Source organism: Polaribacter sp. (genome assembly GCF_039939415.1).
GTDB lineage: Bacteria > Bacteroidota > Bacteroidia > Flavobacteriales > Flavobacteriaceae > Polaribacter.
The window spans coordinates 1-53,466 of sequence record NZ_JBDVJE010000034.1 but is presented as its reverse complement, the minus strand read 5'-3'; the positions used below and the strand labels follow the sequence as shown (position 1 = coordinate 53,466).

45 protein-coding genes are annotated in these 53,466 nt (G+C 27.9%); 16 read left to right on the top strand and 29 right to left on the bottom strand.

Annotated features, from left to right (window positions below):
- The first annotated feature begins 277 nt into the window (after positions 1-277).
- Entirely contained in the window at positions 278-1,150 is an 873-nt protein-coding gene (locus ABJG40_RS05575) for an AraC family transcriptional regulator (RefSeq protein WP_348023587.1), read from the top strand.
- Positions 1,151-1,331: 181 nt separating this feature from the next.
- On the opposite strand, the gene ABJG40_RS05570 is transcribed toward ABJG40_RS05575, so the two are convergent.
- From ABJG40_RS05570 to ABJG40_RS05560, 3 genes are all read right to left on the bottom strand, one after another.
- The gene (locus ABJG40_RS05570; RefSeq protein ID WP_348023586.1) at positions 1,332-1,991 is read right to left on the bottom strand and encodes an HD domain-containing protein; all 660 of its coding nucleotides are present in this window, start codon (positions 1,989-1,991) and stop codon (positions 1,332-1,334) included.
- 1 nt (position 1,992) lies between these two features.
- Entirely contained in the window at positions 1,993-2,232 is a 240-nt protein-coding gene (locus ABJG40_RS05565; RefSeq protein ID WP_348023585.1) for a hypothetical protein, read from the bottom strand.
- Positions 2,233-2,311: 79 nt separating this feature from the next.
- Complete coding sequence (locus ABJG40_RS05560) at positions 2,312-2,722, bottom strand: BrxA/BrxB family bacilliredoxin (protein ID WP_348023584.1); 411 nt, start codon at positions 2,720-2,722, stop codon at positions 2,312-2,314.
- Between the two features lie 335 nt (positions 2,723-3,057).
- Between ABJG40_RS05560 and ABJG40_RS05555 the strand changes: the two genes are divergently transcribed.
- From ABJG40_RS05555 to ABJG40_RS05530, 6 genes are all read left to right on the top strand, one after another.
- A complete protein-coding gene (locus ABJG40_RS05555) occupies positions 3,058-3,822 on the top strand; it encodes a TerB family tellurite resistance protein (protein ID WP_348023583.1) in 765 nt (254 codons plus the stop codon).
- A 166-nt stretch (positions 3,823-3,988) separates the two neighbouring features.
- Entirely contained in the window at positions 3,989-7,396 is a 3,408-nt protein-coding gene (gene ileS / locus ABJG40_RS05550; RefSeq protein WP_348023582.1) for an isoleucine--tRNA ligase, read from the top strand.
- 5 nt (positions 7,397-7,401) lie between these two features.
- Positions 7,402-7,779, top strand: a complete 378-nt coding sequence (locus tag ABJG40_RS05545) for a TraR/DksA C4-type zinc finger protein (RefSeq protein ID WP_348023581.1) — start codon at positions 7,402-7,404, stop codon at positions 7,777-7,779.
- A gap of 121 nt (positions 7,780-7,900) precedes the next feature.
- On the top strand, positions 7,901-8,479 hold the full coding sequence (locus ABJG40_RS05540) for a hypothetical protein (protein ID WP_348023580.1): 579 nt from the start codon (positions 7,901-7,903) through the stop codon (positions 8,477-8,479).
- A gap of 43 nt (positions 8,480-8,522) precedes the next feature.
- Positions 8,523-9,143 (top strand): lipoprotein signal peptidase, encoded by a 621-nt coding sequence (locus ABJG40_RS05535; RefSeq protein ID WP_348023579.1) that lies wholly within the window; start codon positions 8,523-8,525, stop codon positions 9,141-9,143.
- 31 nt (positions 9,144-9,174) lie between these two features.
- Positions 9,175-9,774, top strand: a complete 600-nt coding sequence (locus tag ABJG40_RS05530) for a DUF4230 domain-containing protein (protein WP_348023578.1) — start codon at positions 9,175-9,177, stop codon at positions 9,772-9,774.
- A gap of 68 nt (positions 9,775-9,842) precedes the next feature.
- On the opposite strand, the gene ABJG40_RS05525 is transcribed toward ABJG40_RS05530, so the two are convergent.
- Together ABJG40_RS05525 and ABJG40_RS05520 are read right to left on the bottom strand one after the other, a co-directional pair.
- Entirely contained in the window at positions 9,843-10,010 is a 168-nt protein-coding gene (locus ABJG40_RS05525; protein ID WP_348023577.1) for a hypothetical protein, read from the bottom strand.
- A 25-nt stretch (positions 10,011-10,035) separates the two neighbouring features.
- Positions 10,036-12,171: a T9SS type A sorting domain-containing protein gene (locus ABJG40_RS05520; RefSeq protein WP_348023576.1), complete on the bottom strand. Its 2,136-nt coding sequence runs from the start codon at positions 12,169-12,171 to the stop codon at positions 10,036-10,038.
- Between the two features lie 193 nt (positions 12,172-12,364).
- Here ABJG40_RS05520 and ABJG40_RS05515 point away from each other — a divergent pair, with 193 nt between their 5' ends.
- The gene (locus ABJG40_RS05515) at positions 12,365-13,381 is read left to right on the top strand and encodes a class I SAM-dependent methyltransferase (RefSeq protein ID WP_348023575.1); all 1,017 of its coding nucleotides are present in this window, start codon (positions 12,365-12,367) and stop codon (positions 13,379-13,381) included.
- Positions 13,382-13,429: 48 nt separating this feature from the next.
- Here ABJG40_RS05515 and ABJG40_RS05510 read toward each other — a convergent pair whose 3' ends face one another.
- The 4 genes from ABJG40_RS05510 to ABJG40_RS05495 form a co-directional block, all read right to left on the bottom strand.
- Entirely contained in the window at positions 13,430-14,086 is a 657-nt protein-coding gene (locus ABJG40_RS05510) for a tail fiber protein (protein WP_348023574.1), read from the bottom strand.
- A gap of 142 nt (positions 14,087-14,228) precedes the next feature.
- Positions 14,229-14,909, bottom strand: coding sequence for a response regulator transcription factor (locus ABJG40_RS05505; RefSeq protein WP_348023573.1), 681 nt, complete (start codon positions 14,907-14,909; stop codon positions 14,229-14,231).
- Positions 14,910-14,923: 14 nt separating this feature from the next.
- The gene (locus ABJG40_RS05500) at positions 14,924-15,715 is read right to left on the bottom strand and encodes an ATP-binding protein (RefSeq protein ID WP_348023572.1); all 792 of its coding nucleotides are present in this window, start codon (positions 15,713-15,715) and stop codon (positions 14,924-14,926) included.
- A gap of 772 nt (positions 15,716-16,487) precedes the next feature.
- On the bottom strand, positions 16,488-16,991 hold the full coding sequence (locus ABJG40_RS05495) for a hypothetical protein (protein ID WP_348023571.1): 504 nt from the start codon (positions 16,989-16,991) through the stop codon (positions 16,488-16,490).
- A 180-nt stretch (positions 16,992-17,171) separates the two neighbouring features.
- On the opposite strand from ABJG40_RS05495, the gene uvrC reads away from it, so the two are divergent.
- Positions 17,172-18,968, top strand: a complete 1,797-nt coding sequence (uvrC, locus tag ABJG40_RS05490) for an excinuclease ABC subunit UvrC (protein ID WP_348023570.1) — start codon at positions 17,172-17,174, stop codon at positions 18,966-18,968.
- On the top strand, positions 18,965-21,163 hold the full coding sequence (locus ABJG40_RS05485; protein WP_348023569.1) for a patatin-like phospholipase family protein: 2,199 nt from the start codon (positions 18,965-18,967) through the stop codon (positions 21,161-21,163). Before uvrC ends, ABJG40_RS05485 begins: the two co-directional genes overlap by 4 nt.
- A gap of 68 nt (positions 21,164-21,231) precedes the next feature.
- On the opposite strand, the gene ABJG40_RS05480 is transcribed toward ABJG40_RS05485, so the two are convergent.
- Complete coding sequence (locus ABJG40_RS05480) at positions 21,232-23,508, bottom strand: inorganic phosphate transporter (RefSeq protein WP_348023568.1); 2,277 nt, start codon at positions 23,506-23,508, stop codon at positions 21,232-21,234.
- A gap of 80 nt (positions 23,509-23,588) precedes the next feature.
- Complete coding sequence (locus ABJG40_RS05475) at positions 23,589-24,797, bottom strand: porin (RefSeq protein ID WP_348023567.1); 1,209 nt, start codon at positions 24,795-24,797, stop codon at positions 23,589-23,591.
- 334 nt (positions 24,798-25,131) lie between these two features.
- On the opposite strand from ABJG40_RS05475, the gene ABJG40_RS05470 reads away from it, so the two are divergent.
- Together ABJG40_RS05470 and ABJG40_RS05465 are read left to right on the top strand one after the other, a co-directional pair.
- A complete protein-coding gene (locus ABJG40_RS05470; protein WP_348023566.1) occupies positions 25,132-27,939 on the top strand; it encodes a TonB-dependent receptor in 2,808 nt (935 codons plus the stop codon).
- Between the two features lie 100 nt (positions 27,940-28,039).
- Positions 28,040-30,256, top strand: a complete 2,217-nt coding sequence (locus ABJG40_RS05465; protein ID WP_348023565.1) for a hypothetical protein — start codon at positions 28,040-28,042, stop codon at positions 30,254-30,256.
- Positions 30,257-30,317: 61 nt separating this feature from the next.
- Here ABJG40_RS05465 and ABJG40_RS05460 read toward each other — a convergent pair whose 3' ends face one another.
- From ABJG40_RS05460 to ABJG40_RS05430, 7 genes are all read right to left on the bottom strand, one after another.
- The gene (locus ABJG40_RS05460) at positions 30,318-30,668 is read right to left on the bottom strand and encodes a nicotinic acid mononucleotide adenyltransferase (RefSeq protein ID WP_348023564.1); all 351 of its coding nucleotides are present in this window, start codon (positions 30,666-30,668) and stop codon (positions 30,318-30,320) included.
- Positions 30,669-30,933: 265 nt separating this feature from the next.
- Positions 30,934-31,431 (bottom strand): hypothetical protein, encoded by a 498-nt coding sequence (locus ABJG40_RS05455; RefSeq protein ID WP_348023563.1) that lies wholly within the window; start codon positions 31,429-31,431, stop codon positions 30,934-30,936.
- Between the two features lie 73 nt (positions 31,432-31,504).
- Positions 31,505-32,065, bottom strand: a complete 561-nt coding sequence (locus ABJG40_RS05450; protein ID WP_348023562.1) for a DUF3575 domain-containing protein — start codon at positions 32,063-32,065, stop codon at positions 31,505-31,507.
- 50 nt (positions 32,066-32,115) lie between these two features.
- Positions 32,116-35,493, bottom strand: coding sequence for a hypothetical protein (locus tag ABJG40_RS05445; protein WP_348023561.1), 3,378 nt, complete (start codon positions 35,491-35,493; stop codon positions 32,116-32,118).
- Between the two features lie 57 nt (positions 35,494-35,550).
- The gene (locus ABJG40_RS05440) at positions 35,551-36,048 is read right to left on the bottom strand and encodes a methylated-DNA--[protein]-cysteine S-methyltransferase (protein WP_348023560.1); all 498 of its coding nucleotides are present in this window, start codon (positions 36,046-36,048) and stop codon (positions 35,551-35,553) included.
- Positions 36,048-37,142 carry a hypothetical protein gene (locus ABJG40_RS05435; RefSeq protein ID WP_348023559.1) on the bottom strand — a complete coding sequence of 365 codons (1,095 nt, stop codon included), beginning with the start codon at positions 37,140-37,142 and terminating at the stop codon, positions 36,048-36,050. Before ABJG40_RS05435 ends, ABJG40_RS05440 begins: the two co-directional genes overlap by 1 nt.
- Positions 37,143-37,146: 4 nt before the next feature.
- Entirely contained in the window at positions 37,147-37,911 is a 765-nt protein-coding gene (locus tag ABJG40_RS05430) for a TatD family hydrolase (protein ID WP_348023558.1), read from the bottom strand.
- A gap of 101 nt (positions 37,912-38,012) precedes the next feature.
- Between ABJG40_RS05430 and ABJG40_RS05425 the strand changes: the two genes are divergently transcribed.
- Positions 38,013-39,365, top strand: coding sequence for a DEAD/DEAH box helicase (locus tag ABJG40_RS05425; protein ID WP_348023557.1), 1,353 nt, complete (start codon positions 38,013-38,015; stop codon positions 39,363-39,365).
- Positions 39,365-39,730 (top strand): Na(+)-translocating NADH-quinone reductase subunit F, encoded by a 366-nt coding sequence (locus tag ABJG40_RS05420; protein WP_348023556.1) that lies wholly within the window; start codon positions 39,365-39,367, stop codon positions 39,728-39,730. The genes ABJG40_RS05425 and ABJG40_RS05420 overlap by 1 nt, the downstream gene beginning before the upstream one ends.
- Positions 39,731-40,078: 348 nt before the next feature.
- On the opposite strand, the gene ABJG40_RS05415 is transcribed toward ABJG40_RS05420, so the two are convergent.
- Positions 40,079-40,927 (bottom strand): flagellar motor protein MotB, encoded by an 849-nt coding sequence (locus ABJG40_RS05415; RefSeq protein WP_348023555.1) that lies wholly within the window; start codon positions 40,925-40,927, stop codon positions 40,079-40,081.
- Between the two features lie 116 nt (positions 40,928-41,043).
- Here ABJG40_RS05415 and ABJG40_RS05410 point away from each other — a divergent pair, with 116 nt between their 5' ends.
- Both ABJG40_RS05410 and ABJG40_RS05405 read left to right on the top strand, forming a co-directional pair.
- Positions 41,044-42,036, top strand: coding sequence for an FAD:protein FMN transferase (locus ABJG40_RS05410; protein ID WP_348023554.1), 993 nt, complete (start codon positions 41,044-41,046; stop codon positions 42,034-42,036).
- Positions 42,037-42,109: 73 nt separating this feature from the next.
- Positions 42,110-43,387 carry a hypothetical protein gene (locus ABJG40_RS05405; protein ID WP_348023553.1) on the top strand — a complete coding sequence of 426 codons (1,278 nt, stop codon included), beginning with the start codon at positions 42,110-42,112 and terminating at the stop codon, positions 43,385-43,387.
- 3 nt (positions 43,388-43,390) lie between these two features.
- On the opposite strand, the gene ABJG40_RS05400 is transcribed toward ABJG40_RS05405, so the two are convergent.
- The 10 genes from ABJG40_RS05400 to ABJG40_RS05355 all read right to left on the bottom strand — a co-directional run bounded on the left by ABJG40_RS05400 (position 43,391) and on the right by ABJG40_RS05355 (position 53,148).
- Positions 43,391-44,161 (bottom strand): methyltransferase domain-containing protein, encoded by a 771-nt coding sequence (locus tag ABJG40_RS05400; protein ID WP_348023552.1) that lies wholly within the window; start codon positions 44,159-44,161, stop codon positions 43,391-43,393.
- Between the two features lie 5 nt (positions 44,162-44,166).
- On the bottom strand, positions 44,167-44,976 hold the full coding sequence (gene map, locus ABJG40_RS05395) for a type I methionyl aminopeptidase (RefSeq protein WP_348023551.1): 810 nt from the start codon (positions 44,974-44,976) through the stop codon (positions 44,167-44,169).
- Positions 44,977-45,034: 58 nt separating this feature from the next.
- Positions 45,035-45,436: a hydrolase gene (locus tag ABJG40_RS05390; protein WP_348023550.1), complete on the bottom strand. Its 402-nt coding sequence runs from the start codon at positions 45,434-45,436 to the stop codon at positions 45,035-45,037.
- Positions 45,436-45,960, bottom strand: a complete 525-nt coding sequence (locus ABJG40_RS05385) for a thioredoxin family protein (protein ID WP_348023549.1) — start codon at positions 45,958-45,960, stop codon at positions 45,436-45,438. Before ABJG40_RS05385 ends, ABJG40_RS05390 begins: the two co-directional genes overlap by 1 nt.
- Positions 45,961-45,975: 15 nt before the next feature.
- Positions 45,976-47,493, bottom strand: a complete 1,518-nt coding sequence (gene gpmI, locus ABJG40_RS05380) for a 2,3-bisphosphoglycerate-independent phosphoglycerate mutase (RefSeq protein ID WP_348023548.1) — start codon at positions 47,491-47,493, stop codon at positions 45,976-45,978.
- Positions 47,494-47,798: 305 nt separating this feature from the next.
- A complete protein-coding gene (locus ABJG40_RS05375) occupies positions 47,799-48,050 on the bottom strand; it encodes a hypothetical protein (RefSeq protein WP_348023547.1) in 252 nt (83 codons plus the stop codon).
- Between the two features lie 50 nt (positions 48,051-48,100).
- Positions 48,101-48,877: a M48 family metalloprotease gene (locus tag ABJG40_RS05370; protein WP_348023546.1), complete on the bottom strand. Its 777-nt coding sequence runs from the start codon at positions 48,875-48,877 to the stop codon at positions 48,101-48,103.
- A gap of 140 nt (positions 48,878-49,017) precedes the next feature.
- Entirely contained in the window at positions 49,018-49,698 is a 681-nt protein-coding gene (locus ABJG40_RS05365; RefSeq protein WP_348023545.1) for an ATP-binding cassette domain-containing protein, read from the bottom strand.
- Positions 49,691-50,611 (bottom strand): ABC transporter permease, encoded by a 921-nt coding sequence (locus tag ABJG40_RS05360; protein WP_348023544.1) that lies wholly within the window; start codon positions 50,609-50,611, stop codon positions 49,691-49,693. The genes ABJG40_RS05365 and ABJG40_RS05360 overlap by 8 nt, the downstream gene beginning before the upstream one ends.
- 239 nt (positions 50,612-50,850) lie before the next feature.
- Complete coding sequence (locus ABJG40_RS05355; RefSeq protein WP_348023543.1) at positions 50,851-53,148, bottom strand: S41 family peptidase; 2,298 nt, start codon at positions 53,146-53,148, stop codon at positions 50,851-50,853.
- Positions 53,149-53,466 lie beyond the last annotated feature (318 nt).

Sequence of the window (53,466 nt, the reverse complement as noted above, 5' to 3'; positions counted from 1 at the left end):
GTTATTTGCGTAAGCTATTAATGTTCCGAACATGAATGCTACTACTAAAATTGATTTCATTTTTGATTTCATAATTATTTTCATTTTTAATGATTAATAACACTGCAAAGATAAAACCGAATTAAAGGTTTAAAAACATCAGAATTGGCAAATTTATGTACTTAATTATCAATTGAAAGATCTAAAATTATCATTTAGGTTAAAATAGAGTATAATTTTGTTAATTATATATATAATAATACATTTAAGAGTTGTAATTTTGACACAAATTAATATTATGAAGAATGTTAAACCCACTTTAGAGAAGATAAGTCCAAATTTTGGAAGTTCTATCTTAGTAAAAAAACATACAGAATTTTTAAAACAGATTAAAGCATTTTGGCATTTCCATCCAGAAATAGAATTAGTATACGTAAATAAAGGTAAAGGGAAAAGACATATTGGTAATCATTTATCTTACTTTAATAATAGTCAACTTTTATTAATAGGGTCTAATTTACCTCATAACGGGTTTACAGATAGATTAACTACAAATGGTTCTGAGACGTTAATACAATTTAAACCAGAGTTTTTAGGAGAAGATTTTTTTCACACTCCAGAAATGAAGCCAATTAGTATTTTGTTTGAAAAAGCAAAAAAGGGAATTCTTTTTGGTGTAAGAACAAAACAAAAACTAGGTCCTAAAATCGAAAAAATTTCTGAAAAGAAAGGTTTTAAGCAAATTTTAATTTTGTTAGAAATTTTACATACACTTTCTAAATCAGATGATTATACTATTTTAAATGCAGATGGTTTTGCTTTTGAAACGCAACCACAAGACAGTAGTAAAATAGATATTATCTTTAAACATATTAACGAGAATTTTAATCAACATATTAGTTTAGATGAAATTGCTGGTTTGGTAAGTATGACAGTTCCTGCATTTTGTAGATTTTTTAAAAAGACAACAGGTAAAACATTTACAAAATTAGTAAATGAATATAGAGTTGTTCATGCAACTAAACTTTTATCAGAAAGTCAAACCAGTATTACAGATATTTGTTTTGAATGTGGTTTTAATAATTTCTCTCATTTTAATAAATTGTTTAAAGAATTTACAGGTAAATCTGCTTCAAAATATAGAAGTGAAATGATGAATTTAATTCAATAATATTTTTAAATAATAGAAAGGATTAATAAAGCCATAGAATATTATACTTTTAAAAGTAAAGAGATATTAGATTATGTAAATACTAATAAAATTTATCTGTAGACTAATTATTGAATGCTGAGAAGAACTTTCTATTTTAGAGAATAAAATTACAGCATTATAAGTGGCAAAAGAAAATTAATTATTTAATTCCATTCCATTCATCATCAAATTGCTGTAAAAATTTTTTCATATAAATATGTCTATTAGTTGCAATTCTTTTTGCTGTAACAGTATTCATTTGATCTTTTAATAAAAGTAACTTTTCATAAAAATGATTTATTGTTGGTGCAGAGGAGTTTTTATAATCTTCTTTAGTCATATTTAAATTAGGCAAAATTTCAGGATTATACAAAGCTCTATTTTTAAAACCACCATAATTAAAACATCTAGCAATACCTATTGCCCCAATTGCATCTAATCTATCTGCATCTTGTACTACTTGCAATTCTTTAGAAGTAAATTTTGTGCCTCTGGTTTCTAAAGAATTTTTAAAAGAAATTTGTTTTATTATATTAATTACATGTGTAATAATTTTTGTAGCTACTTTTTGTTCTTCTAAAAATTGTGTAGCTACTTTTGGGCCAACAGTTTCATCACCATTATAAAATTTTGGATCTGCAATATCATGCAGTAAAGCGCTTAAAGTAACTATAAAAGAATCTACTTTTTCATGTTTAGAAATCAATAGAGAGTTTTTGTAAACACGTTCAATATGAAACCAATCATGTCCACCTTCAGCATTTTCTAGTTCTTTTTTTACAAAAGAAATGGTGTTATTAATAACTAAATTGTTATTCATTTTAATTTCTTGTAGCTAATTCTTCTTTAATTTTTTTTATTTCCTTCATAAAAATAACTTGCATCGGAACAAAAAATAAAGGCAAATAAGAACTAAAAGAAATACTTTCTGTAAAAGACTTGTAAATAGAAATACCAAAAAGTAATACAACTACAATTCCGTGAGCAATAGCTTTGGTTTTTTGTGTTTTTAGTTTTTTTAGAAGAAGTTCTTTAGGGTAATTAGAATATTGAGATGCCATTATAAAATTTTTAATAAAAGTAAAAAATCCATTCAAAATAGAATGGATTTTAAAGTTCTTTCTTTAGTAAGCTATTAGATTAACAAAACTCATCATAAGCTTGTGCTAAATTCTGTGCAATCATTTGCGCAGATCTACCTTCAATATGATGACGCTCTAACATGTGTACTAAATTTCCATCTTTAAACAACGCAATTGCTGGTGATGATGGAGGAAAAGGAATCATATATTCTCTAGCTTTTTGTGTAGATTCTTTTTCTACACCCGCAAAAACAGTAGTTAAGTTTGTTGGCGATTTATCTGCACCTAAAGATGCAATTGCACCTGGTCTAGCGGTACCAGCAGCACAACCACAAACAGAGTTTACCATTACTAAAGTTGTTCCTTTTTTAGACATTGCGTTGTCAACATCTTCACTTGTATATAATGCTTCAAAACCAGCGTTAATTAACTCATCACGCATAGGTTTTACTAATTCTTCTGGATACATAATTTCAAATAATTTAAGTTGCAAATATAATAATAAATCATTCGCAATTCAACAAGAAAATAAATGCTTGTTTCAATAGATATATCAATAAAATTGATGCTTTTATTTTTTGGGCATGCCCATTTTTTAAATAAAAGTTTTGTTTCACTTCACTTTTAATTAAAAAATCGTCAGGCTTTACGCACTCGCTTTTTTTGTAAAAACAAAAAAGAGTTCAAACAAATGCTTCAATCCTTCATGCAAAAGCTTACTTAACAAATTTATAAAATATAAAAGCTGTTCTTTTACAATTAAATAACTTTGTAACTTTACAACTTTCAAAAAAAAAATAAATTATGGGAAGTTTCACCAAATGGTTAGGTGCAGGTTTAGGATTTAGTTTAGGAGGTCCAATAGGAGCAGCAATAGGTTTTGCAATTGGTAGTTTTGTAGATGGTTTTTCTGCAGATGAATACAAACAAGAACAAATAGATTACGAAAAGAGTAGGCAATCTGGAAATAGAAGAAGTTCGGTAGAAACGCAATCTGGAGATTTTGAAATGAGTTTACTTGTTTTGGCATCAATAGTTATAAAATCTGATGGAAAAGTAGATCAGCGTGAGTTAGATTATGTTCGTGCTCAATTTGTGAGTATGTATGGTAAACAAAGAGCTAACAATGCTTTTAAACTCTTTAGCGGAATTATAAAAAAGCAAGTTTCTGCAAGACAAGTTTGTATACAGATTAGGCAAAATATGTCTCACGCATCTCGTTTGCAATTAATTCATTTTTTGTTTGGAATTGCAAAAGCAGATCAATTTGTAGTTGAGACAGAAGTAGAAGATATAAGAAAAATTGCAGGATATTTATACATCAATCACAGAGATTTCGAATCTATAAAAGCCATGTTTTATGATGCTTCAGAAAATGCCTATAAAATTTTAGAAATAACTAAAATTGTTTCTGATGATGAGGTGAAAAAAGCATACAGAAAAATGGTAAAAAAATACCATCCAGATAAATTACAAGGTTTAGGAGAAGAGCATTTAAAAGGTGCAAACGAAAAATTTCAAAGCATACAAGCTGCTTACGAAAAGATTAAAGCAGAAAGAGGAATGTAAATAGAGTTTCAAAGTTTTAAAGTTTTAAAGTTACAGAGTTCCAAAGTACAACCTCAATTTCTTTGCGATTTTATAACTTTTTTTTTGCTTTGCAACTTCTTCAGAAACAAACTCAAAAATTCCAAGAAAATCAGTATTTTCGCAATCTTATTAGAAACGACAGAAAATGAAAGCGAAATTTCCTGAATATAAAGGACTTGACTTACCAAAAGTTGCAGAAGAAATTCTTAATTATTGGCAAGAAAACAACATATTTGAAAAGAGTGTAACTTCAAGAGAAAATGCAAAACCTTTTGTGTTTTTCGAAGGTCCTCCTTCTGCAAACGGACTTCCAGGAGTTCACCATGTTTTAGCAAGAGCTATTAAAGATATTTTTCCTCGTTATAAAACTATGAAAGGGTATCAAGTAAAGCGTAAAGCTGGTTGGGATACTCATGGTTTGCCAATAGAATTAGGTGTAGAAAAAGAATTAGGAATTACCAAAGAAGATATTGGTAAGAAAATTTCCGTAGAAGATTATAACGCTGCTTGTAGAAAAGCAGTAATGCGTTACACAGATATTTGGAACGATTTAACCAATAAAATGGGTTATTGGGTAGATATGGATGATCCATATATTACTTACGAACCAAAATACATGGAATCTGTTTGGTGGTTATTAAAACAGATTTATAACAAAGAATTAATTTACAAAGGCTACACAATTCAACCATATTCACCAAAGGCAGGTACAGGTTTAAGTTCTCACGAATTAAATCAACCAGGAACTTACCAAGATGTTACAGATACAACTGTTGTTGCGCAATTTAAGGCGATAGAAAATACGTTACCAGATTTTTTACAAAACGAGGGAACTATTTATTTTATAGCTTGGACAACAACTCCTTGGACATTACCAAGTAACACTGCATTAACTGTAGGTCCTAAAATTGAATATGTTTTAGTTGAAACTTTTAATCAATATACATTTGAACCAATTAAAGTTGTTTTGGCTAAGAATTTAGTTGGAAAACAATTTGCCGGTAAAAACAATGTTCAAGTAGAAACTACAGAAGAATTAAGCTCTTATAATTCAGGTGATAAAAAGATTCCTTATCATGTGATTAAAGAATTTATTGGAAAAGATTTAGTTGGAATAAAATACGAACAATTATTAGATTACTGTTTACCAAACGACAATCCTCAAGATGCTTTTAGAGTAATTTCTGGAGATTTTGTTACGACAGAAGATGGAACAGGAATTGTTCATACAGCACCAACTTTCGGGCAAGATGATGCTTTAGTTGCAAAACAAGCAGAACCAGAAATTCCACCAATGTTGGTAAAAGATGCTGATGATAATTTAGTTCCTTTAGTAAATTTACAAGGTAAATTTAGACTAGAAATGGGTGAGTTTGCAGGTAAATATGTAAAGAACGAATATTATGAAGATGGTGAAGCGCCAGAAAGATCGATAGATGTTGAATTAGCCATCAAATTAAAAACGGAAAATAAAGCCTTTAAGGTAGAAAAATACAAGCATAGTTATCCAAATTGTTGGAGAACAGATAAACCAATTTTATATTATCCACTAGATTCTTGGTTTATTAAAATAACTGATGTAAAAGACAGAATGCACAGTTTAAACAAAACGATTAACTGGAAACCAGAATCTACAGGAACTGGACGTTTTGGAAACTGGTTGGCAAATGCAAACGACTGGAATTTATCTCGTTCTCGTTATTGGGGAATTCCATTACCAATCTGGAGAACAGAAGATGGTAAAGAAGAAATTTGTATTGGTTCTGTAAAAGAGTTAAAACAAGAAATGGCAAAAGCTGTAGAAGCTGGAGTTTTAGCAAAAGATATTTTTGAAGATTTTGAAGTTGATAACAACTCAGATGAAAATTATGCAAAATTAGATTTACATAAAAATATTGTAGATCAAATTACTTTAGTTTCATCAACAGGGCAACCAATGAAACGCGAATCAGACTTAATAGATGTTTGGTTCGATTCTGGTTCTATGCCTTATGCACAATGGCATTATCCTTTTGAAAACAAACAAAAAATTGATGGAAACGAATCTTTTCCTGCAGATTTTATTGCAGAAGGAGTAGATCAAACACGTGGTTGGTTTTATACATTACACGCAATTGCAACCATGGTTTTTGATTCTGTAGCGTATAAAAACGTAGTTTCTAACGGATTGGTTTTAGATAAAAACGGACATAAAATGTCTAAGCGTTTAGGTAACGCTACAGATCCGTTTACAACATTATCAACTTATGGAGCAGATGCAACACGTTGGTATATGATTTCTAACGCAAATCCCTGGGACAACTTAAAATTTGATTTAGACGGAATAGAAGAAGTAAAACGTAAGTTTTTCGGAACTTTATATAACACCTATTCATTCTTTACTTTATATACAAATCTAGATGGTTTTGCTTACAAAGAAGCAGATATTGCCTTAGAAGAAAGACCAGAATTAGATAGATGGATTTTATCTGAATTACATACTTTAATTAATAAAGTTGATAAATTCTATGAAGAATACGAACCAACTAGAGCGGCAAGAGCAATATCAGATTTTACGCAAGATTATGTAAGTAACTGGTTTGTGCGTTTAAGTAGAAGACGTTTTTGGAAAGGAGATTATCAAAAAGATAAAATTTCTGCTTACCAAACATTGTATACTTGTATGAATACGATTGCAAAATTAAGTGCTCCAATTGCTCCATTTTTTATGGATAAATTGTACCAAGACTTAAATTCTGTAACTGGTAAAGAAACGTCAGAAAGTATACATTTATCAGATTTTCCTGTTTATGATGCTAGTTTTGTAGATAAGAGTTTAGAGCGTAAAATGGAAAATGCACAAACAATATCTTCTTTAGTTTTATCACTTAGAGCAAAAGAAAAGATAAAAGTGCGTCAACCATTACAAAAAATTATGATTCCTGTTGATAATGAACAACAGAAAGAAGAAATTTTAGCTGTAGCAGATTTAATTAAGAATGAAGTTAATATAAAAGAGATTCAAATTCTAGATGATGCATCAGATATTTTAATCAAACAAATAAAACCTAATTTTAAAACATTAGGACCTAAGTTTGGTAAGGATATGCGTTTTATTGCAGCAGCTGTAAAAAACTTTAATCAAGAAGATATTAACAATATAGAGAAAGTTGGCAACATTGTTCTTGAAATTAATGGAAAAAATATTATTTTGGAACTCTCAGATGTAGAGATATCATCTAAAGATATAGAAGGTTGGTTGGTTGCAAATGAAGGAGCGTTAACAGTTGCTTTAGATGTTACCATAACAGAAGAATTACGTAAAGAAGGAGTTGCCAGAGAATTGGTAAATAGAATTCAGAATGCACGTAAAGACACAGGTTTAGAAGTAACAGATAGAATAAAATTAACGGTTTTAAATTTTGAAAACCTACAAAAATCTATCAACGATAATAAAGAGTACATTATGAGTGAAACATTAACTAAAGAATTGGTTTTTGTTGACGAGTTAACTAATGGTACAGAAATCGAGTTTGATACCATTAAAAGTAAAATATTAATCGAAAAAATGTAAGATTTATGTCAGACGTAAAATTAAAGTATAACGAACAAGACTTACAAGAGTTTAAAGAAATTATAAACAAGAAAATAGCAAGAGCAGAACAAGATTTGGCTTCATTAAAGTCTGCATATAAAAATGATGCTGGTAATGGTACAGATGATACTTCGTCTTCATTCAAATCTTTTGATGAAGGTTCTGAAGTAATGAGTAAAGAGGCAAATGTGCAACTTGCAATTAGACAAGAAAAATTTATTAGAGATTTAAACAACGCTTTGTTACGAATAGAAAACGGAACTTATGGAGTTTGTAGGGTTACTGGAAAATTAATTCAGAAAGAACGTTTAAGACTTGTACCACATGCTACTTTAAGTATAGAGGCAAAACGTAAACAATAATTTTTATTTATAATTTAAGATTTAAAAGCTTCTATATAGAAGCTTTTTTTATTCAATGAAACGTAACTTTATTATTTTATTTTGTTTGATTTCTTCTGCGATAGTATCTCAGAAAAAAGTGATGAAAAAATTTGAAACACTTGCAAATGAAATTAATATTTATACAGAAGGTTTAGATAATATAATTTTAGAAAATTCAGATTCCGATTTTATTCAAGTTTTTTTATATGCAGAAAGTTATGATGATCAGGTAATTTTAATTGATAATAAAAAAAATGGAGTAGATGTAAAGTTTCATTTTGAAGGTACAGAAACAAGAGAAGTTATTTTTAGAAAATTTGTAACAAAAAGACTACAAAGAGCCACAGTTACTATAAAAATACCTATAAGTAAAAAAGTATATGTTTTTGGTGAAACTGTAGATGTAGAAGCAAAAAGTCTTAAAAATGATTTGGCAATTTATATAGAAAATGGAATTGTAAAGCTAGGTTCTATAAACTCTAACACAAATCTAAAACTTTATTCTGGTAACGTATTTGCATGTGTAAAAGATGTAAATATAGATGTAATTTCTAATGATGGTAAAATTAAAATCAATAAAAATATTTTTAAGAAAAAATTTAAAAAATTAGGTATAAATACCAATAAAAAAATTACTATAAATACTATAAAAGCTAATATTTTCTTAACAAGTAAATAAAAACAATAATATTGTTATTTTTGTGTGCACAAATTCTAAAAAAATGTCAAAAAAGTACCTTGCAATTCTTACTATTTTAATAGCAATCATTTTAGATCAAGTGATTAAAATATATATAAAAACTCATTTTGAGTTAGGAGAATCAGTTGTTGTGTTTGATTGGTTTAGAATTCATTTTGTAGAAAATAACGGAATGGCTATGGGTTTTGAATTTGGTGGAACTCTAGGTAAATTATTTTTAACTTTTTTTAGGTTATTAGCTGTACCAGTTATGATTTATTGGTTATATCAAAATATTAAAAAGAAGATGCATAGTGGTGTAATTATTGCCATTGCACTTATAATTGCTGGAGCTATAGGTAATATTATAGATTCTGTTTTTTATGGTGTTATTTTTGATCATTCTAACCATAAAGTAGCAACATTGTTTTCTGATAAACCTTATGGAGAAATTTTTCAGGGTAAAGTTGTAGACATGTTTTACTTTCCTTTTATAGAAGATGCTGTTTTACCAGATTGGATTCCTTTTATTGGAGGAGAAATGTTTACCTTTTTTCAATATATCTTTAATCCTGCAGATGCTTTTATAAGTATTGGTGTTGCTTTATTATTTATTTTTAGCAAATATGCTTTTCCAAAGGAAGAAAAGATCGTAAAGGAATAATATTTTTCTATCTTTAAAGAAAGTTTATATTATGTTTCGCTTTCTAAAATACATTTCAATTTTTTTATTAGGTTTTTTTATTGCCAAATTTTGGTTTGAAAAAAAAGAAAAAAACTACAAACAAGAAGAAGTTCAGGTTGTTATTAATTCTATTAAAAACTTGAGTAAATTGGTGGTGTCCAAAGCTAATTTTTCTGAGGTTTATAATTATTCAGATTCAAAAAAATATTTTTACGATTATTTATCTTTTGATAAAAAAATAATGATTACTGTAAATGCAAATGTTGAGGTTGGTTATGATTTATCTAAATTACAAATTCAGATAGATTCTATTGATAAGAAAATTATTATCAATAAAATTCCAAATCAAGAAATAACGATTTCTCCAGATATAAAATATTTCGATTTACAACAAAGTCAGTTTAATACTTTTTCTAAAGAAGAATTAAATAAAATTAACAAAACAAGTATTGAAAAGATAAAAGAAACGTTATCGATAACAGAATTAAAAGAAAAAGCAAAGACAAGATTGTTTGAAGAATTATCTAAAATTTATCAACTTTCAGCAATTTATAATTGGCAAGTTGTAGATAATACAAATTCTGGATTTTTAAGCGATTTTAAAAATTAAAAAAAAGGCGGTCAAAAATAATCTGACAGCCTTTTTTAAATAAGTATTACTACTTTTCCCCTCTATTGTTAGAATCCTTCTCCTGGTTCTTCTGGACTTTGTGCTTGTGCCTTTTGCGGATTTAAAATTAGGTAAGTTCCTAAAGCTGTTAACGCAGCATATTTACCATAATTTCCTATTTTTTTAATTGCTTGTTTTCTTGTGATATCTTGTTTGTTTTCTATATTTTTTTTCATGATGCTTTGTCTTTTAAAAGTTAGATTATTCTAAAATTATTTTTTTGTTCAACTTACCAGAATTGGTTTTTAGTTGAACCAGATAAACACCTTTAGATAAGTTTGGCAAATCAATATCTTTAACACTATTAGCAATAAAAGAAGTATTTAATACTTGTTTTCCTAATAAATTAAATATTAAAACCGTTGTTTTTTCTTTTGATAAACCAGCAATTCTTAAAGTAGATTTGTCTAATTTATAAATACTAACATTTTCTAAAGCTACATTTTTATCAATACTTAACGCACTGTTGGTTGTATGTATATAGAATCTTCCTATTCCGTTTAAATTCTCAGATGGAGTAACTTTATAGTTGCTATTAGCTTCATCTAAACGTGTAAATGTATTTGTAATTTTATCTTCTAAAAAGATTTTAATGCCAGATGGTAAATTTAAACCTTCAGCAGTAAAAGTAATTTCTTTACCAGCAGTAGCAGAAACACCAAGAGGAATAATCATGTTTTCGTAATTAGTGTCTGGTAACGCTTGTCTTTTAAAATCTACACCATCACTATTACTAACTAGATGAGTATAAATATTTAAGCTAGATGATTGCCCTGTAAAGGTACCAATATCAAAACCAGAATCTAAACTGGTAGTTTTACCGGCTAAATAATTAATTTCTGTTGATTTTGTTTTGGTATCATTAGCTATTAATAAAGTTAATTTTGGGTTTGATGTACTTTTGTAAAATGTAACTCCATTTTGATCACTTTGCATAGCCTTTGTAAAAGTTACGGAAGTAGAAGCTACATTAGAACTAACAAAAAATGCTTGACCAGGATGAATTTGACCCGTTTGTAAATCTTGATACTCATCTGCAGTAGCATTCCAAACATAAACACTTTCGTGAGTATCTGTTAATGGAGTTGTGTTAGCTGCTAAAAAAGTAGCAATGTTAATATGCGCAGGAAAAGGATTACCTACTAAAGTCCATCTGTTTTCAGTACCACCACCAAGAGCATTTGCGGTAATTGTTGGATTAACAGGCGGTGAAGGAAAAGTACCTGTAAAGGTATAATTACCACCACTAGTTCTTTTTAATGAATAACCAGATCCAGAACTAAAAGTAGTTGCTGAACCCGAATTTTGAAAATAGATCCAATCACCATTTGCATCACTTGTATTTATATAACGTGCAACAGCCTCGTTAGGTAAGTTTAGTGCAATGCTGTTTGCAGTGTTCCAAGTATCATCATATTGTTCTCCTACAACAGGAGAAGAAATTAAATGCCATTTATCATCTGTAACATTAACATTATAATTAAAATTTCCATTTACAGTAGCAGTTCCTTCAATAATTAAAGAACCTCCACTTTCTATGGTTAAAGAAGAAGAAGCGTCTATTGTAATGTCATTTGAAATTGCTCCTGTACTAGAACTTATAATAGGTTTATTAGTAACATTAGGTATTACAACATTATCAGTTGCAATTGGTGCAGAACCATCTAGCCAGTTGCTATCTGTTGCCCAATCTGTATTGGTGGTTCCAATCCATTGTTTACCAAATTCCCACGTAAAAGCATCTAAAGCCATGTAATCTAAATTACCAGTACTAGAAAAAATTAACTCGTCTATTCCTTTATTAGAATTATCTGAACCTCCTTCTGAGGTGAAATCTATAAAAGTAAAACCGTTATTAGTGGCATAACTAGTAGTAAAGCCTGAACTTTTTGTAATTGTAAATATTGTTATGTTAGCTCTTTTACCGGTAATTGTAACAGTTCCTCCATGATTTAAGCTATTTCCCCCAGCAGTTGCAGTAAACAAATAAAGGTTTTTAACATCTATTACATTTCCATTATTTGTTTTAATAGTAAAATTACTACCATTTGAATTACCATTTGTATTAACGCCGTTATCTATAAATTTGTCACTACTATTATAACCACAATCATTACAAGTGTTAGTACTTTCTACACCAGTAGATATTTTTAATTCCTTTTCGCCATTGACAAATACATTATATGCTTCTCCAACACTTGTTATATTAAAAACTTGTCCATTGTCTGTAAAAGTAGTTGAACTGTTAGTTTCGTCTTCGAAATTTTCAGTTGTTTGTGCAAAGGAGATATTGCTAATTACGAAGGATAAAAATAAAAGTTGGGTAATTTTTTTCATAATTAATAATTTTTAAAAAGATTAATTTTTTGCTTTTAGTATGGTAAAACACAAATATATTTTTAAAAAAAAACAATTTTATAGGTATAAATACCTGTTTTTCATAAAGGTAATAAAACTCCTTTTTTCTTTTTTATATGTTTTCCTTGTTAGTTTTTTTAAAAAAATATTTAGAGATAATTTATCTTTATAGATGATGAAAAATTTAGAAGAAAGTTTTACTAAAGGTGTAGCGGCTATTTTGACTTCAAAAACAATTAAAGAAGAAATAATAGCTGTAGATATTTTAATTGATAACTATAAAACTCTGTTCAGTGATTTGTTTATAAGTAATTCTATAATTGATAATAAAGAAACAATTACCAATGGTGGTATAGCACTATCTTTAGAACACGCAAGAGATTGTTTAGAAGACCCAATTAGAACAGCCCGTTTTTTAAAAGGAATTTATAAAGCTATTTTAGTGGCTCAAGATCGATTCGTTGATAAAAAAATTAGTATTCTTTACGCAGGTTGTGGCCCTTTAGGAACTTTAATAATTCCTCTATTACACTTGTTTTCTTGGGATGAAATTGAAGTTATCTTATTAGATATACATGAAACTTCTATAGATGCAGTGAAAAAAAATATCAAAAAATTAGAATATGAAGCTTATATAAAAGAATATTTGGTTGCAGATGCAACAAAATACAAACATCAAAAAGAAGGTTCGTTACAAATGATTATTACAGAGACAATGGATAAAGCATTAACAAATGAACCACAAGTAGAGATTACTAGAAATTTAGGAAACCAATTAGCTGCTAATGGAATTTTTATTCCAGAAAAAATAGAAATACAAAAAGGATATTCATTTTTTGCGAAAGAGTTTATTTTTAATCCAAAAGAAGGGGGTTCTAAATTGAATCAAAAAGAATTAAAAGTAGAAAGTTGTAATACTGAAAAACTATTTTCTATTACAAAAAAAATAGAATCATTAAATTTATATAGTTTTGAGACAGATTGGATTTCTATTCCAACTAATTTTGAAAAAGCACCAGACATTTGTTTATATACTTCTGTACAAGTTTTTGATGACGTTTTCTTAAACAAGTCAGAATCCTTAATAACAAATCCTTACTGTGTTAAATCGTTATATTCTTTAAAAACAAAAAGATATAAACTTCAGTATACTACAAAAGAAATGTCTACATGGAAACTAATAGAATGATAAAAGCCAGATATTAATATCTGGCTTTTTAAAATAATACAATTATAATTAACTTCTAGATGGAAAAGAACCTACCATACATATTATATAGTTAATTGCTAAATATGGTTGCATGTTGTTAACTGCTTGGTTTCCTCCTGTTGGATTTACATTAACTGAAACTGGCGTAGCTGGTACTTTTCCAACATTGCCACCACTAAAAGACAAGCCATTTAATTCAATATCTGGCGTAGCTTCATTAAACATATTTACTGGGGTTGAATTTCTATTTTCAGGAACAACACCTGCAGCTATAGAAGAATTTGTAACTGGGGTATGTAATGTTCCTGCAGCAGAACTTACCATAAATTTTGATTCTACTGGACTTGTTTCTACACTTGCAATTGCTGTTGTTCCACTAGCTGTATGCGTATGATAAGGCAATTGTAGTTGGTTTAAAAAATTAAGTTGTAAACCGCCTTTTGCTGCTAATTTATAGGGAGATAACCCTGGTCCTGATCCTGAACCTGCGTGTATAGGAGCTCTACCTCTCATGTCTGGTAAAGCAAAAGAGGTTCTTCCATCTCCTCCATAAGTATTTCCTATGATAGAAAATAAAGCTTGATGTTGTGCAATAGCTAATAATTGACCATCACAGTAAGCCCAGTTTCTTGGTGCAAAATTCCCTGCAAACATTTTAATAACTCCTATATAATCTTCATCCATAATATAATTTTTTATTGGTTAAACATCTTCAAATATATTGCTAGGAATTTATGAATTTTAGAGAACTATTTACCAATAAATAAAAAGGGTGTAAATACCTGTTTGCAAAGTATTTACACCCTTAAGGTTGTGAATATTTTATTTATAGGTTAAAATCTGGAGTAATTTCTATTAATTTTTTTTGTATGCCATAGATTACTAAACCTGCTACGTTTTTAGATTGCGTTTTTAATAACAAATTATTTCTATGCCCTTCAACCGTTCTTGGACTTATAAAGAGCTTATCTGCAATTTCCATAGTTGTGTGTTGTTCACAAATTAACTCTAAAACATCTATTTCTCTTTTAGAAAGTAATTTTTTATCTAAATCGCTTTTTATACGTTTTCCACTTGATGAAATAATGTTTTCATGAATAATTGTTAGTACCTTATCATCATAATAAAAACCTTTATCAGAGACTTCATTAATAGTATGAATTACCATTTTTGGAGTTGTATCTTTAAGTAAATAAGAAGAAGCGCCAACATCAATCATATTAGTTATAAAAGATTTACCATCAAAACTAGTTAAAGCAATTATTTTAATGTTTGGGTATGTTTTATGAATAATTTTTGTAGCCTCTACACCATTTATCTCTGGCATTTTTAAATCCATCAAAATAATATCTGGAAACTCTTCTGTATTAGATATAAATTCAATTAATTTTTTGCCATTTTCTGCCTCATAAGTAATATTAAAATTAGGCTCACGTTCTAGTAAAAAACGCATTCCTTTTCTAAATAATTCTTCATCATCTGCAATTACGATATTAATTTTTTCCATAATCAGGGGTGTTTTTATATTACAATTAAAATTTTAAAGCCTTTTCCTACTTCACTTCCAATACTATATTTTCCGTTTAATAAAGAAATTCTACTTTCTATGTTTTTCATACCAAGACCTTTTTTATTATCCATGTAGTCAGAATTAAAACCAATACCATTGTCTGTATAGTTAAAAATTAATTCATTGTTTTTGTAATTAATATTTATAGTACTGTTGTTTGCTTTACCATGTCTTACCGAGTTGTTAATTAGTTCTTGGGTAATTCTAAAAAGATGTAATTCGTTTTGTGGAATTAAAAGTTTCTTAGGGTATTCTATATTATATTCTATATTAATTTTTCTACTATTATTAAAAGAGTCTGCTAATTCTTCTACAGCGTCTTTAAAACCAAATTCTGCAAGAATTGGTGGCAACAAATTATGTGCAATTTTACGTGCACTTTCTAAGGTTTTATCCGTTGCTTCTAAAATACCATTATTAACAGTTGTGTATTCTTCTGGTGTTAATTCTCCGTCTTTTAAAAGATTTGCATTTAGATTAATTACATTTAATTTAGAGCTAATATCATCATGTAAATCTTGTGCAATACGTTTGCGTTCTTCTTCTTGAGTAATAATAATAGATTGTATTATTTCTTTTTGATGATTTACTTCTAGATTTTTTTTCTCTAGTTCTTTTTCTACTATTTTTTTTCTTGAGAAGAAGAAAAATAGTAGTAGGGCAACTCCCATAAGAAGAAGCATTAAAACACCTATTAAAACTATAGTTATCACTTGGTTTTCTTGAGTAAGCAATTCTTCCATAAGGGGGTTTTGAAAAGTCAAAACGAATTTACGGAAAAATTTTTTATCTAAAGATAGGTGTTGCTATCTGAATTAAAAAGCCTAAAATGAAAATCAGGTGTTTTTACGTGGTTTAATGTTCTTAAGAAATTTATTTTTTTAAGTTTAATGGTTTTCTAAAATTTTTATACCAATCTATAAAAATTAAAATTTGATAAATTAAATAAAGAAAAACATTAACTGTCCAAATAATTTTGTTCACAGACTTAGATAATTCAGGCATTAAATTTCCAGAGGAAAAAATTAGCGTACTACTTAAAATATAAATAAATATACCAGAATTTATATAAAGAAAATTTTTGTTTTCACCATCTATATTTTGAATAAAAAAGAGAAAGGAATATATAATTAAAGGAATAGAGCAAATAATAATTTCAAATAAATTAAATGAAAAATAAATTTCTGGAGTAATATAAAATTGTATAATTATAGAAATAATAACTATAACAGTTAAAACCTTAATTAAGGTTTTTTGTTTTATTAATTTTGAGTAAAAAAAGCTTAAAAATGAAAACTGTAGAATAAAATAATAGTGAGATAAATAAAGGTTGTCTAATTGGTTTTCTTGTAAATAGCTAGAAATTATTTGAATAACCAACATTATAAAAAGATAGTATGAAAAAATTTTAAAAGCTATCAGATTTTTCTGATAGCTTTTAAAAAAAAGTAATAAGTTTAGGACTAGAATTCCAATACCTAAATCAGCAATAATATCAAAAAAAGACAAATTGTATTAGTTTAATGGGCTGTCCTTATCACAAGTAGTAGGACAGGGTTTTGAAAAATCAAAAATACCACTTCCATTACTTTCAGTAGCTAAAGTTTTTCCTATTGTAGAAGAAGGAAGTAAGTCGTTTCCGTTTTCATCTACCCCCACAATCATTAGCTTTTCTTCAAATTCTGTGTCTCCTTTTTTATTTGTAGTTTCTTTTACTCCAATATATGCTCTTATACTTTCTACATTTTCTTCATTTAAAACCTCAATTAAATCTACTTTTGGAATGTTAAAGGCATGAATTTTATGGTACTTATTATAGTTAGATTCTAAGTTTCTCCAGTTTTCTGCCCATTCTTTAGCTTGGTTTAAAGAAATAGTGTTAATACCAGAAGGTGTAGGTATCTTTTTTTTGTTACCACTACAGTTAATGTTAAAAGAAATGGTAGTGTTTTTGTTGTTTTTTACTGTTAAATCTATACTTTCTTTAAAGTTTTCAAGATTTTCTATGCAATCACACATAATAAAAAATTTTAAGTTTGGTTAATATTATATATACTAATAGTTAGACTATAAAGTTATATAAAATTATATAAAATTAAGTGTCTTTATTTGAAAAAAGAATTTAAAACACGTGTTTTTACCTGTTTTTAATTGTTGCTTTCCTTTATTAGATGATTAAAAAAAGTGTATTTTCGTTACATGCCAACACCTTTAGAACTACAAATTAAAACGTTACCAAATGAACCTGGTGTTTATCAATATTTTGATAAAGAAGATGTAATTATTTATGTAGGTAAAGCTAAAAACCTAAAGAAAAGAGTTGCTTCTTACTTCAATAAAAACCATGAAAATGGTAAAACTAGAGTATTGGTAAAAAAAATTGTTCTTATAAAACACATTGTAGTAAATACAGAAACAGATGCTTTGTTATTAGAGAACAACCTTATTAAAAAATACAAACCACGTTATAATGTTTTATTAAAAGATGATAAAAGTTATCCTTGGTTGTGTATTAAAAAAGAACGCTTTCCAAGAATTTTTATGACGCGTAGAGTTATTAAAGATGGCTCAGAGTATTTTGGCCCCTATACCTCAGTGAAAACAGTAAGAGTTTTATTAGATTTAATTAAGGAATTGTATCCGCTAAGAACTTGTAAGTACGATTTAAGTCAGCAAAATGTTAACGAAGGGAAATATAAAGTCTGTTTAGAATATCATTTAAAAAATTGTAAAGGAGCTTGTGAAGGTTTAGAAACAGAGACTCATTATAATAATTCTATCAAAGAAATTAGAAATATTATTAAGGGAAATTTTAAAGAAAGTTTAGATAAATTTCAAAATATGATGATGGAGTTTGCTAAAAAAATGGAGTTTGAAGAAGCACAAAAAATTAAGGAAAAATTAAGTTTGTTAAGTAATTATCAGTCTAAATCTACCATAATAAATCCATCTATTAATAATGTAGATGTTTTTTCTATTATTTCTGATGAAACTCATGGTTATGCCAATTTTTTAAAGATTTCTAACGGATCAATCATACAATCTCATACCACAGAAATTAAAAAGAAATTAGACGAAACAGATAAAGAATTGTTAGAGTTGTTTATTGTTGAAATAAGACAACGTTTCGAATCTCAATCGCCAGAAATTTATGTTCCATTTAAGGTTGACTTAGGCGAAAATTTAAAAGTTATCATTCCAAAATTGGGAGATAAAAAACGAATTGTAGAACTGTCTGAAAGAAATGCAAAATATTACAGACAAGAGCAATTTAAACAGATTAAAATTGTTGATCCAGACAGACACGTAAAAAGAATTATGGCGCAAATGAAAAAAGATTTGCGTTTGCACGAAGAACCAAGACATATTGAATGTTTTGATAATTCGAATATTCAAGGAACAAATCCTGTAGCTGCTTGTGTGGTTTTTAAAGATGGAAAACCAAGTAAAAAAGATTACAGGCATTACAATATAAAAACAGTTGATGGTCCAGATGATTTTGCTTCTATGGAAGAAGTAGTTTACAGGCGTTACAAACGTTTGTTAGCAGAAGATCAACCTTTACCTCAATTAATTATTGTTGATGGAGGAAAAGGACAGCTTTCATCTGCATTAAAAAGTTTAGACACTTTAGGATTAAGAGGAAAAATTGCTATAATTGGAATTGCAAAACGATTGGAAGAAATATATTATCCAGGAGATCCTATTCCTTTGTATTTAGATAAAAAGTCTGAAACTTTAAAAATTACGCAGTATCTAAGAAACGAAGCACACAGATTTGGTATAACATTTCATAGAAATAAACGAAGTAAAAGTGCTATACAATCTGAATTAGAGCAAATTCCTAATGTTGGTACACAAACTATTACAACTTTATTACGTAAATTTAAATCGGCAAAACGTGTTAAAGAAGCTTCTTTTGAAAATTTAAAAGAAGTTATTGGAAACGCAAGAGCTACAAAAGTGTTTCAATATTTTCATCCACCTAAAAAATGAAAGAGTATTTAGTCCCTTTTTTTATATTAGTGTCATTCGTTTTATACAGTCAAGAAAAACAGCCAAAAATTGGTTTGGTTTTAAGTGGTGGTGGCGCAAAAGGATTTGCACATATTGGTGTATTGAAAGAAATAGATAAAGCAGGTTTACAAATAGATTATATTGGCGGCACAAGTATGGGAGCCATAGTTGGTGGTTTATATGCCTTAGGTTATTCTGGAACACAAATAGAGCATATAGTAATAGAAACCGATTTTATATCGCTTTTACAAGATAAATTACCAAGAAACTCAGAAACTTTTTTCGAAAAAGAATTTGGAGAAAAAACAGTAATTACCCTTCCTGTTAAAAAAGGTTCAGTTGGTTTGCCTAGGGCAGTTTCTAAAGGACAAAATGTATTTAATTTTTTATTAGAATTACTAGCTTCAGCAGAAGGTAAAACCGATTTTTCTAAATTACCAATTCCATTTTTTTGTATTGCTACAGATGTTGAAACTGGTGGAGCTGTTTTGTTAGAAAAAGGTTCTATGCCATTGGCTTTAAGAGCAAGTGGTTCTTTTCCAACATTATTAAACCCCATTAGTTTAAATAATAAATTATTGGTAGATGGTGGTTTGGCAAATAATTTTCCTGTTAGTATTATGAAATCTAAAGGAGTAGATATTGTAATTGGGGTAGATGTTGAGGGTAAATTGATAAAGAAAGACAAACTAAGTTCTGTAATAGCAATTATGAATCAGGTGGTAAGTTACCAAATGTACAATAAAAGTAAAAAAGAAAAAGAGCAACTAGATGTTTATATACATCCAGAAATTTATGATTATAGTGTTGTAGATTTTGATAAAAAAAATGAAATTTTAGAAAAAGGGATCAATGAAGGAAAAAAATTTAGATCTGTTTTTAAAGAGTTAGCTTTAAAACAAACAGTTAAAAAAGAACGCAATAAATTAAATTTTGATTCAAAAAAATACTTGATATCAAATATTGATTTAATAGGTTCTAAAAATTATACTAGAGCTTTTGTTTTAGGTAAATTTAATATTAAAGTAGGAGATAGTATTTCTAGAAATGAAATTACCAAAAGAATCTATTTGTTATCTGCAACAAAAAATTACGATAGAATTGAATATCAATTAATTAAAAAGGAAGATAATTCTTATCAATTAAAATTAGATGTTAAAGAATCTAATGATAATGCAAGTTTAAAATTAGGTGTACATTATGATTTTTTATACAAATCTGGGGTCTTAGCAAATTTTAATAAGAAGCATTTTTTATTAGAAAATGATTTGTTTTCTATGAATATGATTTTGGGAGATAACTTAAGATATAATTTAGACTATTTTGTAGATAATGGATTTTATATTAGTTATGGTTTTAGATCTCGCTACAATCACTTTAGAACTAATTCTAAGTTTAATCCGATCGTTAATTTATACCCAACTATAAGTAGTATCAATTTAAAATATACAGACTTAACAAATCAGTTTTTTTTACAAACTACTTTTAATAGAAAATTTGCTCTAGGTATTGGTTTAGAACATAAGTATTTAGAGGTAACAACAGAAACTATTGCTACAAATAACCAAGAAACAATCTTTGATAAAAGTAATTATTTAAATGGTTTTGGGTATTTAAAGTTAGATTCTTATGATAAAAAATACTTTGCAACAAAGGGGTATTTTGCAGATTTAAATTTTAAATGGTATTTGAGTTCTTCAGATCATCATCATAATTTTAAAAGCTTTGCACAAACAAAAGGTACTTTAGGGTTTGCTACAACTTTTCGGAATCAATTAACATTTCAAATGACAAATGAAGCAGGTTTTACTCTAAATGAAGTAAATTCTGATGTATTTGATTTTTACCTTGGTGGATATAACCAAAATTACATTAATACTTTTGTGTCTTTTTATGGTTATGATTTTGCAGAACTTTCTAATGATAGTTTTATTAAATCAGAATTTAATTTAAGGTATCAATTTTCAGATAATCATTATGCATCTTTTATAGCCAATTATGGTAGATTAGAAGGCAATGTTTTTAAAAGTATAGATCTCTTTAAAGATGTAAAATCTGGTTATGCTTTAGGCTATAGTTACAATACACTTGTTGGGCCATTAGAGTTAAAATATAGTTGGTCTCCAGATAACAAACAAAGTTATTGGTTGTTTAATTTAGGATTTTGGTTTTAGTAAAATATTTTATAAAAAAAAAGCCCTGAATATATATATTCAGGGCTTTTTTTTAAAAATTATAGGTATTATTTTTCGTTAGAAACATTAATTGTTGCTGGTTCTACAGACCCATCAAAAGAGTTGTGATACTCTTCTAAAAGATTCATTGTAGCATCTAATAAATCTTTTGTTTCTAAAAGAATTCCAAAGTGTAATGTAGTATTCTTTGGGCTAGATTCTTCTGTGCGAGTACGTTCAATTTGTTTTTCAATTTTGCTGTTTAATAAATTAAAAACATCTTTCTTTTCATTTAAAATTGCACCAATTTTTTCAAAAGATTCAGATTTAAAAGCATTTTCAATATCACTAAATAAAACCTCTAACTTATCATCAATAATTTTAAGTTCTTTAACCTGGCTAGATTTTAATTTTTTGTGATTGTTGTTTATATGTTTATAACTAATTTTAGCAATGTATTCTAGAGATTGAGACATGTCTTGTAAATGCCCTAATATGTTAATATAGAAACCACTTGCTTCTAAACTAGATGCATCAAGATTTTTAATAAAATAGGTAATATTATCTCTTAAGTCATCTATTTCATCAGTTAATTTAATTACCTGATTTTTACTCTTTTTAAGTAATTTAATATCTTCTTTAGCTAAACCTATAATAGAATTAGAATAAATTCTATTTGTGCGTTTTACAACTTTAGAAATGTTTTTTGCACTTTCATGTATAACTCCTTGTACAGAACTACTTTCAGCTTCACTTAAACTATCTTCATCTTCTATTTTATTCGATTTTATTTTATGAGATTTATAGTTTCTATATAATAAAATAGCAGTTAATAAAAGTAAAATAGGGATAATTACACTTGGATTAAAGCTAATTAAGAAAACCACAATACCTGCAGCAATAAATGCTCCAATTGCAGTTCCAAACCATCCACCTATAACATTTAATACACCTGCAACTCTATATACAGCACTTTCTCTTCCCCAAGCTCTATCTGCTAAAGAAGTACCCATTGCTACCATAAAAGTTACATATGTAGTAGATAAAGGTAATTTCATAGATGTTGCAATAGCAATTAAAACACCAGCTACCATTAAGTTTACAGATGCACGAATCATATCGAATGCAGGAGCTTCTATACTTTGAGCTTTTGTCATTGTATAGTTTGGTTTTTCAAAACTTTTTTCAATTTTACCAGTAATTGCTGAAGGTATAATTGCAGAAAAATAGGTAGATAATTGAGTTGTACCTTTTACAATAGCTCTTGAAAGTAAATTTGGCTCAAATTTTTCATGAGTTTCGCCTTGACGAGAAAGACTTATTTCTGTTTCTGCTACTGTTTTAGCTTTTTTAGAAAACCACAATGTAAGCACCATAATTGTACCAGCTATAAAAAGTAAAAAAGGTTCTGCTGGTACTTTTTTCTCTAATACAGCCATAGACATAGTAGTGTCCATTCCGCCTGCAACCCAAGCTTCATAAGAGTGATATGCAGCCATTGGTACACCAATAAAGTTTACTAAATCATTTCCAGAAAATGCTAATGCTAATCCAAAAGTTCCTACTGCGATTACAACCAATAAAACTGTTTTTTTTGTAATTTTTTCAAAAATAAAAGAGAATAAAGTCCAAAAAAGAAAACTTCCTAAAATTATATAGATTTCATTTCCTTCTAATACGCTTTTTAATTCTTTGTAATAAGGCGTACCTTTTAATCCTTTAAGAAAGATAAAATATGTAATTGCTGTTAAGGCAACACCACCAAAAATAATACCAAAGTGCTTTACTTTTTTCTCATAGTTAAAAGTAAATAATAGTCTAGAAACCCATTGAACAAGTGCACCAACAGAGAAAGCAATAACTACAGATAATAGAATTCCTGTAATAATTTCAATAGCTTTAGCTGTGTTTATATAGTTTGTTAAATCTGCAAAAGTTTCAGAATTTGAATGGCTAATTTTTATTAAAGACATTACAACTGCAGCTCCTAAAAGGTTAAAAACTATAGAAACTGTGGTAGATGTAGGAAGACCAAGTGTATTAAAAAAGTCTAGTAATAAAATATCTGTTATCATTACAGCCATAAATATTAGCATGATTTCACCAAACTCAAATTGAGCAGGAACAAAAATACCTTTTCTTGCAACTTCCATCATTCCGCTAGAAAACACTGCACCAATAAAAATACCTAAACTGGCAACAATCATAATTGTTCTTAAAGAAAGAGCTTTAGAACCTATTGCAGAATTTAAAAAGTTAATAGCATCGTTACTAACTCCTACAATAATATCCGCTACAGCTAAAACTGTAATGGCAATTAACATGAGTAAATAAATATTATCCATAATTTGATTAAAAATTTAGTTTTGCAAATTTACTAACATAAAAATACGTCAATGTTATCTTTATGTTATTTTAATTATTGTTAAAAGTGAATGTCTACTTGTAATCTGTATAGTAATTGGTTTGTACTAAAACCAATATCTGTATAACTTAAGTCTGTTTGAACTTTTAATTTATGACCAACAATAAATTTTGATAAGCCTAAAGTATATTGGTTTTCTGCTCCTTTAGCAGTAATAATTTTATCTAAAGAAATATTTGTATATCGACCAGAAAGTTCTAATGTTTTAGATAACATAATTCCAGATTGTAAGTTTAAACCATTACCTACTTGAACCTCATCACCAGTTAAAGTTCCATCAGAATTTTTAGCATAAGGATCTTTAGCATCTCTTTTAGAGTATTCTGCCATAAAAGAGAAACCTTTATGTTTATACATTGCATCTACAAAAACTGTTGAAATATTTGTTGCGTAATAACCTATATCATTTGCCATATAAGAACCTTGGTTAGATCTGTTTTTTACTGCATCATTATTAAAATCATATGTAAAACCTAAAGCTAATTTTGGTTTTTCTTCAAATTTTAAATCACTTCCTTTATAATCACCTTTACTAGCAAATTTTCCAAAAGGTAAAAGTTCAACTCTGGTTGTATATTGATGTCCCCCTAAATTTCCAGTGGTTACATTCCTTCCTTCACCTTGTGCAATAGAAAATGCTTCTTTTACTATAAAGTTTTTAGAAAGTTTAAAGTGGTGTCTTAATTGTATACCCATATCTCTATCAATATTAAATCTACTATTTAATAAAGAACGATCTACTTGTTGTAGGTTTGCAGAAGAAATTACACGTTCTCTGTTACCAGGTAATTTTGTTTGTCCAAACCAAAGTGTAAAATTTCCTGTAAAATTCCATTTTACAACAGCGTCTAAAATATATTTTGGAGCATCATTTGTAAAAGTTGTAGCTTTACCAATATCTCTATTCGATAAACCTAACTCTATCTTATAAGTTAATTTTGGTGTAAAAGCAAAACCGTTAAACTTTAGTCTACTTCTTCTAACAAGCATATTTGTTTCTGGATTTGATAACCCATTACTGGCATCCCATTGAGATGTTGCAAGAAACTGCATTCTTGCACTTATATTCATAGAAAATGTACTGTCTTTTCCTATTAAATTAAAAAGGCCTTTACCAAATTTAGGTGCATTGGTTTCTTGTGCATTAATACTTAAGAAAGCAGAAATACAAATTAAAGTAACTACAGAGTGTAGTTTAGATAATTTCATAATTATTAGTTTTTGTCGCTGCAAAGAACTTATAGTTATGTTAAATTAATGTTAATGAATTATTAACAAAACAAAAAAACTGCCTCGATCAAAGGCAGTTAGTCATATAAAATAGTTGACAAAAACTAATTAATTTATGATGACATCATCTTATAAGAATATTGCAAATATGCATTGAGCGTTTAAACTTAATGTATATACTAAATTAATTAAACGTTATCTTATTTGTATTAGTTAACGTTTAATTAATGTTTCTGTAATACAATCGTAATTTAAAACTAACATATACTTTACAAATGCGGTAGACTTTTGCAATTGTAAATTATATATAATAATGAAGAAATTTTTATTTATTACTTTTTTAGCTTTAGGTCAAATTATAGTTGCACAAAGCAAAGGAACATTAAAAGGATTATTAACGGACAAGGAAACAAATAATGAGCCTTTGCCATTTGCTAATATTCAAATTAAAGGAACTAGTATTGGTACAACTACAGATTTTGATGGAAATTATATTTTAAAAGTAGAAGAAGGAAACCATATTGTAATTTTTAGTTTTTTAGGTTATAAAACTATAGAGAAATCTTTTTCGATTAAGGCAGGAGAAACACTAATTGTAAGTCAATTAATGTCTGCAGAAGAAGGTGTTTCTTTAGATGAGATTGTTGTAAAATCGTCTTCAAACAAAGAAAAATCTAGTGCACTTTTATTAGAACAGAAAAAAGCAGTTTCGATTGTTAAAAAAATAGGGGCAGAAGAACTAGCTATAAAAGGAGTTGGAGATGTTGCAGCAGCATTAACAAAAACTACGGGTATTTCTAAAGAAGAAGGTTCTGGAGGTGTTTTTGTACGTGGTTTAGGAGATAGATATAATGTTACTACTTTAAACGGTTTGCCATTACCTTCTAATAATCCATCAAGAAAAAATATAGATTTAGATATTTTCTCTACTGATATTGTTGGGTATATTGGAATAGATAAAACATATAATGTAAGTAATTATGGTGATTTTGCTGGTGCAAATGTTAATATATCTTCTAAAAACTATAAAGGAAAAGGGTTTATTGAAATTGGTGTAGGATCTGGAGCAAATACAGAAGCAATTTCTCAAAGTGATTTTTATTTAACTGATGGACCAAATACATCTGGTTTTTATACTAAAAATTACCCAGCATTTCCTTTGAATAATTATAATTTTGAGACAAGTTGGGATAGAGAAAAATCTGGGACGCCAGTAAATTCAAATTTTTCTTTAAAAGGAGGAAACTCTTATCAATTAGGTGAAGATACCAAATTAAATGTTTTTGCAGTAGCATCTTTTAATAATGGATTTAAGTTTAAAGAAGGTATTTCTAGAGGAAGTGTAAATGTTTCTGGTGTAGCAAGAAGAGATTATGCTTTTAAAAGCTATGCTTATGAAACCAACACTACTTTAATGGGTAATATTGCTTTAAAACATAAAAATCATACTTTCAAGTATAATGGTTTAGGTATTAATACCTCAAATCAAAAACAAGATGAATATACAGGTACAGTAGATATTTTTGATTATGCGCCAGAAGGTGGAGCTTTTGTTCAGCGTCAAGCTTTTGAAAGAACTCAATTGATTATTCACCAACTATTAGGAGATCATAAATTAAATGATAATTTTGATGTTAACTGGGGAGCTTCTTATAATTTTGTTGATAATAAAGTACCTAATAGAAGACAAGTTATTTTAACACCAGATAATTGGGATCTTCCAGATGGACCTAAATCGTTTAAACAAACAAATAACGAATCAGATAATCATAGATTCTATCAAAATTTAGAAGAAGAAGAAATTGCAGCTAACTTTTCTACAACCTATAAATTTAATAAAAGTGAAGATGAAGAGTATAAAGGGAAAGTTACATTAGGTTACAATGGAAGGTTTAAAAATGTAAAATTTAGAGCAACTCAATTTAATTTTAGCATTTTAAATAAAAGTACGCAACCTATTATAAATGATGTTTATAATTTAGATAGTTATTTTAATCAAGAGAATTTTAATGCAGGTTTATTTGAAATTAAAACATTTAGAGGAGGGTTAGGTGCAACAAGTACAAACGTCTTATTGCCACAGACTTATGATGGGGATCAAGTAATTAATGCAGGTTATATTTCTCTTGAATATGCTTTTTCTGAAAAATTTACAGGTATTTTTGGAGTTAGAGCCGAAAAAATTAATCAAACAATTGGTTGGACAACATCTTTAGATCCTTCAGGAGACTCAAGTGAATTAGATATTTTTGAAATACTTCCAGCTGTTTCTTTAAAGTATGTATTAAATGAAGAGCAAAATTTAAAATTTGCTGCAAGTAAAACGTATACACTACCACAATATAAAGAAAGAGCGTTATTTCAGTTTGAAGACGTAACACAATCTTTTGTTGGTAATCCTGCTTTGTATGCTTCAACAGATTATAATATTGATTTAAAATGGGATTATTTTCCAAAGTCTAGTGAGGTTATATCTTTAGGTCTTTTCGGAAAATATATTAAAAATCCAATTAATGAAGCAACAATTAATTCAGCTTCAAATGATATTAGTTGGGTAAATTCAGGAGAAAAAGCAACAGCTATAGGTGCAGAATTAGAAATAAGAAAAACACTTTTCGAAAAAGAAATTGATACAGAAGATTCTGTGTTAAAAAATAATTTAACGTTAGGTTTTAATGCGTCTTATATGCAATCGAATCAAGATTTAGATGGAGCAAAAGTAGTAGAAGAAACTACAGCAAAAGGATTTCCTAAAAGTGTTGATTTTACAGATGAAGAAAGTAGAATTTCTGGTGCTTCTGATTTGTTGTTAAATGCAGATGTAAGTTATTTTAAAGATTTTAAACATGATAAAAGTTTGCAAACAACTGTAGCATTTAATTATTTTTCAGATAGAGTATTTGCTCTTGGTACAGAAGGAAAAGGAAATTTAATAGATGCTGGTGTTGGAACATTAGATTTTATATTAAAAGGAAAATTAAGTAAGAAAATAGGAGTAGGTTTTACTGCTAAAAATATTTTAAACCCTACTATAGAGAGAAGACAAGAAACACAAGATGTAGTTGTTTCTTCTTTTAAAACAGGAATGAATGTTAAGTTATCGTTTTCATATAACTTTTAATTAACAATTGAATAACTAAGTTTTAATACATAAGCAACGTTAACTTTAAATACAAGCAAGTAATTTGTGCAAACAAAACAAAATAATAAAATTAATTAAAATGAAAAAACAAATATTAAAATTGATGTTACTAATTGCTTCAACAGCATTTGTAATCTCTTGTGGAAGTGATGATCCAGTTTTTACTGCATCTTGTTCAGATGGAATACAAAATGGTGACGAAACTGGAGTTGATTGTGGAGGTTCATCTTGTGAACCATGTGCGGTAAACAATGTTTTAGAAGGAGAAGTTACTGGAGAGGTTATATTAGATTCAAGTATTGAATATGAATTAAAAGCGGCTTACATAGTACAAAGTGGTGGTTCTTTAACAATTCCAGCAGGAACTACAATAAAAGCAACTGGTGGTACAAGTTCTTATATTGCTGTTGCTCAAGGCGGAAAAATATATGTAGAAGGTAATTCAGATAACCCTGTTGTTATGACTTCTGGTTCTTCTTCTCCTGCAAAAGCAGATTGGGGTGGATTAGTTGTTTGTGGAAAAGCACCAACAAATGTTGGGTCAACTGCTACTTCTGAAGTTGCAGATTTAACTTATGGAGGTTCAGTATCAGATGATAATTCAGGAAGTATTAGATATTTAAGAATAGAGTATACAGGCGCAACTTTTAATAGCTCAAAAGAATTTAATGGATTATCATTATTTGGTGTTGGTTCAGGTACAACTGTAGAATATGTTCAATCTTTTGAAGGTGGAGATGATGGAATTGAATTTTTTGGAGGTACTGTAAATGGTAAGTATTTAGTTTCTACTAATAGTGGAGATGATTCTATTGATTTTGCTGATGGATGGGCAGGATCTGGAGAATATTGGTATATATCTGGTGGAGCAAAAGCAGGAATAGAAGGTTCTAATAATGGAGATAATGGAAATGCTACTCCTGTAACGAATGCGACATTAAAAAATATAACTGTAGTTGGACCTGTAACTGAAGGTGCTTTATATTTCAAAGAAGGTGGAGGTAATTTTACTGTAGATAATTTTTACATTGCAGGTGTAGACTTAGGTGTAAAAGTAAAAAGTACAGATACAGATGCTGCTGCTAGAATAGAAGCAAACGATTTGGTTATGACAAACGTACAATTTGCAGATAATGTATCTGGTTTTGTACAAACAGATTATACAGGTGTAAATCTTTTATTTATTGAACAAGGTATTGCAACTGGTGCAGGAAATGGTGCTGCAGCTCCAGACTGGACAGCTGGTTGGACTAGAGGTTTAAGTAATAGTGGTGTTACTTCAGAAAATTTAGCAGGAGAAGTAACAGGAAATGTTTCTTTAAATGCAAGTATTGTTTATGAATTAACTAGTTCTTTTGTAGTAAAGGATGGTGGTTCTTTAACAATTCCAGCAGGAACTACGATAGAAGCAACTGGTGGTACTAGTTCTTATATAGCAGTAGCTCAAGGAGGAAAAATATTTATAGAAGGTACTGCTTCTAATCCAGTAATTATGACATCTGGTGCAGATAGTCCAGCAAAAGCAGATTGGGGAGGATTAGTTGTTTGTGGTAAAGCACCTACAAATGTTGGTACAGTAGCTACTTCTGAAGTTGCAGATTTAACTTATGGAGGTACATCTTCAGATGATAGTTCAGGAAGTATTAAATACTTAAGAATAGAGTATACAGGAGCAACTTTTAATAGCTCAAAAGAATTTAATGGATTATCATTATTTGGTGTTGGTTCTGGAACTACGCTAGAATATGTACAATCTTTTGAAGGAGGTGATGATGGAATAGAATTCTTTGGAGGAACAGTTAATGGAAAATATTTAGTTTCTACTAATAGTGGAGATGATTCTATTGATTTTGCAGATGGATGGTCTGGTAATGGAGAATATTGGTATATATCTGGTGGAGCAAAAGGGGGAATAGAAGGTTCTAACAATGGAGATAATGGAGTTGCAACTCCTGTAACTACTACTACATTAAAAAATATTACTGTAGTTGGTCCTGTAACAGAAGGTGCTTTATATTTCAAAGAAGGTGGAGGTAGTTTTAATATTGATAACTTCTATGTTTCTGGTGCTAATTTAGGTGTAAAAGTAAAAAGTACAGATACAGATGCTGCTGCAAGAATAGAAGCAGGAGATTTAGTAATAACAAATATCGAATTTGCTGATAATGCATCAGGTTTTAAGGTTACTGATTACACAGGTGTAAATCAGTCTTTCTATACTGAAGGTACTGCAACAGGTGCTGGTAATGGAGCTAGTGCTCCTGATTGGACATCTGGTTGGACAAGGGGTTTATAATCTAGTAATTTATTTACATAAAAAAAGCAGGCTTTTAAAGCCTGCTTTTCTGTTTTAATTATTATTTATTAAAAGCTAATTTAGACTCAGCTTTCCAATCATTAACACTAACAATTGCGTTATTACTATAAGTGATTTCTTTTAATGAGTTTTTACTCCAAACAAACCATTTACCAATTTTTTTACCTTCATTGTAGTGAGCAATTTGAGTTTTGTTACCTTTTTTGTCAAAGCTTGTCCATGTTCCTGTTAGTTTTTTATCTTTAAAAAATCCTTGAACTTTAACATCTCCATTATCAAAATAATAAGTAGCTTTCACTAAATCACCTTCTTTTTCGTAAGTAGTTGCTTTATCTTGAGAAAATCCTATTGCTGATATAAATAATACTGTTATTAAAATTGCTTTCTTCATCTTCTTTAGTTTTTTGTAATTAATATTTTTCGTAATCAAATATACTAATAAATTACATTAAATATACATTTACATAACATTAAATTAACATTGTAAAAATGGAATAATAGTATAAAATACTGTAAATAAGGGGTTTAGTGTATTTTTATAGGTAAAAGCTTAACATTGGAAATGAAAAATAGTAGTTTACATTACTTTTAAAACCCAAAAAAACCTCTTGAAATTATAAATTTCAAGAGGTTTTTTAAATATAAAATTGAGATAATTAGAATCTCCAACCAATATTTAAGCCTAATCTAGGTACTAATATTGGAGAATCTGAACCAAATAAGTTTCTACCAATACCTGCATACAAATCTATAACTAATCCTCCTGAGGCAATATATTTAGTACCTACAGCTATACCTATTGCAGCATCTGTATATTTTATATCAAAATTTCCAGAATCTTCTATAGATTCTTTTTTACCAGAATTGATACCAATAAAACCTTCACCAAAAAAGTTCCATTGTTCATGAGTAGAAAAATATTGTCGGTAATATGGAGTAATCATTGTATTTTCATTATATCTAAAAGAAGCATCTTGTTTCTCTAAATTAAAAAGAGCAGAAATACCAAAAGAAGTATTCTCTGTTAAATAGTTTTCGTAAGAAAACTCTAATGTTTTACTAACTAAAGCATCACCAATATCTAATTTAAGTTCTTGTTGAGAATATGTAATCGAGCTAATTATAAATCCGAAAGCTAAAAATAATTTTTTCATTTTTTTGTTTTTGTTATAACGTATTGTTATAGATAAAAGTATGTTACAAACATACATAAAATAAAGATTGTTTTTAGAATCTGTACCCTAAAGAGATTCCCCCTCTACCAACTGCTTCTAAAGAATTGTTGTCTCCTCCTAAATTACGTCCTATACCTAAATAAATTTCTGTGGTAAACCCTTTTTTAGAAACAAATTTTCCACCCACAGAAATACCCACTGCAAATTCAGTTTTTGTATCTCCATTTCTATTACTAATATAGTTTCCGTAATAATCATAATAATCATAATCATAATTTTCATAAGAATGTATCATACCAAAACCTTCTACAAAAAAACCTCTAGCAAATTTGTTAGAAAAGTATCTTCTATAAAAAGGAGTTAAAGAGAATTTTCTATATTCATCAAAATCTGTGTTATTATCTAAACCAATTAACAAACCAGCACCAAAAGAAGATTCTTCATTAATTAAGTATTCATAAGATACATCTAACCATTCAAAAGCTATTAAACCAAAAGCATTTAATTTTATTTCGTGTTTTTTAAGAATGTCTTGAGGTAATTTTTCATTCTTTTCTTGCGCAAAAGATATTGTGGTAATAGATAGTAAAAGTAATAGGGCTATTTTTTTCATAATTTTATTTTTAATATGGTTACAAACATATCAAAAAACAAGCCAAAAATCTAAAAAATTGCTTTTAGTTGAATGTTTCCTGTATGTATTGTTTTAGAGTTTTCGCTTTTTCTGCCCAAATAATTTAAATTTAGATTTAAAAATGGGTTTAATTTTTTATTAAATAAAATAGACCATGTATAATTTTGTCCTGATTGAAAACCTTCTAGCATTTGGTAAGCAACAGGTGTATTTGTATCTCCAGTAAAGTCATTTAAAAACACATTTATATTGGCAGAAATTTGATTTTTTTTACTGCTAATGTAAAAATATTCAAATCCAAATTTTTGTTGATTTAATTGCTCGAAATCTTGTAGTTGATTTTCTTTGTTTTTAAAGTGGTAAAAAGCAGAAAACCGATTATTGTTATTGTATAAATAACTTACTTTTGGTTGAATTTGGTTGGTGTTTATATTGTAATTTCTAGTATTAAAATTTTCTGTTTTTAAATCATTTTTAGATGTTTTTCCCATCAATTCAAACAACCAAAAAGAAGCGAATTTATGTGCGTAATCTACTTGATGTAGTTGTATGTTATTTTCTTGGCTACCAATAAAATATTGTTGTTTGTTTCTGTTTTTTCCAAAAGTGTAAGTGATACTGTTTCTTTGAAGATTTTTATTAAAATAGATACTGTTTCTTAAATTATAATTTAGACCAATTAATTTACTCTCATCAAAATCAAAAGGATTAAAATTGAAGGAGTTTCCTATTCTCTGTTGCTCATTTTCTACTGTTAAAAAACTTTGATTGTAAAACTTAGAAAGCAGTTTTTTAATGCCGTTTTTAGAGTTCCAAACTTTAGGATTTAGAGAGATAGACTGTGTAAATTTTGCTCTTTGGGTAGCTATAAATTGCAAATTAGGTTTTGGTAAACGTAAATATGCTGCTTGATCTTGAAATTCTGCAATTTCAAACTCATCAAAATCTTGAATCCCATCAGAATTATAATCAATCCAAGTGTAATAACCCAAACCAGGTTCTGTTTTAATGTAAATATATTCTTGTCTAGCAACATTTCCAGAAGAGGTTTCATAAACGGTACTTAAATTGATAAAATTATTCAATATTTTTTGATTATAAATAACTTTAGAATTTAATGATTTTTCATTTTCTGTAAATTGGTTTTCTGTTAACCTGTAATTGACAAAAACATTTAAATTGGTTTTCTTATTTTTAATTAATTTACTGTTTACATAATAGGTTTTTCTATTGTTAATTTCGGTAAAAGTATTTGCTTTTATACTATCATTATTTCTGTAATTAAAACCAAATTTAGCAAATACATTTGTACTGTCTCCAATACCAAAATAGGTTTCTATTTCTTTAAATCGATGACTTGTATTTAAGTATTCTTTACTAATAATATTTTGTCTTGAATTTGTTTCAAAATTAATAAAAGTACCCAGCCATTTTTTGTTTAAATTTTGTTCTGCTTTTGCTTTGGCTCTAAAAAAAGAATTGTCTTCTGTAGTTGAGGTGTTTGTTAAAAAACTACCATTAATATAAAGTGAAGTGTTTTTTAAATTCATTTTAGACTGCAACTCATGTTTACTACCTTTAAAAGTATTTGGATAACTTAAATTGTTATATCTGTATAAAATAAAATCGTTGTTTTTGTTTTGAAGTGTAAATTCAGATTGAAAGTAATTTTTTGTAGCATTGTTGGTAAGTATGTTCCAGTCTCTATTAAATTCTACAGCTTCCCAACCTTGTTCTGTATTAAAATTCTGTTGAACATATTCATGAGAAATATTACTTTTTAATTGCCATTTTTTATCAATTAAAATTTGCTGCCAGTTCAATTTTGCAGCAACAGCTACATTATTATCATTATCTATAGAAGAAAATAAATTTGAATCATTATTACTAATGGCAATTTCTGTGTTAATTCTTGTTTTTTTAGTAGAATTATAATCAGATTTTAAAACAAAAGTTTGATATTTATTAGGTGCAGTTAATTTAATAATTGGGCTATAATTTCCTTGATTTACGCCAACATAAATAAATATATTACCAACAGCAGTGCTTCTATCTAATTGATAATTTCCTTTATTAGAACCAACATCTGTAAAAGTTACAAAATAAAGTTCATCAGTAGAATTTTGTGAATATTCAAATGTTTCCACTGTACCTATAGTTGTTTTTTTATAGAGCACTTTATTTTCGTCAAAAGCATCTAAAAAAGCACTTTCTGCCACCATTAAATCTGTATTATTACCAGCATTTGCTAAAATTTGTTTTTGACTTTCTGTTAAACTTTGTTGTAAAGGTTGGTTTTTAGCATCGTTTTCATTGTAAAAATAGGCACTAACATTTAGTTTATCACTATTGTAAGTAGCTTCTTCATAAGTTACAAAACGCGAATAATTTCTGTCTGAATATTGAAATTCAACAGCAATTCTCATATCATTTGTAATAGGATATGTAGTATTAAATATAATTTCTGCCAAATTATAGTCTATAACATAATCTTTATCTTCACCTCGTTCAATAAGAATTCCATTTATATATACTTGTTCACTACCTTCAATAATTAAAATTGCGGGTTCATTATTTATTCCATAAATTTTATATGGCCCTTGGTTTCCTTCACTACCAGTTACTTTGTATCTGTTAAATTTACCTCTAACAACAGCCCCAGAAGCTGCAACCTTTAAGTTTTTATTGATATTTGCTTCTACTCGTAAACCTGCAATTTGTTTACTAATTGGCATAAAATAACTGTCATTATTTTGCAAAGAAATATCTCCTGCTTTTACACGCCAAGTATCTGTAAATATTTCAATAAATATTCTATCAAAATCTGTTATGTTTTGCGAATATCCATTTTCTTGGATGGGTATATTTGTGTCAAAAATATTGGCTCTTAACGTAACATCTTTAGAGAGTTTACCAGAAATTTCTAAATCTAATGCAGAATTTGTAACTGCGTTTTGATTATTACCAGAAGTAACGCCTCTAGAGATAAAGCCTTTTGTTTGTAGCCCATCAAAAAGTTTAATTTCTGATGCTTTTTTGTTGGTTGTTAAACTGTATAATTTACCAGTATTGGTACCATTAGCAACAATTAAATTTTTATCGAAAGAAGTATAAACTTTTGTAATAAAATCTGGTAGTTTTAAATATTCTACTGTAATTTCTGAATACTTATTTGCGTTTATAATTAATCTAGCGTTACTAAAATCTATTTTATATTCTGATGATTTTATTGCCTGTAAAGCGCTGTTTAGCACTCTAAATTTATTTGGGTTTAAAGCCACAGAATCTAATTGAATTGTGTCTTTTTTTACCAAGATTTTTTTAACTCTAAAATCTGTAGAAGAGTTTTGAGATTGGATAGAAAACCCAATAAAAAGTAATAAAAAAAAGAGAATTCTTTGTGTCATAAAAAACAATACAATCTTAACGTAAAAATATGTTTTTTAATATTCTGAAAATAAGAATTAAAAAAGAGATTGTTGTTTTACGGGGTTTTCATGCGCTAATAACCACTTTTTACGCCAAATTCCGCCAGCATATCCTGTTAAAGAGCCATTAGAACCTATAACTCTATGGCAAGGAATAATAATCCAAATTGGGTTTTTTCCATTTGCAGATGCTACAGCTCTAATTGCTTTTGCATCACCTAAAGCTTTACTTTGTTCTAAATACGTTTTTGTTTTATTAAAAGGAATCTTCAATAATTCTTTCCAAACTTTTTTCTGAAACGTTGTACCTTGTGGATTTAGTTTAAGGCTAAAATTAGTTCTACTACCAGAAAAATATTCTTCTAATTGTATTTTACACTCTAATAAACATTTTGGATTTTTGGTATTTGTTTCTTCTTTTACAATTGAAAATTCATCATCATTTAAAACAGAAACAGATTGAATTCCGTTTTCATCACCAACAATTTTTGCAATACCAAGAGGTGTTTTATAATATGTAGTTTTTAAACTCATTAATTAATAGATAGTAATCTGCCTTCAATACCATAAGCAATACCAATATTAATACTATATCCTTTTAAATTTGGATTGAAATTAGAATTGCTCATAAATAATTTTGCTCTTATATAACTATTACCTTCTTCTCTTATGTTAAAGATTGAAGGAGTAAAATTAACTTTTTTTCTGTTTTTAAAATCAAAATTTAATCCAAAAAATGAAGCTCCATTTGTAATTTCATCTTTGTTTTTTTCTTTATTTACTTCACCTAAACCTAACAGTCCATAACCCACAAAAGGTAATACTCTAAATTTATTTGTTTCGTAAATAGGGTATCCTAAAGTAATGTTTAAGTTGGCAATGGTACTTTTATTTCCTTTTTCATTTAGAAAAGTATTATGTACAATATCTTCATTTAATTTACTGTTAGTAAGTGCCATATTTAATCCCATAAAAAATCTTTTATAAGAAAACTCAAAACCAAAAGTTAAGGCTATAGTATTGTTTAAAATTTCTTTAAATTGATCTCCATAAAAAGTGTAATCTATTCCACCATTTAAACCATAGGTCCAATTACTTTTTCTAAAATTTGGCAATTCGAAAGCAGCTGTTTTTAATAACTCTAAATTTGTTTGAGATAGCCATTTTGCAGTAACATCTTTATCTATACCATAATTTCCTTCTTCTTGAAAATCTAAAATATTTCTATCTAATTGATGTTTGATATCGCTAAATAAAGATTTTACAGTATAAATGTTTTCTAAAGCAAAAATTCTTTTTTGTAGTTTTCTTTTATAAATTTCTACAAGATTAAAAATTACTTGGTTATAATTTAAATGATGTTTGTCTTTTAAATTATTGTGAACAAAAGATAAAGATTTGTCTATATATGCATCAGAAAAAACACCTTCATAAATAACATTATCTATAACTTTTTTATCTGTTTGATATAGTAAAACATAGGCAAGATAAGAAGTGTATTGTTTTGTAGGTTTTGCTTGAAAATCAGACCAATTTAAATTACCTTCTAACCAATATTTTCTATATTCTTGCGCTTTTGTGTTAAGTGAAAATAAGATTAGTATAGCAATTATATAATACTTTTTCATTGAGTTAAATTTTAAAAATTTCTTTAGAATTTTGAGTTGTAATTTCTGCAATTTCTTTATAAGATAGCCTATAAATGGCTACTAATTTATCAACAATATTTGTTATGTAAGCACTTTCGTTTCTTTTTCCTCTAAAAGGAGTAGGGGCTAGGTAAGGAGCATCTGTTTCTAAAACAATGTGTTTTATATCTATTTCATTTAAAAATTTATCAATTTTACCATTTTTAAAAGTAACAACTCCTCCAATTCCTAATTTCATATTATAAGAAATTGCTTGTTTGGCTTGTTCTAAAGTTCCTGTAAAACAGTGGAAAATTCCTCTTAAATCTTCGCATTTTTCAGATTCTAAAACCTCAAAAATTTCATTAAAAGCATCTCTACAATGAATGTTTATGGGTAACTTTCTTTCTTTTGCCCATTTAATTTGAGTTCTAAAGGCATCTTTTTGTTGTTCTAAAAAAGTTTTATCCCAATATAAATCCATTCCTATTTCACCAATAGCGTAAAAATCTTTTTTATCTAGCCATTGTTTTACTTTTGTTAACTCTTCTTTGTAATTTTCTTTAACAGAAGTTGGGTGTAATCCCATCATAAGAAAAACATTGCTTGGATAATCTTTTTCAAGTTGTAACATGCTTTCTGTGTAAGTAGAATCTATTGCTGGAATAAAAAAACGAGAAACACCAGCGTCTTTTGCACGTTGCATCATTTCTAATTGATCTTCTTTAAATTGATCTGAATATAAGTGGGTATGCGTATCTGTAATCATTTAGCTTAAAAATTTCTGCGGTAAAATTACGAATAATTCTTACTGAAAACTGCTATTGTTTAGCGTTTTATAAAACGTACCTTTGCATAAAATTATTTAGAATGACTTTTACAGATTTAGGGATTTCAAAACAATTACAATATGCTGTTGATGATTTGGGTTTTGTAAATCCTACACCAATACAAGAGCAAGCATTTTCTGTTGTAAGATCGGGTAAAGATGTTGTAGGGATTGCGCAAACAGGAACAGGTAAAACTTTTGCTTACATGATGCCTATTTTGCAAGAATTAAAATTTTCTAAGCAACAACACCCAAGAGTTTTGGTTTTGGTGCCAACTCGTGAGTTGGTTTTGCAGGTAGTAGATGAAATTGAAAAATTATCTAAATATATAAATACTCGTGTTTTAGGAGTTTATGGTGGTACCAACATCAACACTCAAAAACAAGCCATCTTACAAGGACAAGATATAATTGTTGCAACTCCAGGACGTTTATACGATTTAGCATTAAGCAATGCTTTAAAGTTAAAATCGATTCAGAAATTGGTGATTGATGAAGTAGATGTTATGTTAGATTTAGGTTTTCGTTTTCAATTAATGAATATTTTTGATGTGATTCCGGAAAGAAGACAAAACGTATTATTTTCTGCAACTATGACAGAAGATGTAGATGCCTTAATTTATGATTTCTTTAAAAATCCTACTAAAATTTCTGTTGCCGTAAGTGGAACACCGCTAGATAATATAGAGCAAGTTTCTTATAATGTTCCTAACTTTTTTACCAAAGTTAACTTATTACATCATCTTTTAGCAGATAAAGAAACGTTTAATAAAGTTTTAATTTTTGTTGCTTTTAAAAGAACTGCAGATTTATTATTTAAACATTTAGAAGAAGTGTTTAATGATGAGATGTGTGTAATTCATTCTAACAAAACTCAGAATTATAGAATTCGTTCTATTAAGCAATTTGATGAAGGTAAAAATAGAATTTTACTAGCAACTGATGTTATGGCACGTGGTTTAGATTTTGATAATGTTTCTCATGTAATCAATTTTGATACTCCAGATTTTCCAGAGAATTATATGCATAGAATTGGTAGAACTGGTCGTGCAGAAAAAGCCGGAAAAACCATACTTTTTTCTACAAATAAAGAACAAGAGTCTAAAAAAGAAATAGAAACTTTAATGGACTATAATGTACCAGTTTTAGAACTTCCTGAAGAAGTAGAAATTTCTAAATTGTTAACAGAAGATGAAAGACCAAGAGAAGATCAAGGAATTTCTAAGAACAGAACTTCTTTAGAATATACTCCAGGACCAGCTTTTCATGAAAAGAGCGAAAAGAACAGTAAAGTTAACTTAGGAGGTTCTTATAGAAGAGAAATTGCTAAAAAATATAAGAAACCAAAAACTAGAGGAGATAAAAATTACAACAAACGTAATAAGAAAAAATAATGCAAATTTTAACCGAGCAAGAATTACACCATTTAGCAATGAATATTGTAGGTAAAAAACTTACAAAAATGGGTTATGAGTTTCAGGCTATAAATAGTCAGTTAAAAAAACACCCTCAGTTTGTGTTATTTAAAAAAGGAGAACCTACTATTTTTGTCTTGGTAAAAGCAACAAAAAATATTCAAAACCCTAATGAATACGATCTTCTTTGGATGGAAACTTTTAAAAATCATGCAAAAAAACAAAATGCCAAAGTTTGGTTTGCAGGTGTTGGTTTAGCAAATGCACAAAGTGTTGAAAGCCCAGTATTTAAAAATCAACCTTATTATGAAGCTTTTGATGATTTTATTAAGATTATAGAATAAAAATGTTTAAATTTTTTTGAAGAGAGGGGTGTTTTTTTTAATTCTCTATATTGTAAATAGTTATTTTATTCGTTTGTAATATTCTGTAATAATTCCACTATTATAGTTTGTTCTTCCATTATGAGTTTCATATCCTGACTTAAATGTTTTTTTTCAAATTATCAATACTTTGTGAATACAAAGTTGAAGAAATGATACAAAATAAATATACTAGGACTTTTTTTTTCATAATTGTTTACAACATAAAGATAAAAAGAGTTTTTTAATGCATTACAATTACTTCAATAAAAAATATATAACAAAAAAACCATCTCTTTGAGATGGTTTTTTAACTATTAAAACTAAATATTATTTAGTTGCATCTTGCTCTAATAAATCAAAAAACTGATTTAATTTTGGCATAATAATAATTTTTGTTCTTCTGTTAATAGCTCTGTTAGCGTCAGTATCGTTTTCAACTAAAGGAACATATTGGCTTCTACCAGCAGCAATTAATCTTTGTGGTTTTACACCATATTTATATTGTAATATTCTTGTAATTGAGGTTGCTCTTTTAGCAGATAAATCCCAATTGTCTTGTAAAAATTCAGTTTTAATTGGGTTAGAATCTGTATGCCCCTCAATCATAACTTCCATTTTAGGTTGCCCTTTAATAACTTTTGCTATTTTTTCTAAAACAGTATAGGCTTTATCAGTTACGTTGTAACTTCCACTTTTAAATAATAACTTGTCAGAGATAGAAATGAAAACAACTGTTTTTTCAACATTTACTTCAATATCTTTATCTTGTATGCCATCTGTTAAGTTTTTAGTTAAATGATATTTAATAGCAAGGTTTAATGAGTCTTTTTGAGTCATTGCCTTTCTTACACCATTAATATATTTATCTTTTTCACTTAATTGAGAAATTACATTTTTAATATTATCTGAAGATGATTGTGTTAAAACTGTTAAGTTTTCTACTTGTTTTAAAGCAACTTTTTTATCTTCTTTTAAAGATTTTACCTGCTCTGTTAAACCAAAAACTTGCGTAGATTCTTTTTCATTTTCTATTAAACACTTTTGTAAGTTGGCTTTTACATTTACTAACTCTTTTTCAGTTTTGGAATGTTCTGCTTGTAAAGCCGCAAATTCTTTTTTAGTCACACAAGCGCTAACTAAAATAATAGTTAATAACAGTAATGATATTTTTTTCATCGTTTAAAGATTAAATTCAGTTAACAAATTTAGCAAAATGTATCTACAAAAAAGTAATATTAATGATATTTTATGAAAATTTTATGTACTATTTTTGTTTACATAAAATAAATCTAATGATACTTAAAAAAAATCTTGTTTTTATTAATATTATTTTAATATTGCTATCTTGTTCTAAAGAAGAAGTAACCAAAGATTACACTTTAAGAGGTCATGTTTTTGGAACAACCTATAAAATAGTTTATTTAAATGCGACAAATAACTATCAAAAATCGATAGATAGTTTGTTTTATTTAATGAATAAATCTCTATCTACATATATACCTACTTCAGATATTTCTAAAATTAATAGAGGAGATTCTACAATTGTTGTAGATGATTTGTTTACAGAAGTGTTTCAAAAGTCAAAAAGAATTTATAAAGAAACCAATGGTTATTTTGATCCTACAGTTGGTAATCTAGTAAATGCTTGGGGTTTTGGACCAAAGAATGTAAAGAATAATTTAACGGAAGAAGAAGTTAAGCAACAAATGCAATTTGTAGGCTTAGATAAAGTTTCTATAGAAAATAAAAAAATTAAAATGCAAATTTCTGGAATGTATTTAGATTTTAATTCTATAGCTAAAGGATTTGGAATTGATGTTGTAGCTCGTTTTCTAAATAATAAAAAAATTGGAAACTATTTAGTAGAAATTGGTGGAGAAATTAGAACAAAAGGGAGTAAAAAAAATAATAAACCTTGGTCTGTTAAACTAGTAGACCCAATAAATAAAGATGGAAATAAAGGGTATGTAAACTTAAATTTGTCGAATAAATCTATGGCAACTTCAGGAAATTATAGAAAATATAGATTGACAGAAAAAGGACAAAAGTTTGTACATACAATAAATCCAATAACTGGTTATGCAATAGAAAGTAATTTGTTAAGTGCCTCTGTAATTGCTAGTTTAGATTGTGCAGATGTAGATGCTTATGCAACTTCTTTTATGGCTATGGGATTAGAAAAAGCTAAATCATTTTTAGAAAAACACAAAAATATAGATGCAATTTTATTATTTATTGATAAAAAGGGAACCTTAAAAGAATATAGAACAAATACTTATAAGTAGGTATGTTTGTTAGTGTTTTACAATGTATTTTTGTTATATTGCGTTTTTATAACCGGGGATAACTACAACTACTATGAAAAAAATAATTTTAGCATTTTTATGCTTACTTACTTTTGCAGTATCTAATGCTCAATCTAATAAAGATATTGCTAATGTTTATGTTAAAAGATCTTTTGAAAGCCTTGAAAGCTTAGATGTAGACCTTTCTTTAGAGCATTTTAATAAAGCCATGAAATACATGGATACTATTACATCATCTAAAGTTGCAAGATTAGGTACTATTATTCATTACGAATTAACCAATTTTGCAGAAGCACAAACTTACGCAAAACAATATTTTTTGTTAGTAAAAAATAAAAAAACAGAAGAATATTTAAATTTCTTAGATTTATATGTAAACATTAATGAAGAATTAGAAGCGCAAATTGCAGAGCAAAAGAAAGTAGAAGAAGAGCGTTTAAGAAAAGAAAAAGAACTTAGAAGAATAGACTCTCTAAAAACTATCTGGAAAACAAAATCTGAATCTCTTTCTCTTAAAGTTGATAGTATTTATAAGTTTGATAAAAATAACTTAGCTATTTTTAAAGCAAATAATTATTATGGTATTATAAATGATAGTGGAGAGATTATTTTAAAAGCAGATCTTTATAAAGATGTTTTAAGTTTTGATGGTTATTTTGTTTTTAAAAATAAAGAACAAGAGGCTACAAAAATTTATTGTTATAATACAAATGATAAATCTGGTTTTTTATTACCAAGTCCTTCAGATTTTAATATGCTTTCTACTCATTATGGGCAAGTAATGTTACCTAGAGGAAATGGTAGGCTAGTTACTTATCCAAATAACTCTTATGCACCAATGGTTTACGATTTAAACGTAAAGAAAAACGTTAAAGTTGCCAACAAACAAGATTTGTATAAAAGCTTAAAAAAGAACGATATTATAGATAAATATAATAAAGATGATGAATTAAAAATTAATAAAGAATGGTATAATTTTGGAGGTCATTTAGGAGGTGGAATTCATCCTTTATACATAAAAAATAACTATAAAGTTCACTCTTTTTTGTGTTCTGTTGATGGAAAAATGTTACGAACTACTACAAGATATCAATTTATTGGAGCTTTTTATAATAATAAGTTTCAGGCTATAAAAGACAATGAATTTGTTTGGATTAATCAGAATGGAACTAAAGTAAGTGCTCCAGATAATGAATCTGGTGTATATGCAGGAAACACAAAAGTAGTTAAGTTAACTAACGGTTCTTATCAGCTAAATAAAGACGGTGTAATTATTTTAGGAAATGAGAAGTTAGAGAAAATGGCAGAATTTTTAAGAAGCAATAAATAAAATTTATTTCTTATAACATACAGGAAGAATTTCGTTCTTCATTAAACAAAATCGTTCTAGTTTTTCTGGAGCGATTTTTTTAGTGTAATCAATTTCATCAACCTTAAATCCTATAGATCTAAGTTTATTAAAATAATCTCTTCCATATACCCTTACATGATCATATTGTCCAAATATTTTTGTTCGTTCTTTTTGATCAGTTATTGAATCATCTTCAAATGTTAAATCTCTAGATAAATCTTGCGGAATTTGAAATATGCCCATACCATTGGGTTTTAAAACACGATAGAGCTCTTGCATTGCCTTTGTGTCATCTGTTATGTGTTCTAAAACATGGTTGCAAAAAACAACATCAAAAATGTTATCTTCAAAAGGTAAATTACAAATATCGGCTTTAACATCTGCTATTGGAGACTCTAAATCAGAAGTAATATAATCTAGGTTTTTTTGTTTTCTAAAAATGTCTAAAAAACATTGCTCAGGGGCAATATGTAATGTTTTTAATTTTCTTTTTGATGTAAAAAAAGTAGTTTCATCTTTTAAAAACAACCACATTAATCTGTGTCTCTCTAAAGATAACGTAGAAGGAGAAAGTGCATTATCTCTTTGTTTTTGATACCCATAAGGTAAAAATTTACGAAAACTCTTACCATCTATAGGATCAGTAAACTTGTTGCCTTTTAAAGAAAATGCAAGAATAGGTCTAACCAAGTAGCTTGCTTTTATTAACCAAGGTCTTGGTATTGTATTTAATATGGTTTTAAATATCGACACCTTTTTTAAGAATCTGCTCTAAATTCATCTTCTTCATTTGTTTCAATACCTAATGCGTCATGAACATATTTAAAAGTTGATAATAATTCTGGTTTACCATTTACAATTGCAACATCATGCTCAAAATGAGCAGAAGGTTTGTTGTCTAATGTTGTAATTGTCCAACCATCAGCATGTTGTCTTATTTTATGAGTGCCTAAGTTTGTCATTGGCTCTATGGCAACAACCATACCTTCTATAAACTTTTTACCTCTACCTCTTTTACCATAATTTGGCATTTCTGGATCTTCATGCATTTCTCTTCCTAATCCATGACCAACCAATTCTCTTACAACTCCATATCCATTATTTTCAGTAAATTTTTGGATTGCATAACCTACATCTCCAACTCTATTTCCTGCTTTAAATTCACGAATACCAACATATAAACTTTCTCTTGTTATATCTAAAAGTTTTTTTGTTTCTGGCGTAATTTCTCCTACTGCAAAAGTATACGCATGATCTCCATAAAAACCATTTTTTAAGGCACCACAATCTATCGAAATAATATCTCCTTCTACCAAAGGTTTTTTATTAGGAATACCGTGTACAACTTGATTATTAGGACTCATGCATAATGAGTTTGGAAAATCATATAAGCCTAAAAAACCAGGTATGGCTCCTTCTGCTCTAATAAAGTCTTCTGCAAGTTTATCTAAATACAAAGTAGATACTCCAGGTTTAACTTCTTTAGCAAGCATACCTAAAGTTTTAGAAACGATTAATGCACTTTCACGCATAATTTCTATTTCTTCTCTTGTTTTTATTTTAATCATTGTAAAAAAATTGAACCGCAAAGTTACTACATTTTAGATAATTAAAAACAAAGTTTGGTTATTTGAAAAAAGAGAAAAAACCTTTTTTCTTTTTTGTTGGTGGTTCATAATTAAATATAGCTTTATGTATAGCTGTCCATCCTAGAAAACCGCCAACATTTCTGTCATCTATAAATAAGTCTGCATGAATTTTACGACTGTATTTTTCATCAAAGACTTCTTCTGGGAAGTTTTTATTTACAGCATAAAACTCAAGACCATTTTCTTTACAAAAAGCCACAGCTTCATCTAACTTTTTACCACTTCTATAAGTCCAAAGAATTAATCGATGACCTTGTCCTTGCAATCTTTTAAGTGTGTCAAAAGCAAAAATTATTTCTTTACCAACTTTAGGATATGCATCTTCTACGATAGTGCCATCAAAGTCTACAGCAATAATAAGTGGATTATTAGGCAGCATTAGTTATCGTAAGAATGTTTATAAGCTTGTTCAGATACAATTTTTAGTATATCTTTTTCTAGTGTTTTTCTAGCGTATTCTACATATCTACCAATTTCTTTACCATCTTTATAAAAGATAAAAGTTGGTACTCTTTTTATGTTTAAACCTTCTTGTAAATTATCTGGTGTTTTTTTACTTCTATTTACTGTTACTAATTCGAAGTTTTTTAAATTAAAATCTGCTTGCTCTAATATTTTATAAAAGCGAGGTGTTTCTCTTTTACTATCTCCACACCAGGTTCCCATAAATCCTTTTATCTTAATTCCTTTTAATTCTTTTTTTAAAGAAGAAATTGTTGCCTCATCTGGTTTGTAAGTTTCAAATTTTTGAGAAAACCAAGTATTGTATGGAGTTTGATTAAAAGATTCTTTATTAGCAAACCCAACCAAATCGCCACTTTTATTTTTTTCTGCAGTAATTTTTTGTTGTGCAGTACAAGAGGTTAAAACAATTGTGAATGCTAGTAAAAGAATCTTTTTCATTTTTTTAAATTTATATTATAATAAAGAATGTTGTGTCATTTCTTTAGGTTGTTCTATACCTAATAGATCTAAAATTGTTGGTGCTACATCACCCAATATACCATTTTTTATTGATTTTATTTCTTTGTCAATTAAAATAAAAGGTACTGGATTGGTAGTATGTGCTGTATGAGGTGATCCATCAGGATTCATCATTGTTTCGCAGTTACCATGATCTGCAATTAATAACGTTGAATAACCATTTTCTAAACCAGTTTCTATTACGGCTTTAGCACATTCATCTACAGCTTCACAAGCTTTTATTGCTGCTTCCATAATACCTGTATGACCAACCATATCCCCATTTGCAAAGTTTAAGCATACAAAATCTGCTTCTGCTTTTTCTAAATCTTTACATAATGCATCTTTTAGTTCGTATGCAGACATTTCTGGTTTTAAATCGTAAGTAGCTACTTTTGGTGAGTTTCTTAAAATACGAGATTCGCCTTCAAAAGGAGTTTCTTGCCCTCCTGAAAAGAAAAAAGTAACATGAGGATATTTTTCTGTTTCTGCAATTCTTATTTGCTTTTTACCAGCTTTTGATAAAACTTCTCCTAGGGTATTTTTAATATTATCAGTATTATAAATTACATTTATTCCTTTAAAACTTGCATCATAAAGTGTAATTGTTGTGTAATATAAATCTAATTTTTTCATTCCAAATTCTGGAAAATCATTTTGAGACAATGCATTTGTTAATTCTCTACCTCTGTCTGTTCTATAATTAAAGAATAAAACAACATCACCTTCTTTAATTTGAGCTTTTGGAGAACCATCTTCATTGGTTACAATGATTGGTTTATGAAACTCATCTGTTATACCTGCTTCGTAATTTGCTTTTACAGCCTCAATAACATTAGTGGTTTTGGTTCCAACGCCATTAACAATACCATCATAGGCTTCTTTTATACGTTCCCATCTATTATCTCTATCCATAGCGTAATAACGACCTGTTATAGTTGCAATTTCACCAGTACTTTTGTCCATATGTTCTTGTACTTCGTTTAAGAAATAAGGAGCAGATTTTGGATCACAATCTCTACCATCTGTAAAAGCGTGTAAAAACACATTGTTTACTTCATTTTCTTTGGCAACATCTAAAATACCTTTTAAATGATTTATATGTGCATGAATACCTCCATTAGAAACTAAACCTAATAAGTGTACTTTTTTGTTATTTTCTTTAGCGTATTTAAAAGTATCTAATAATACTTTTTCTTGCCCTAAAGTTTTTTCTTTAACGGCTTTATTTATTCTTGCTAAATTTTGATACACAATTCTACCAGCACCTAAATTCATATGCCCAACTTCAGAATTACCCATTTGTCCTTTTGGTAAACCCACATGTTCTCCATCTGTTCTTAATTCAGCATTTGGATATTGATCGTATAATCCGTTAATAAAAGGTGTTTTTGCGTTGTAAATAGCGGATACTTTAGGGTCTTGCGTAATTCCCCAACCATCCAAAATCATAAGTATAACTTTCTTGTTCATTGTTTTAAATTGAACAGTAAAAATAAGAAAGATTTTTGGCTTGACTTTAATTTTTTTACGAAACCGTTAGCGTAATTAATTTAATGAAATTATAGGTTTAATTTTTAACATTTATAATTCATTTTGTTAAATAAGATGTTTTTTAAACCTAAAATGAAACATTTTCTTTTTTAAAAAGTCTATATAATATACAATCTATTAAAAGCTTTGCATCCCTAGTTTTTAAAGGTTTACTTTAGGTAATTGTTTGAATTAATTAAGCTAAAGACAAAAAAGAGAGACTGTTTTATACAGTCTCTTTTTATTTATATTAAGAAAAGTAAAATAATTAGTAAAATAATTAGAAAAATTATTTTTCTTTTAAAATTAGTTTCATTTTCTTTTTGTATTTTCTCTCTAATTTTCGTCAACTCTAAAGGAGAAGCTTTTTTATCAAAATGAAGTTTACTTTTTTTGGTTTTTTTATGGTTTTTAATTTTATCAAAAGTAGAAACACGTGATCTTTTATTAGCTTTTAAACTTGTAATCATGTGTGTAATAAACCCTTCTCCAGCCATAATTTTTCTTTAACTATAAGTAGCTGAAAACCAAAAAATGTTACAAAATATTATTTTTGATATCTTCTAATGGCTTCTTTAATTTTTTCAATTCTATTTTCTGGATCTGGATGCGAGCTTTGAAATTCTGGTATTCTATTAGGGCCAGCAGCAGCTTTTAATATTTCCATAACGCCAATTAAATGTTCTGGGTTATAACTCGCATCAATCATTAGTTTTACCCCAATTTCATCGCTTTCTAATTCATCTCCTCTACCATTTTTAAGCAGTGTTTTCTGTCCAATTCCGTTTGCTAAATCACCTAAATCCGCTCCAACAGAAGCTCCCATTGTAAGTAATTTCCAAAAATTGGCATCTGTAATTCTTTCATTAGAATGTTTTCCTAAAACATGCCCAATTTCATGACCTAAAACTCCTGCTAATTGATCTTCATTTTTTAATTTAGAAAATAAAGCATAGGTTATAAATATTTGTCCTCCTGGAAGCGCAAAAGCATTAATTGTTCTTTCGTCTTTCAGTAAATGAAACTCGTATTTATAATTAGATTTTTTTGCTATAGAATTATCAACTAATTTTTTACCTACCTTATCAACAAAGTCTTGTAATTGTTGATTTGGATATAAACCACCATGTTGTTGTGCCATTATAGGTGCTTGCTGTAAACCAATGGCAATTTCTTGTTGTGGAGATAAACTAATTGATTGTGATTTACCTGTGTAAGGATTAACTTCACTTTGACTACATTTTTTTAAATAAGCAAAAGCAACTATGGCAATACCTATTAAAAGACGAATTTTAAATTTACTTCCACCTCTATTTAATATCATTTTTAATTTTGATTTTTTGTTTGTTGCGTGTTTTAAGGAACTAATTTAGTAAATAATTACTAACAAAGAAAGTCCGCGAGGACTTTCGTAAGTAAGCAAAAAGCTAGCAATAAATTATATACGGTGTTGCCAACCGTTATTTATTTCAATTCAAGTTTGTCAATTCTATTTCCAACTGTAAATTCTTTCATTTCATTTTCAAGTTTATTAAAATCTGCTTGTTTTACTTTCTTCACAATTTCTCCGTTTTTCATTAAATAGATTTCGTCACAAGTTTCTGCTAAAGTTGAAAATATATGAGATGAAATAATTACTGTTTTCTCTAATTTTTTAAATTTTTTTATTATTTCAGTTATTATTAAATTACTTTGAATATCAACTCCATTAAAAGGTTCGTCAAGAATAAACACATTATTTTCCTGTAAAAGTATTGCAGTTAGAGCCAGTTTTTTTTTCATTCCAGTAGAGTAGGTTGAAGCATATTGTTTTAATGGTAAATCAAATATGTTTTTATCCTCAATATTGGTTAGTTCTTTTTGTCTTGCGTTAGCAAGTAGTTGTATATATTCTTTTCCGGTAATTTTAGAGAAAAAGAATGGTTCTGTTAATAAAAGTCCTAAATGGTCTTTTAATTTAGTATAATCAGATGTGATATTTCCTTTATAGTTTTCAAGTCCAGAAACACACCTAAATAGAGTTGTTTTTCCTGCTCCATTTTCTCCAACAATTCCATATATTTTTCCTTTCTTAAATTCTAAATCTATCGAATTTAGAACTTGTTTTTTACCATAAAACTTTGATAATTTTTCAATTTTAATCATTTAAAATGGTATTTAGTTTTTTAATAGATTGTGAATAAAAAAGAGGAATAAATATTAAAAGTATTGGCGGAAAGGCAAAACTTATTGCAATTAAAATTCCTTGAGACATATTCATTTCGTTTGGAAAAGATGAATATTTAGCAAAAATTATTGTAGTGAGATAAGCATAGCACAAAAGAAAAAATACAATTAAAATATCTATTTCATTAAAAAAATAAACAGCTAATGTAATTATAATTGGTAAGCTTAAAAGTGAAAAATAAATTAAGCAAGTTTTTGTCTTTTCTAATAAAAAATCTTTAGATGACAAATTGTAATTCCAAACAAAATATTTATTTTCAATTTTTGAATAATAAGAAAAAGAGGTTATTCCAATTAAGAGCATAGAAAAAATACCAAGATTAAAATTTCCAACTGAAACTGAAATATAAGTTAAGAAATAAGCTATTGGGAAAACATAAAATGTCTTTCTAAAGCCAACTGTAAATTCAAAAGGTTTTTTGCTGAATGGTGTTGGAATTGCTACATTTAGATTTGCGCTGAAGTTGAATAACATTATAATAATTACAGATAAATTTAATATTACAGAAAAGATAATTTGTTTTTTATAAATTAAAAAAAATGTAAAAGGCAAACAATAAATAATGTTTTCTAATATTCTCAGTTTTTTGTAGTTGTATTTATTAAATATAGATTTTAAAAAATCATTTCTTTTAGGTTCATTTAATTTTGAAATGAAACTGATTGCAAATAATACATAAGCATAATTAGCAAAATCTGTTTTTTTAAAGAGGTAATTAGATAGAAAAATAAAAACAAAAGGTAAAAGTGTATATCCAATCAAAAGAGGAATTCCAAAATCAATCATTTTTCTGTTTAGCATTTTAAATTGAAGTAGGAAATATTCTTTCATTCGCAATTTTTTGTAGATGATGGCTAACGTCTCTGTATATGAAACGTAGCGTGTAAATAGACACTGTTGTTTCAGATTAAACCCAAGCCGAATTTTTATTTTTTCTATTTATCTTTTAATTTATAAATATACAAAAATAAAAATTTGGCGGACTGAATAAAGAAGCGAAAAACTCGCGTAAAGCCAATGATAGCTATGTTTTATATACATTGTTGGCAACTGGCTTTATTTCCGATTGTTTATTCCTCCAAAATATAGTTCAATAATGGGTCATTTCTATTTATTATATCTAATAATTCTAATTTAATTTTCTTATCTGGAATTATCCCTTTATCTAATGCTAATTTAGGTACGTTGACAGATTCTCTTTCTGTACCTATTTGCAAACCAAGTTTTGTGTTTTTTAACGATGCTGTTCCTCTACCTGGATGCGTACTGTAAGTGCCTCCTGTTTCTTCACCTATTATTGTTGCTAATTTATTATGCTTTATAACGGCTAACAGTTGTGCTGTAGCAGATGCACAGCGTCCATCTGTTAACATATATACCTTGAGATTATTAATATTATTGACTGTTTCGGGTTTTACATATATTGTTCTATTTCTTCTTATATTCAAATCATTGTTTTTATAAAAGGTAATTTCTTTATCAATAATATAAGATAGAATCTGATTAGTGCATTCTGGGTTTCCTCCTCTATTTCCTCTTAAGTCAAAAGCCACTTTACTTATATTTTTATCTTTTATCTGTTTCATATAAGTATCTATCTTTTCTTTAAAAAAATCAATATTTTCTCGACCTCTTGGGAAGTAACTAAAATTCTTAATCTTTATTATAGCAGTTTTCTTTTCTTTATTAAACTCTATGCCCAACCTTGGCTTATTGTTTATTTCTTCTTTGTAATTAGGGGCTGGTTCATCAATAATAAAAGATGTTGAAATTATTTTTTTAGAATTGTAAGGTTTAAATTTTATTTTGTATTCAGAATCAAAACCAAAATAACTGTGGTAGTAATATAAAAAATTCACATTCAAATCTCCTCTATAAAAACTTTGATTAAAAGCATCAGCAGAAATTGTTGATTTTAAAGTTTGTAAAATTTCACTTGATGAGATTCCGTTAATTTCTAATATTTCAGAACCTGCATCCATTTCAATATTTTCTACACAATTGTTTATTGCATACATTTTTTCGTTTTCAAACCATACAATTAATGGTAACCAATATTTTTGAGGTGTTCTAAAAAAGCGAGTATCAACTATGCGTGTATGTAAACAACCTAAACTTGTAACTATTGGTGAGGTTAATTGATAAAATTCCTTAACAGTCATAGAATCTTTTAATTTATCTCGTTGCATATTCACAAGCTTTTCATAAGATTTTTTGTCAATAAATTCAAACTGTGATGGATGTTCTTTTAGTGTTTCTAATAATTGATTAAAATCTTCAATTAACTTATCTTTTTCAATCTGTTTATTAAGGTTTTTAAGAATTGAATCCTCAACTTTTTTATTTGGTATTGTATGATGGTATTCGGTTTTTAAAATTTGTATTGGATTTTTTGTGTCATAAACATATTTTACGCTTATAACATCTCGCTTCTTTAATATTTTGTTATGAGTGTCATAACTACCACGTTCAATCAAATTACCAAAACTATCAAACTTATATTTTGAATAAGCATCATTACTTCTTTTATCAACTTGATAGTTCCCATCTAAATCAACTGTTGCATATTTTAAACAATTTCCATTTTTGTCATATGTTGCAAAACCTCCAGCAGTTCCAAGAAAAGAGCCAACTGTAGGTTCGTGTTCTGCGTTAAAAAACTTAAAACTAATGAGGTTGTCATTTTTATCATACATGGCTTTATCTGTAGCTATTCCTGTTTCATCATTTATTAATTTCAACTTTTTATCTACATTATTCATTGAAAGTAATAATCCTTTATCATTGAATTTGTATAACACGTTACGAAACTTATAATATGGTCGCATAGTTATATTTACTCCATTTTTATCTTTTCTTGTTTCCAATACAGAATTATTATTAATGTGTTTCCAAGTATATTCAAAAACATTCCAGCTATTATTTATAGGCTCATCATTTTTGTCATAAAACTTTAAACCAACTCTTTTTCCTTTTTTATTATAGTAATACACTTCCTTAAATACTCCCATTCCATTTTTTGTTGGTTTATTATTAACGTCAAAAAACTGTCGTGTTTCTGTATTTTCGGTATATATTATTTGAGTTTTTGATGCCAATGCTCTTTTACCATCAAGAATACCACTTCTATTTAATTCAATAAGGCTTTGATTGTATTTATATTCAACTAATATTAACCTATTTAGTGAATCATAGTCTAACTTAAAATAATTTCCATTTTGAGCTTCCTTTTCTGTTAATGGTATTCTTCCTTTTGTTTCAGAATAAGGTGTTTCACGAAAAACGAGATGTTTAAAATATGTTGTTGTTTGAGCTTCTGTAAGTAAACTACACGATAAAAAAACTATTGTTAAAAGGAAATGCTTCATAGAATGGGATATTAAGTGAATAACAAATATAACTAAATTTTTAGTTTAAACTAAAAATTTAGTTATATTAAAAATATTGTTGATTTTATATTGATAACTATTTAATAGTTACCAATTGTTAACACTCTATTTAAGACAATATTTTTGTTCTATTTCCTTGTCTTCATTTATCTGATGTTTGTATTATACTGATATAGGTTGACCTTTTTTTAGGTTTATTTATCCCGTTCAAAAGCTTTTTTTAGCCGTTTAGAAGGCAAAAAATATTTTGAACTAGTTTTGTATTTAAATAGTTAGTTCAGGTAAATTTACATTATT

What these genes read in the sequence shown, in the direction of transcription:
- ABJG40_RS05370 (WP_348023546.1), bottom strand. Translation starts at nt 48,877, where the DNA reads ATGATATTAAATAGAGGTGGAAGTAAATTTAAAATTCGTCTTTTAATA.
- ABJG40_RS05560 (WP_348023584.1), bottom strand. Translation starts at nt 2,722, where the DNA reads ATGTATCCAGAAGAATTAGTAAAACCTATGCGTGATGAGTTAATTAAC.
- ABJG40_RS05435 (WP_348023559.1), bottom strand. Translation starts at nt 37,142, where the DNA reads ATGAAAAAGTATTATATAATTGCTATACTAATCTTATTTTCACTTAAC.
- ABJG40_RS05565 (WP_348023585.1), bottom strand. Translation starts at nt 2,232, where the DNA reads ATGGCATCTCAATATTCTAATTACCCTAAAGAACTTCTTCTAAAAAAA.
- ABJG40_RS05360 (WP_348023544.1), bottom strand. Translation starts at nt 50,611, where the DNA reads ATGAAAGAATATTTCCTACTTCAATTTAAAATGCTAAACAGAAAAATG.
- ABJG40_RS05495 (WP_348023571.1), bottom strand. Translation starts at nt 16,991, where the DNA reads ATGTGTGATTGCATAGAAAATCTTGAAAACTTTAAAGAAAGTATAGAT.
- uvrC (WP_348023570.1), top strand. Translation starts at nt 17,172, where the DNA reads ATGCCAACACCTTTAGAACTACAAATTAAAACGTTACCAAATGAACCT.
- ABJG40_RS05480 (WP_348023568.1), bottom strand. Translation starts at nt 23,508, where the DNA reads ATGGATAATATTTATTTACTCATGTTAATTGCCATTACAGTTTTAGCT.
- ABJG40_RS05545 (WP_348023581.1), top strand. Translation starts at nt 7,402, where the DNA reads ATGTCAGACGTAAAATTAAAGTATAACGAACAAGACTTACAAGAGTTT.
- ABJG40_RS05405 (WP_348023553.1), top strand. Translation starts at nt 42,110, where the DNA reads ATGAAAAAAATAATTTTAGCATTTTTATGCTTACTTACTTTTGCAGTA.
- ABJG40_RS05500 (WP_348023572.1), bottom strand. Translation starts at nt 15,715, where the DNA reads ATGGAAGAATTGCTTACTCAAGAAAACCAAGTGATAACTATAGTTTTA.
- ABJG40_RS05540 (WP_348023580.1), top strand. Translation starts at nt 7,901, where the DNA reads ATGAAAAAATTTGAAACACTTGCAAATGAAATTAATATTTATACAGAA.
- ABJG40_RS05485 (WP_348023569.1), top strand. Translation starts at nt 18,965, where the DNA reads ATGAAAGAGTATTTAGTCCCTTTTTTTATATTAGTGTCATTCGTTTTA.
- ABJG40_RS05445 (WP_348023561.1), bottom strand. Translation starts at nt 35,493, where the DNA reads ATGACACAAAGAATTCTCTTTTTTTTATTACTTTTTATTGGGTTTTCT.
- ABJG40_RS05385 (WP_348023549.1), bottom strand. Translation starts at nt 45,960, where the DNA reads ATGAAAAAGATTCTTTTACTAGCATTCACAATTGTTTTAACCTCTTGT.
- ABJG40_RS05510 (WP_348023574.1), bottom strand. Translation starts at nt 14,086, where the DNA reads ATGGATGAAGATTATATAGGAGTTATTAAAATGTTTGCAGGGAATTTT.
- ABJG40_RS05470 (WP_348023566.1), top strand. Translation starts at nt 25,132, where the DNA reads ATGAAGAAATTTTTATTTATTACTTTTTTAGCTTTAGGTCAAATTATA.
- ABJG40_RS05515 (WP_348023575.1), top strand. Translation starts at nt 12,365, where the DNA reads ATGATGAAAAATTTAGAAGAAAGTTTTACTAAAGGTGTAGCGGCTATT.
- ileS (WP_348023582.1), top strand. Translation starts at nt 3,989, where the DNA reads ATGAAAGCGAAATTTCCTGAATATAAAGGACTTGACTTACCAAAAGTT.
- ABJG40_RS05355 (WP_348023543.1), bottom strand. Translation starts at nt 53,148, where the DNA reads ATGAAGCATTTCCTTTTAACAATAGTTTTTTTATCGTGTAGTTTACTT.
- ABJG40_RS05575 (WP_348023587.1), top strand. Translation starts at nt 278, where the DNA reads ATGAAGAATGTTAAACCCACTTTAGAGAAGATAAGTCCAAATTTTGGA.
- ABJG40_RS05425 (WP_348023557.1), top strand. Translation starts at nt 38,013, where the DNA reads ATGACTTTTACAGATTTAGGGATTTCAAAACAATTACAATATGCTGTT.
- ABJG40_RS05455 (WP_348023563.1), bottom strand. Translation starts at nt 31,431, where the DNA reads ATGAAAAAATTATTTTTAGCTTTCGGATTTATAATTAGCTCGATTACA.
- ABJG40_RS05555 (WP_348023583.1), top strand. Translation starts at nt 3,058, where the DNA reads ATGGGAAGTTTCACCAAATGGTTAGGTGCAGGTTTAGGATTTAGTTTA.
- ABJG40_RS05390 (WP_348023550.1), bottom strand. Translation starts at nt 45,436, where the DNA reads ATGCTGCCTAATAATCCACTTATTATTGCTGTAGACTTTGATGGCACT.
- ABJG40_RS05440 (WP_348023560.1), bottom strand. Translation starts at nt 36,048, where the DNA reads ATGAGTTTAAAAACTACATATTATAAAACACCTCTTGGTATTGCAAAA.
- ABJG40_RS05415 (WP_348023555.1), bottom strand. Translation starts at nt 40,927, where the DNA reads ATGAAAAAAATATCATTACTGTTATTAACTATTATTTTAGTTAGCGCT.
- ABJG40_RS05430 (WP_348023558.1), bottom strand. Translation starts at nt 37,911, where the DNA reads ATGATTACAGATACGCATACCCACTTATATTCAGATCAATTTAAAGAA.
- ABJG40_RS05365 (WP_348023545.1), bottom strand. Translation starts at nt 49,698, where the DNA reads ATGATTAAAATTGAAAAATTATCAAAGTTTTATGGTAAAAAACAAGTT.
- ABJG40_RS05420 (WP_348023556.1), top strand. Translation starts at nt 39,365, where the DNA reads ATGCAAATTTTAACCGAGCAAGAATTACACCATTTAGCAATGAATATT.
- ABJG40_RS05465 (WP_348023565.1), top strand. Translation starts at nt 28,040, where the DNA reads ATGAAAAAACAAATATTAAAATTGATGTTACTAATTGCTTCAACAGCA.
- ABJG40_RS05570 (WP_348023586.1), bottom strand. Translation starts at nt 1,991, where the DNA reads ATGAATAACAATTTAGTTATTAATAACACCATTTCTTTTGTAAAAAAA.
- ABJG40_RS05460 (WP_348023564.1), bottom strand. Translation starts at nt 30,668, where the DNA reads ATGAAGAAAGCAATTTTAATAACAGTATTATTTATATCAGCAATAGGA.
- ABJG40_RS05505 (WP_348023573.1), bottom strand. Translation starts at nt 14,909, where the DNA reads ATGGAAAAAATTAATATCGTAATTGCAGATGATGAAGAATTATTTAGA.
- ABJG40_RS05530 (WP_348023578.1), top strand. Translation starts at nt 9,175, where the DNA reads ATGTTTCGCTTTCTAAAATACATTTCAATTTTTTTATTAGGTTTTTTT.
- ABJG40_RS05520 (WP_348023576.1), bottom strand. Translation starts at nt 12,171, where the DNA reads ATGAAAAAAATTACCCAACTTTTATTTTTATCCTTCGTAATTAGCAAT.
- gpmI (WP_348023548.1), bottom strand. Translation starts at nt 47,493, where the DNA reads ATGAACAAGAAAGTTATACTTATGATTTTGGATGGTTGGGGAATTACG.
- map (WP_348023551.1), bottom strand. Translation starts at nt 44,976, where the DNA reads ATGATTAAAATAAAAACAAGAGAAGAAATAGAAATTATGCGTGAAAGT.
- ABJG40_RS05535 (WP_348023579.1), top strand. Translation starts at nt 8,523, where the DNA reads ATGTCAAAAAAGTACCTTGCAATTCTTACTATTTTAATAGCAATCATT.
- ABJG40_RS05475 (WP_348023567.1), bottom strand. Translation starts at nt 24,797, where the DNA reads ATGAAATTATCTAAACTACACTCTGTAGTTACTTTAATTTGTATTTCT.
- ABJG40_RS05375 (WP_348023547.1), bottom strand. Translation starts at nt 48,050, where the DNA reads ATGGCTGGAGAAGGGTTTATTACACACATGATTACAAGTTTAAAAGCT.
- ABJG40_RS05525 (WP_348023577.1), bottom strand. Translation starts at nt 10,010, where the DNA reads ATGAAAAAAAATATAGAAAACAAACAAGATATCACAAGAAAACAAGCA.
- ABJG40_RS05410 (WP_348023554.1), top strand. Translation starts at nt 41,044, where the DNA reads ATGATACTTAAAAAAAATCTTGTTTTTATTAATATTATTTTAATATTG.
- ABJG40_RS05450 (WP_348023562.1), bottom strand. Translation starts at nt 32,065, where the DNA reads ATGAAAAAAATAGCCCTATTACTTTTACTATCTATTACCACAATATCT.